The 55,882-nt window shown below is 71.2% G+C and carries 57 protein-coding genes, 1 tRNA gene and 1 pseudogene (2 of these 59 cut by a window edge); 25 read left to right on the top strand and 34 right to left on the bottom strand.

From position 1 onward, the window contains the following. Positions 1-1,127, bottom strand: partial view of an MFS transporter gene (locus tag KBX46_RS05100; RefSeq protein ID WP_210791224.1) — the 5' portion only. The gene continues 91 nt to the left of window position 1, outside the view; only the first 1,127 of its 1,218 coding nucleotides appear in the window; it begins with the start codon at positions 1,125-1,127; its stop codon lies beyond the left edge, outside the window. A 29-nt stretch (positions 1,128-1,156) separates the two neighbouring features. On the opposite strand from KBX46_RS05100, the gene KBX46_RS05105 reads away from it, so the two are divergent. Continuing rightward, entirely contained in the window at positions 1,157-1,840 is a 684-nt protein-coding gene (locus tag KBX46_RS05105) for an ABATE domain-containing protein (RefSeq protein WP_210791226.1), read from the top strand. 137 nt (positions 1,841-1,977) lie between these two features. After that, the gene (locus KBX46_RS05110) at positions 1,978-2,742 is read left to right on the top strand and encodes an ATP-grasp domain-containing protein (protein WP_210791228.1); all 765 of its coding nucleotides are present in this window, start codon (positions 1,978-1,980) and stop codon (positions 2,740-2,742) included. Between the two features lie 49 nt (positions 2,743-2,791). On the opposite strand, the gene KBX46_RS05115 is transcribed toward KBX46_RS05110, so the two are convergent. Together KBX46_RS05115 and KBX46_RS05120 are read right to left on the bottom strand one after the other, a co-directional pair. After that, entirely contained in the window at positions 2,792-3,235 is a 444-nt protein-coding gene (locus tag KBX46_RS05115) for a hypothetical protein (RefSeq protein WP_210791230.1), read from the bottom strand. A gap of 296 nt (positions 3,236-3,531) precedes the next feature. Continuing rightward, positions 3,532-4,014 (bottom strand): suppressor of fused domain protein, encoded by a 483-nt coding sequence (locus KBX46_RS05120; protein WP_210791231.1) that lies wholly within the window; start codon positions 4,012-4,014, stop codon positions 3,532-3,534. A gap of 311 nt (positions 4,015-4,325) precedes the next feature. Between KBX46_RS05120 and KBX46_RS05125 the strand changes: the two genes are divergently transcribed. The 5 genes and pseudogenes from KBX46_RS05125 to KBX46_RS32340 all read left to right on the top strand — a co-directional run. Beyond that, on the top strand, positions 4,326-4,721 hold the full coding sequence (locus KBX46_RS05125) for a hypothetical protein (protein WP_308159380.1): 396 nt from the start codon (positions 4,326-4,328) through the stop codon (positions 4,719-4,721). After that, entirely contained in the window at positions 4,718-5,080 is a 363-nt protein-coding gene (locus KBX46_RS05130; protein ID WP_210791233.1) for a WXG100 family type VII secretion target, read from the top strand. Before KBX46_RS05125 ends, KBX46_RS05130 begins: the two co-directional genes overlap by 4 nt. After that, on the top strand, positions 5,077-5,808 hold the full coding sequence (locus KBX46_RS05135; RefSeq protein WP_210791235.1) for a WXG100 family type VII secretion target: 732 nt from the start codon (positions 5,077-5,079) through the stop codon (positions 5,806-5,808). Before KBX46_RS05130 ends, KBX46_RS05135 begins: the two co-directional genes overlap by 4 nt. After that, a complete protein-coding gene (locus KBX46_RS05140) occupies positions 5,795-6,112 on the top strand; it encodes a hypothetical protein (RefSeq protein ID WP_210791237.1) in 318 nt (105 codons plus the stop codon). Before KBX46_RS05135 ends, KBX46_RS05140 begins: the two co-directional genes overlap by 14 nt. A gap of 107 nt (positions 6,113-6,219) precedes the next feature. Then, positions 6,220-6,504 (top strand): annotated as a pseudogene (locus KBX46_RS32340) (tyrosine-type recombinase/integrase); the annotation flags it as partial. A gap of 104 nt (positions 6,505-6,608) precedes the next feature. Here the strand turns inward: KBX46_RS32340 and KBX46_RS05150 are convergent. Further along, positions 6,609-6,685: transfer RNA gene (locus tag KBX46_RS05150), tRNA-Thr, on the bottom strand. 351 nt (positions 6,686-7,036) lie between these two features. On the opposite strand from KBX46_RS05150, the gene KBX46_RS05155 reads away from it, so the two are divergent. Both KBX46_RS05155 and KBX46_RS05160 read left to right on the top strand, forming a co-directional pair. Then, on the top strand, positions 7,037-8,128 hold the full coding sequence (locus tag KBX46_RS05155) for an ABC transporter ATP-binding protein (protein WP_088950475.1): 1,092 nt from the start codon (positions 7,037-7,039) through the stop codon (positions 8,126-8,128). 168 nt (positions 8,129-8,296) lie between these two features. After that, positions 8,297-8,893, top strand: coding sequence for a hypothetical protein (locus tag KBX46_RS05160; RefSeq protein ID WP_210791239.1), 597 nt, complete (start codon positions 8,297-8,299; stop codon positions 8,891-8,893). 49 nt (positions 8,894-8,942) lie between these two features. Here the strand turns inward: KBX46_RS05160 and rlmB are convergent, their stop codons facing one another. Together rlmB and cysS are read right to left on the bottom strand one after the other, a co-directional pair. Further along, positions 8,943-10,076: a 23S rRNA (guanosine(2251)-2'-O)-methyltransferase RlmB gene (rlmB, locus tag KBX46_RS05165; RefSeq protein ID WP_088950477.1), complete on the bottom strand. Its 1,134-nt coding sequence runs from the start codon at positions 10,074-10,076 to the stop codon at positions 8,943-8,945. Beyond that, positions 10,076-11,491, bottom strand: a complete 1,416-nt coding sequence (cysS, locus tag KBX46_RS05170) for a cysteine--tRNA ligase (RefSeq protein WP_088950478.1) — start codon at positions 11,489-11,491, stop codon at positions 10,076-10,078. The genes rlmB and cysS overlap by 1 nt, the downstream gene beginning before the upstream one ends. Before the next feature lie 63 nt (positions 11,492-11,554). On the opposite strand from cysS, the gene KBX46_RS05175 reads away from it, so the two are divergent. Further along, positions 11,555-12,352, top strand: coding sequence for a helix-turn-helix domain-containing protein (locus tag KBX46_RS05175; RefSeq protein ID WP_308159382.1), 798 nt, complete (start codon positions 11,555-11,557; stop codon positions 12,350-12,352). 1,136 nt (positions 12,353-13,488) lie between these two features. Then, on the top strand, positions 13,489-14,112 hold the full coding sequence (locus KBX46_RS32350) for an endonuclease domain-containing protein (RefSeq protein ID WP_247666975.1): 624 nt from the start codon (positions 13,489-13,491) through the stop codon (positions 14,110-14,112). A gap of 218 nt (positions 14,113-14,330) precedes the next feature. Here KBX46_RS32350 and KBX46_RS05190 read toward each other — a convergent pair whose 3' ends face one another. The 3 genes from KBX46_RS05190 to KBX46_RS05200 form a co-directional block, all read right to left on the bottom strand. After that, positions 14,331-16,022 (bottom strand): S8 family serine peptidase, encoded by a 1,692-nt coding sequence (locus KBX46_RS05190; protein WP_185755434.1) that lies wholly within the window; start codon positions 16,020-16,022, stop codon positions 14,331-14,333. Positions 16,023-16,119: 97 nt separating this feature from the next. Beyond that, the gene (locus tag KBX46_RS05195; RefSeq protein WP_210791464.1) at positions 16,120-16,911 is read right to left on the bottom strand and encodes an HAD family hydrolase; all 792 of its coding nucleotides are present in this window, start codon (positions 16,909-16,911) and stop codon (positions 16,120-16,122) included. 95 nt (positions 16,912-17,006) lie between these two features. Next, positions 17,007-17,972: a DMT family transporter gene (locus tag KBX46_RS05200; RefSeq protein ID WP_088952058.1), complete on the bottom strand. Its 966-nt coding sequence runs from the start codon at positions 17,970-17,972 to the stop codon at positions 17,007-17,009. An 85-nt stretch (positions 17,973-18,057) separates the two neighbouring features. Between KBX46_RS05200 and KBX46_RS05205 the strand changes: the two genes are divergently transcribed. After that, a complete protein-coding gene (locus tag KBX46_RS05205; protein WP_141911512.1) occupies positions 18,058-18,603 on the top strand; it encodes a CGNR zinc finger domain-containing protein in 546 nt (181 codons plus the stop codon). On the opposite strand, the gene KBX46_RS05210 is transcribed toward KBX46_RS05205, so the two are convergent. From KBX46_RS05210 to KBX46_RS05220, 3 genes are all read right to left on the bottom strand, one after another. Then, entirely contained in the window at positions 18,570-19,151 is a 582-nt protein-coding gene (locus KBX46_RS05210) for a GNAT family N-acetyltransferase (RefSeq protein ID WP_210791246.1), read from the bottom strand. The genes KBX46_RS05205 and KBX46_RS05210 overlap by 34 nt on opposite strands. Positions 19,152-19,327: 176 nt before the next feature. Beyond that, positions 19,328-19,510, bottom strand: coding sequence for a DUF397 domain-containing protein (locus KBX46_RS05215; RefSeq protein WP_179781242.1), 183 nt, complete (start codon positions 19,508-19,510; stop codon positions 19,328-19,330). Then, a complete protein-coding gene (locus tag KBX46_RS05220; protein WP_099849056.1) occupies positions 19,501-20,313 on the bottom strand; it encodes a helix-turn-helix transcriptional regulator in 813 nt (270 codons plus the stop codon). Before KBX46_RS05220 ends, KBX46_RS05215 begins: the two co-directional genes overlap by 10 nt. A gap of 288 nt (positions 20,314-20,601) precedes the next feature. Here KBX46_RS05220 and KBX46_RS05225 point away from each other — a divergent pair, with 288 nt between their 5' ends. Continuing rightward, positions 20,602-20,892, top strand: coding sequence for a hypothetical protein (locus tag KBX46_RS05225; RefSeq protein WP_088950483.1), 291 nt, complete (start codon positions 20,602-20,604; stop codon positions 20,890-20,892). 17 nt (positions 20,893-20,909) lie between these two features. On the opposite strand, the gene KBX46_RS05230 is transcribed toward KBX46_RS05225, so the two are convergent. The 5 genes from KBX46_RS05230 to KBX46_RS05250 form a co-directional block, all read right to left on the bottom strand. Further along, complete coding sequence (locus KBX46_RS05230) at positions 20,910-22,319, bottom strand: class II fumarate hydratase (RefSeq protein WP_199176986.1); 1,410 nt, start codon at positions 22,317-22,319, stop codon at positions 20,910-20,912. Between the two features lie 35 nt (positions 22,320-22,354). Continuing rightward, positions 22,355-25,336: an AfsR/SARP family transcriptional regulator gene (locus KBX46_RS05235; RefSeq protein ID WP_210791466.1), complete on the bottom strand. Its 2,982-nt coding sequence runs from the start codon at positions 25,334-25,336 to the stop codon at positions 22,355-22,357. Between the two features lie 257 nt (positions 25,337-25,593). Beyond that, on the bottom strand, positions 25,594-27,261 hold the full coding sequence (locus tag KBX46_RS05240) for a fumarate hydratase (protein ID WP_099849058.1): 1,668 nt from the start codon (positions 27,259-27,261) through the stop codon (positions 25,594-25,596). A gap of 126 nt (positions 27,262-27,387) precedes the next feature. Further along, positions 27,388-28,833: a PQQ-binding-like beta-propeller repeat protein gene (locus KBX46_RS05245; RefSeq protein ID WP_371409946.1), complete on the bottom strand. Its 1,446-nt coding sequence runs from the start codon at positions 28,831-28,833 to the stop codon at positions 27,388-27,390. Positions 28,834-28,903: 70 nt separating this feature from the next. Next, positions 28,904-29,407 (bottom strand): Lrp/AsnC family transcriptional regulator, encoded by a 504-nt coding sequence (locus KBX46_RS05250; RefSeq protein ID WP_099849060.1) that lies wholly within the window; start codon positions 29,405-29,407, stop codon positions 28,904-28,906. A gap of 139 nt (positions 29,408-29,546) precedes the next feature. On the opposite strand from KBX46_RS05250, the gene hppD reads away from it, so the two are divergent. The 6 genes from hppD to KBX46_RS05280 all read left to right on the top strand — a co-directional run bounded on the left by hppD (position 29,547) and on the right by KBX46_RS05280 (position 35,339). After that, positions 29,547-30,752, top strand: a complete 1,206-nt coding sequence (hppD, locus tag KBX46_RS05255; protein WP_210791248.1) for a 4-hydroxyphenylpyruvate dioxygenase — start codon at positions 29,547-29,549, stop codon at positions 30,750-30,752. A gap of 11 nt (positions 30,753-30,763) precedes the next feature. Beyond that, complete coding sequence (locus KBX46_RS32355; protein WP_210791250.1) at positions 30,764-31,471, top strand: RDD family protein; 708 nt, start codon at positions 30,764-30,766, stop codon at positions 31,469-31,471. After that, positions 31,468-32,496 (top strand): RDD family protein, encoded by a 1,029-nt coding sequence (locus tag KBX46_RS05265; protein ID WP_141911529.1) that lies wholly within the window; start codon positions 31,468-31,470, stop codon positions 32,494-32,496. Before KBX46_RS32355 ends, KBX46_RS05265 begins: the two co-directional genes overlap by 4 nt. Next, on the top strand, positions 32,493-33,596 hold the full coding sequence (hisC, locus tag KBX46_RS05270) for a histidinol-phosphate transaminase (protein ID WP_099849068.1): 1,104 nt from the start codon (positions 32,493-32,495) through the stop codon (positions 33,594-33,596). The genes KBX46_RS05265 and hisC overlap by 4 nt, the downstream gene beginning before the upstream one ends. Positions 33,597-33,733: 137 nt before the next feature. After that, the gene (locus KBX46_RS05275) at positions 33,734-34,288 is read left to right on the top strand and encodes a hypothetical protein (RefSeq protein ID WP_307871405.1); all 555 of its coding nucleotides are present in this window, start codon (positions 33,734-33,736) and stop codon (positions 34,286-34,288) included. A gap of 94 nt (positions 34,289-34,382) precedes the next feature. Then, positions 34,383-35,339 (top strand): hypothetical protein, encoded by a 957-nt coding sequence (locus KBX46_RS05280; RefSeq protein WP_210791252.1) that lies wholly within the window; start codon positions 34,383-34,385, stop codon positions 35,337-35,339. Positions 35,340-35,424: 85 nt separating this feature from the next. Here KBX46_RS05280 and KBX46_RS05285 read toward each other — a convergent pair whose 3' ends face one another. From KBX46_RS05285 to KBX46_RS05310, 6 genes are all read right to left on the bottom strand, one after another. Further along, the gene (locus KBX46_RS05285; protein ID WP_210791254.1) at positions 35,425-35,784 is read right to left on the bottom strand and encodes an LPXTG cell wall anchor domain-containing protein; all 360 of its coding nucleotides are present in this window, start codon (positions 35,782-35,784) and stop codon (positions 35,425-35,427) included. Positions 35,785-35,884: 100 nt separating this feature from the next. Further along, positions 35,885-37,141, bottom strand: a complete 1,257-nt coding sequence (locus KBX46_RS05290; RefSeq protein ID WP_210791256.1) for a PQQ-binding-like beta-propeller repeat protein — start codon at positions 37,139-37,141, stop codon at positions 35,885-35,887. Positions 37,142-37,242: 101 nt separating this feature from the next. Continuing rightward, a complete protein-coding gene (locus tag KBX46_RS05295) occupies positions 37,243-37,725 on the bottom strand; it encodes an SRPBCC family protein (RefSeq protein WP_210791258.1) in 483 nt (160 codons plus the stop codon). A gap of 143 nt (positions 37,726-37,868) precedes the next feature. After that, on the bottom strand, positions 37,869-38,078 hold the full coding sequence (locus KBX46_RS05300; RefSeq protein WP_088950494.1) for a DUF397 domain-containing protein: 210 nt from the start codon (positions 38,076-38,078) through the stop codon (positions 37,869-37,871). A 174-nt stretch (positions 38,079-38,252) separates the two neighbouring features. Further along, complete coding sequence (gene fahA, locus KBX46_RS05305) at positions 38,253-39,449, bottom strand: fumarylacetoacetase (RefSeq protein WP_210791260.1); 1,197 nt, start codon at positions 39,447-39,449, stop codon at positions 38,253-38,255. Beyond that, complete coding sequence (locus tag KBX46_RS05310; protein WP_210791262.1) at positions 39,446-40,315, bottom strand: hypothetical protein; 870 nt, start codon at positions 40,313-40,315, stop codon at positions 39,446-39,448. Before KBX46_RS05310 ends, fahA begins: the two co-directional genes overlap by 4 nt. A 94-nt stretch (positions 40,316-40,409) precedes the next feature. Here KBX46_RS05310 and KBX46_RS05315 point away from each other — a divergent pair, with 94 nt between their 5' ends. Continuing rightward, a complete protein-coding gene (locus KBX46_RS05315) occupies positions 40,410-41,576 on the top strand; it encodes a homogentisate 1,2-dioxygenase (protein ID WP_210791264.1) in 1,167 nt (388 codons plus the stop codon). A 136-nt stretch (positions 41,577-41,712) separates the two neighbouring features. On the opposite strand, the gene KBX46_RS05320 is transcribed toward KBX46_RS05315, so the two are convergent. The 4 genes from KBX46_RS05320 to KBX46_RS05335 are packed head-to-tail and all read right to left on the bottom strand — an operon-like array spanning position 41,713 to position 44,488. Then, positions 41,713-42,741 (bottom strand): tetratricopeptide repeat protein, encoded by a 1,029-nt coding sequence (locus KBX46_RS05320; protein WP_099849079.1) that lies wholly within the window; start codon positions 42,739-42,741, stop codon positions 41,713-41,715. A gap of 10 nt (positions 42,742-42,751) precedes the next feature. After that, complete coding sequence (ispF, locus tag KBX46_RS05325; RefSeq protein ID WP_210791471.1) at positions 42,752-43,237, bottom strand: 2-C-methyl-D-erythritol 2,4-cyclodiphosphate synthase; 486 nt, start codon at positions 43,235-43,237, stop codon at positions 42,752-42,754. Between the two features lie 13 nt (positions 43,238-43,250). After that, positions 43,251-43,946, bottom strand: coding sequence for a 2-C-methyl-D-erythritol 4-phosphate cytidylyltransferase (gene ispD, locus KBX46_RS05330; RefSeq protein WP_210791266.1), 696 nt, complete (start codon positions 43,944-43,946; stop codon positions 43,251-43,253). Between the two features lie 56 nt (positions 43,947-44,002). Continuing rightward, complete coding sequence (locus tag KBX46_RS05335; RefSeq protein WP_088950500.1) at positions 44,003-44,488, bottom strand: CarD family transcriptional regulator; 486 nt, start codon at positions 44,486-44,488, stop codon at positions 44,003-44,005. 328 nt (positions 44,489-44,816) lie between these two features. On the opposite strand from KBX46_RS05335, the gene KBX46_RS05340 reads away from it, so the two are divergent. After that, positions 44,817-45,503 (top strand): hypothetical protein, encoded by a 687-nt coding sequence (locus KBX46_RS05340; protein ID WP_210791268.1) that lies wholly within the window; start codon positions 44,817-44,819, stop codon positions 45,501-45,503. Between the two features lie 80 nt (positions 45,504-45,583). Here KBX46_RS05340 and KBX46_RS05345 read toward each other — a convergent pair whose 3' ends face one another. The 4 genes from KBX46_RS05345 to KBX46_RS05360 all read right to left on the bottom strand — a co-directional run bounded on the left by KBX46_RS05345 (position 45,584) and on the right by KBX46_RS05360 (position 49,387). Then, positions 45,584-46,228, bottom strand: a complete 645-nt coding sequence (locus KBX46_RS05345; protein ID WP_210791277.1) for a hypothetical protein — start codon at positions 46,226-46,228, stop codon at positions 45,584-45,586. Positions 46,229-46,260: 32 nt separating this feature from the next. Then, positions 46,261-47,319: a type III polyketide synthase gene (locus KBX46_RS05350; RefSeq protein ID WP_374224938.1), complete on the bottom strand. Its 1,059-nt coding sequence runs from the start codon at positions 47,317-47,319 to the stop codon at positions 46,261-46,263. Between the two features lie 85 nt (positions 47,320-47,404). Next, on the bottom strand, positions 47,405-48,571 hold the full coding sequence (locus KBX46_RS05355; RefSeq protein WP_210791282.1) for an acyl-CoA dehydrogenase family protein: 1,167 nt from the start codon (positions 48,569-48,571) through the stop codon (positions 47,405-47,407). A 42-nt stretch (positions 48,572-48,613) separates the two neighbouring features. Further along, entirely contained in the window at positions 48,614-49,387 is a 774-nt protein-coding gene (locus KBX46_RS05360; RefSeq protein ID WP_099849091.1) for a bifunctional 2-polyprenyl-6-hydroxyphenol methylase/3-demethylubiquinol 3-O-methyltransferase UbiG, read from the bottom strand. 46 nt (positions 49,388-49,433) lie between these two features. On the opposite strand from KBX46_RS05360, the gene KBX46_RS05365 reads away from it, so the two are divergent. The 4 genes from KBX46_RS05365 (at position 49,434) to disA (ending at position 54,051) form a co-directional block, all read left to right on the top strand. Further along, positions 49,434-50,273 carry a UbiA family prenyltransferase gene (locus tag KBX46_RS05365; RefSeq protein WP_088950505.1) on the top strand — a complete coding sequence of 280 codons (840 nt, stop codon included), beginning with the start codon at positions 49,434-49,436 and terminating at the stop codon, positions 50,271-50,273. A gap of 140 nt (positions 50,274-50,413) precedes the next feature. Then, positions 50,414-51,193 carry a hypothetical protein gene (locus tag KBX46_RS05370; protein ID WP_210791284.1) on the top strand — a complete coding sequence of 260 codons (780 nt, stop codon included), beginning with the start codon at positions 50,414-50,416 and terminating at the stop codon, positions 51,191-51,193. An 84-nt stretch (positions 51,194-51,277) separates the two neighbouring features. Beyond that, a complete protein-coding gene (gene radA / locus KBX46_RS05375; RefSeq protein ID WP_210791293.1) occupies positions 51,278-52,735 on the top strand; it encodes a DNA repair protein RadA in 1,458 nt (485 codons plus the stop codon). 131 nt (positions 52,736-52,866) lie between these two features. Next, positions 52,867-54,051 (top strand): DNA integrity scanning diadenylate cyclase DisA, encoded by a 1,185-nt coding sequence (disA, locus tag KBX46_RS05380; protein ID WP_088952067.1) that lies wholly within the window; start codon positions 52,867-52,869, stop codon positions 54,049-54,051. Positions 54,052-54,058: 7 nt separating this feature from the next. Here disA and KBX46_RS05385 read toward each other — a convergent pair whose 3' ends face one another. The 3 genes from KBX46_RS05385 to KBX46_RS05395 all read right to left on the bottom strand — a co-directional run. Next, on the bottom strand, positions 54,059-54,772 hold the full coding sequence (locus KBX46_RS05385) for a hypothetical protein (RefSeq protein ID WP_210791295.1): 714 nt from the start codon (positions 54,770-54,772) through the stop codon (positions 54,059-54,061). Between the two features lie 118 nt (positions 54,773-54,890). After that, positions 54,891-55,475, bottom strand: coding sequence for a peptide deformylase (locus KBX46_RS05390; protein WP_099849097.1), 585 nt, complete (start codon positions 55,473-55,475; stop codon positions 54,891-54,893). After that, positions 55,472-55,882, bottom strand: partial view of a glycine cleavage system protein R gene (locus KBX46_RS05395; RefSeq protein ID WP_088950510.1) — the 3' portion only. 102 nt of this gene lie beyond the right edge of the window; the window shows 411 of its 513 coding nt (coding positions 103-513); its start codon lies off the right edge, out of view; the stop codon is at positions 55,472-55,474. The genes KBX46_RS05390 and KBX46_RS05395 overlap by 4 nt, the downstream gene beginning before the upstream one ends.

Raw genomic sequence — 55,882 nt, forward strand, 5'->3', positions numbered from 1 at the left:
GCACCGGCGACCATCATCAGAGCGACGACGCCGAGCAGCGCGCCCAGCAGCACCGTGCTGCGCACACCGTGGCTCGGTAGCGCGAGGCCGGCGACCAGGGCGCCACCGGTGATGCCGACGTTGACAGCGGCAGAGACGGTGGCGGCGGCGAGGTCGGAGCGCCCAGGCGCAACCTCGAGCACAATGCCACCGAGCACCGCGGTGAACGCCGCGAACGCCAGCCCGGCCAGGGCGAGCAGGCCCACGGCAGCCGCCGGCCGGTGGCCGACCGCGTACAGCCCGAGCAGTGCCACCGACTGGAGGGTGACGGTCGCAGCCAGGGCGAGCCACGGGCTGCGGTCCACCACCACTCCGACGGCGAGGATCCCGAGCACGCTGGCAACGCCGCGCACCAGCAGGATGGCCCCGACCGCCGAGGCGGCGAACCCGCTGACCTCGGTGACGAAGAGGGCGACGTACGTGTAGCCGGCGATGGCACCGGCGGTCGCCAGGATGGCCACCGCGACCAGCAGCCAGAAGCGGTAGACGTCGGGTGTCGCGCCCCGGGCGGCATGTCCCTCGTTGGGTGGCGTCGACGGCAGGAGCGAGGCCACCGCGACGAGCACGATCGCGCCGAGCCCGGCCACCGCCAGGAACGACACCCGCCAACCGGCACGTTCGCCCAGCCAGGTGCCCGCGGGCACGCCCAGGACCAGAGCGACGCTGCCGCCGGCGAACACGATCGCGACCACCCGACCGCGCAGTCCGGGTCGGAACAGCTCGGCCGCGGCCGGCACCACCACAGCCCAGAACAACGCATGGGTCGCCGCGGTTGCCATCCTGGCCGCCAGCAGCAGCGCGAACGAGCTCGCGAACACCGTGATCGCGGTGCTCACCACGAAGCCGGCCAGGAGCGCGGACAGCAGTCGCCGACGGGGGATTCTCCTGGCCAACGCCGTCAGCGGGATCGAGGCGACGACGACCACCGCGCCGTACGCGGTGACAAGCATGCCCACCTGCGACGGCGAGACGGCAAGGTCCGCCGCCATCGGGAGCAGCAGCCCGATCGGCAGCGCCTCCGCTGTGGTGTAGAGGAACGTCCCGCCCGACAAACCGATCAGTGCTCCCACTGCTCGCCTGTGGCCCATCCGACCCTCCCCTTGTTACCGGCTAAATCATGTACGCCAGAAACAAGCTAGCGATCCCCCTTGCCGACGGTCAATTGGTAAAGTTGGTTTTGATGGAAACAGTCGAGGGCGTCACGCGGATGAACCTGGTGGGCGGCAACCTCGCCCTGGACTTCATCAACACCCGCTCCGGCCCACCCGTCGGGCTCCCGGACGACGACGTGCTGACCGGCTATCCCGAGCTGGTCGCCTGGGGGGTTCACGCGGGCGCCCTCACCGAGACAGAGGCGACAGCGCTGCGCCGGCTGTCCCGCAACGACCCGGACGGCGCCAGCGCTGCCTTCTCGCGAGCCCTGCACACCCGCGACTACCTCGACGAGGTGTTTCGGCCGCTGACCGTTGGAGAAGCCCCGAGCACGTCTGCACTGGCCCGGCTGCGCGACGACGAAGCGGACGCACTCGGCCACGCACAGCTTGAGGGCGGCAGCACGTTCGACTGGGTCTGGCGAGACGACCACACGCTCGCCCGACCTCTGCGGCCAGTGGTGCACGCAGCGGTCCAGTTGCTCACCACGGGTGCGCTGGACCGGATCAAGGGATGCGGAGGCTGCCGCTTCATCTTCAACGACGAAAGCAAGAACCGCAGCCGCCGCTGGTGCAGCATGGACGACTGCGGAACCGCCGAGAAGATGCGCCGCTACGTCGCAGCGCGACGCACGCGCGCGACGAAATGAGCGCGCTGCCGCCGTCGGGAAGGCCTGGTGGATACCCGTTGCTGTCGACAGCCCACCGCGCGCTCGCGCGCCGGCCGCACCAGAACGCCTGATAACCGCTGTAACGGTCACGGTGCATTCGGGCAGGATCATCGGCCGTGACACTTGTCCTGCCGCCGCGCCTGACCGCCTCGGCTCAGAGCTTGCGCGAAGCCGCTCACCGACGCGGACTACGCACCGTCCAGCTTCGCACTTTCGACGTACCTGCCGGGTTGCGTGCTGATCACCTTCATGCGGGACCAAGCTTCGCCGACGTCGTCGCACCGCTGCTCGGGATCGCGCCCCTGGAGGCTGCACCTGGCTGGCTGACTGGCCTTCCTCGTGAACTTACCCGCCGCGAGATCACCTTGGTCGCCATCGGCGAGGCCTACGAACTCCGGCGACCGGCGTTCATCAAGTCGCCCAACGACAAGAACATCCCGGCGATGATCTACACCGATGGCTCCCGCATGCCCGGCCCGGATGCTGTCGACCGACGGACTCCAGTGCTCGTCAGCGACATCGTCGACTTCACCGCCGAGTACCGGCTGCACCTGCTCGACGGCGTCGTCCACACAGGCAGCCAGTACGCCGCGCACGGCCGGTTGCACCTCGGCCCTCCGTCGACTGACGCACTAGCCTTCGGCACCGATCTCATCGCCGGATACGGGCACACGCTGCCCTCCGCCATCGTCGTGGACGTTGGACTGGTCGACGGCTCCTGGGCTGTGATCGAGGCGAATGCCGCATGGGCCAGCGGCGCCTACCTGGCGGATCCAGACCTGGTTCTCGATGTCATCCTCCGAGCGGCCAGCCCAACGGCTTCGGTCACCGCCCGCGACCGACAGTTCATCCGACGACCTCAGGTGACCGGTGCGATCTAGGCTCTGTGAGCGCCACCTCGTCGAGTTGAAGCAGCGCCAGGAGCGGTTGTCAGGGCCGACCTCGTGGATCGTTCCGTCCGGTCCCATCCGGTACCTCCGCGGTGGTCCCATGGCCTGTAGTGCCGCTGCGGTACGCGGCCTCACGGGCGGCCTGTTCCTCGCCGGCCGGGTCGGTCACCCGAAAGCCGTGCAGGTGAACGGCCTCGGCGTCGATGTCGTCCGGCGCAGAGCGGCCCTCGACGGAGAAGCCGAACAGTGCGCGCAACGCCTCCTCGCCCAAGTCAAGGGGATGGAACGGCAGCGGGTAAGGGTCCTGGTTGTGCCAGCCCGGTACGGGCTCGACGGCATGCTCACCGGCCCAGTACGGCAGTTCGAAGTCGTACGGCTTGCCGATGTTTTCCTGGATGCCTCCGTCCGGAGACAGGCTCAGCGACCTGATCAGCACACCGTCCTCCCAGACCGCGAAACTGAGCCAGTCCACGACCGAGTGCATCCCGTGCATGATGATCCTTCGGCTCGCCTCGACCGCTTGGCACCACTCAGCGCCGGACGGATGTCTCCGTCGGCAAAAGCCAGTAGGGCCGTCTTCGCCCCATACCGCTCCTCACGATTTCGGCAAACGACCGTCGCGCGCCTCTGGCAGACGCCTCCCGACAGCGTCGACCCGGCTCGCTCGTGACACTCGTTCTTTCAGGCTACGGACGCGCGCAACGGATCCGTTGGGTCGATCGCGGCATCGTCGAATCGCTGTTCCAACGCCTCGGTGTCGTGCTGCTGCCGGAACGCCTTCTAGGCTGTGGTGATCGGCAACAACCACAAGAGCCGGGCATGCCCAGACGGCAACGCGCACGCCTCCAGGTCTGGGCCGTGCAGATAGGGCAAGCTGACGAGCAGGTGATCACACGCGGAGCCCGGGAGCCAAGGGTCGCCAATCGGCATCGTGTGCCAGTGGTCGAGGCGATGGCCCGCGTGGTAGTAGGCGACCATGGCGATCAGATCGACCATTGTCGATTCCCGCAATTTCGACGTCATCACGAACTCAATCCCGTGGCCGTCCTGATTGACCGCCGACCAACAGCCGGCGGTGACATATGCCCAGGAGTCGCTGCGGGGTCCTGGACCGACGACCATGATGCGCAGGTCGGGCACAGCCCTGCGACGGCCGAACCCAAGGTCGTAGTCGACGATCTCAACGTCATGCCCAGCGAAGAAGGCCCGCACGTGAGCCTCGGTCGCCTCCACAGCCGCCAGCCGTTGCCGCCTCCGTTTCACCGTGCCCTCCTCCTCGCCTCACATCCTGGCGCGCACGGCCTCACCGTGATCATGTCGGCCATTATTCGACGCCGTTCTGTCAGGCATCAAACGAGACCCGGCATCGCCCGCAGCCGGTTGTCCGGCCAGCCCGGTCAGGGGCCGAGGCTTCTCTGATGCTCGCCGAACGATCGGGTGAGGCTGTCCAGAGCGGCTTTGCCCTCCTCGGCGGTGCCCACGCCAACTTCGACGCTTTCCAGCGGTGGTAGCCGCTTCATTTTGAAGTCTGGATGTCAAGACTGAATCCCTCAGTGAAGGCGGGGTCGCCCTCGGTGGTTGCCCTGTGGGATGGTGCGGGCGTGAGCGAAACGGGGCAGTCGGATCGGGTGACGGCGATGCCGGAGAAGCTGGATCAGTGGCACGACTTCCGCAAGAGCGTGGCGCTGGTGTCGATGGTGCTGTTCTTCTTCTGCCTCCTCGCCCTGGGCAACGTCGTCTACCAGGTAGCCATCGCTGGCGACGAACGGGGAGTCTTCGACCCGTGGTCGTTCCTCGGCTTCCTGTCGGTCGCGGTGCCGCTTGGCGTGGCCGCAGTAACCGGCTTGCGCGTCTACCGGGCAACCAACAACGCCGAATCGAAGCGGCGCGGTCGGATCATGGGCCTCGCGCTGCTCGCCGCCGCGGTCCTGCTCGTCGTAACGGGCGTCATCGGGGACCTGCTGTCGTGAGCTTCTTCGTCGAACCCGGTGCCCTGGACCGGGCCGCGGCCCTCATCAACGACGCGAGCAACGATGCCCAGACCGCGAAGGCTTACATGCTCAGGCACACGGACATGCAGTTCCACAGCCAAGGGCTACTGAACAAGGCGTGGCAGGCGCATGGGCACCTCGTTGATGAGATGACCAAGCGGCTCACCCACCTGATCGACCTGCTGAACAAGTCACGAGATGCGCTGCAAGGCACCGCGAACCACTACCGGCACACCGACACCGGCAACGCGGCCCGTCTGGACGCCACCTACCCCACCGTTGACCGCAGCGGCTACGAACTGCCCGCTGGCCGCCCGCTGAGCGGGAACATGCCGTGAGAGAGCCAACGGACTTCCTCGTCGAGCCCGGCCAACCGGACGCCTCACTGACCAAGGGTTTCGCCAACCCCATCGGCATCCTGGACGCCATCTCCATCTCCCACTGGATCAACCAGATCATCAAGGACGTCGCCGGCTACGACGTCATCGGCACCATCACCAACGTCTTCGTCGGGGACTGGGAGAGCTTCTACAAAGCAGGCGACGCCTACGGCAACCTCGGCCAGAGCCTGCAAGCTCTCGGTCAGAACGTCAGCCTGATCTCCTCCCAGCTCGACCAGCAGTGGGACGGCCAGGCCGCCGACGCCGCGTTCACCTACTTCCGCCAACTCGGGACCGCAGCGGTTGAGCAGAACGTCGTCCTGGCGCAGATCGAGGAGCAGTACCACGAAGCCGGGCGGGCAATCTGGCTGTTAGCCGACATGATCGGCGGCCTCATCAAACTGATGATCGACAAGGCCATCATCATCGGCGTCAGCGCCGCCGCCGGCACCGCGCTCATCGAGACCGGCGTTGGTGCCGTCGCCGGTTACGGCATCGCCACCTGGCAAGCCATTGAGCTGGTCAAAAAGGTCAACGACGCTGCGTTGAAGATCCAGACCGGAGGCACCCTGATCCTCGGCTTCTTCAGCTTCATGAAGACCCTCGCTGAGCAGGGCGGCGACCTGTCCAAGGTCCCCCTGCCCGATCAGCCCTACACAAGTCCGGTGCTCCGTGACGCAACCTGAATCCCAACCAGAGCGGCAGTTCCTCGAACTCACCGAAGGCAACCAAGGGCTCGCCAAGCTCCTCCACGCCTGCCTCACCCAACTCCGCGACGGCGTTGCCGGAAGCGACCTCCAGGAGATGGCCCGCGACGTCCTGGCTGGCCACACCGACCTTCGACAGATCGCCGCCACCGACGCCTACGGCGGCATGCTGCTGGATCACTACCAACGCTTCCGCACGTGGGAACAAACCCTCGACCCGGAGGAACGCCAACACATGGCGGACCAAGCGGCCGACCTCACCGCACGTCCTGAGGCGCACTGATGTGCCCCTAGCGCTGCTGCTCAGTCGGTCGCTGCTGCCAGCACCGCCCCAGCGCTCGTCAGATCCAGTTCGTGCACCCGGTGCTGCGCAACGCACTACAACACGCAATGCGGGAAGAGCTGGTGTCGCGCAACGTCGCCAAGCTGGTACGAAAGATCCTGGCTGCCGCAGCCGGTCACCGGCTCCATGCGCTCTACGTCGTGACGGCCGAGGTGTGGGAGGACCACGCCCTCGTGTTTCCCTCGGAACGGGGCACTCCGATGGAGCCGACCAACCTCAGCCGCTCTTTCGCCCGACTCCGGGAAACCGCCGGTCTGCCTGGTGTCCGCCTTCACGACCTGCGGCACGCCGTGGTCTCGCTACTGATGGAGCTGGGCGTACCGCCGCACGTCGTTCAGGCCATCGCTCGGCAAGCTCGACGGGAAGCTCTCGTGAGTGCCGTTGCTGTCAACCGGTTGACTCGCGGCAGTGCCCAGCGGGAAAAGCCTGATGGAATTGGAGCCCCCGGCCGGGATCGAACCGGCGACATCTCGCTTACAAGGCGAGTGCTCTGGCCAGCTGAGCTACAGGGGCGCGTGCGTCGAGGTCAGCATAGCGAGTGACGTCCGGATATCCCGCTCGCGATGCCTCCCGAGCACGGGAAACGTCAACAACCCGACGCCTGTACGCCTTTCCGCCGCCTGGCCGTGTGTCGATTGATGTCCGACCGTGCCGGAGTGACCGGAATGTGTAATCCGTATGTCACCTCCGACGCTCCCCGACCTTGGCAGCAAGGGGAAACACGTTTACGGTTCACACACGGACGACAGCCCGGCGCCCCCGCGTGACCGAGCCGCCGTCCGCTGACCGGCACGGATACGCGCCGGTTGCTCCTTCACTCGGATCGTCCGGCACGTTCCTGCCGGTGAAAGGAAGCGCTTCACCATGGCTACGGTCACCTATTCCAAGGCGTCCCGGGTCTACCCGGGCCAAGAGCGTCCCGCCGTCAACGAGCTGGACCTCGAGATCGGCGACGGCGAGTTCCTCGTCCTGGTCGGCCCCTCCGGTTGTGGCAAGTCCACCAGCCTGCGGATGCTCGCCGGCCTGGAGGACGTGGACGCCGGCTCGATCTACATCGACCAGCGTGACGTCACCCACCTTCCTCCGAAGGCCCGCGACATCGCGATGGTCTTCCAGAACTACGCGCTCTACCCGCACATGACGGTGTACGAGAACATGGCGTTCGCCCTCAAGCTGCGCAAGACCTCCAAGTCGGAGATCGACCGGCGGGTCAAGGAGGCGGCGGCGCTGCTCCAGCTGGAGGAATACCTCGGCCGTAAGCCGAAGGCGCTCTCCGGTGGTCAGCGTCAGCGTGTCGCGATGGGCCGGGCGATCGTCCGCGAGCCGCAGGTCTTCCTCATGGACGAGCCGCTGTCGAACCTCGACGCCAAGCTGCGTGTGCAGACCCGTACCCAGATCGCGTCCCTGCAGGCCAAGCTGGGCGTCACCACGGTCTACGTCACGCACGACCAGGTCGAGGCCATGACCATGGGTCACCGGGTCGCGGTGCTGCTCGACGGTGTCCTCCAGCAGGTGGACACCCCGCGGGCGCTCTACGACACCCCGGCCAACGTGTTCGTCGCCGGCTTCATGGGCTCTCCCGCCATGAACATCAAGACCGTTCCGCTGAACGAGCAGGGCGCCGAGTTCGCTGAGCTGCAGATCCCGCTGACCCGGGAGCAGGTCGCGGCGGCCCGCGCCGAGGGTGGCGACGGCAAGGTCACCGTGGGCTTCCGCCCGGAGGACTGCGAGCTGGTCAGCCCGACCGAGGGCGGCATGCCGGTCGTGGTCGAGCTGGTCGAGGACCTCGGCTCGGACGCCAACGTCTACGGCCACGCCGCGCTGGGTGGCAACTCGGAGCGCTTCGTCGTCCGCACCGACCGGCGCACCATGCCGAACATGGGTGACACCGTGTTCGTCAAGCCGGTCGCCGGTCGCAGCCACGTCTTCCACGCCGCCACGGGTGGCCGGATCTGACGTAACGCCTCACCGACGGGGGCGGTCCGCTTCGGCGGGCCGCCCCTTTCGTCGTACCGGCAAGGGCTCTTCACCCTGCGGAGCCAGCGCGGAGGTGGCTCTGTGGGGTGACTCGGCACGGCGGCTCTTGCTCGTACCGTCACGGCGACCCGAGCCCGAGGAGACGCCGTGTCCACCGTTCCCGCCCAGTCCACTGCTCACCCGACCGCGCGTGCCCGGCCGTACCAGGTGGTTCGCCTGGCGGGCCGCAGCCTCGCCTACTGCGCGACGCTGGTCCCGGTCGCCGTACTCGCGCTGGTGACCGCTCCGCTGGGCGGGGCCGGCGCCGCCGTCGCACGCTGGCGTGCCCTGCGTACCGGGCTGCTCGGGATGCCACCGGCGGCCGTGCCCGGCCGGCGGCCCGGCACTGTCGCGGTGCTCGGCCACGCGCTGCTCAGCCTGCTCCTCGGTGCCGTGGCTCTGCTGCCGCTCGGCGTCCAACTGCTGATGGTGCTGCGCGGCGCGCTGTACGGCCTGATGGACCGGGGGCCGTACGACGATTCCTGGGGTGGTCCGACCCGGGCCGGCGCGTGGGTGGCGCACTTCCTCGTCGGCCTGCCGATCACGGCTGCCGGGCTGGCCGCTCTGATCGGCATCGCTGCCGTGCACCAGCGGCTCACCCGACGCCTGGACGGGGAGCGGGGTCCCCGCTGGCTGATCCCGGCCGTGCTGCTGTTGGCGCTCGCCGGGGCGCTGCTCTTCGTCGCGTGGACCCGTCAGATCTGACGGCGAAGCCCCCTCCCGCGCTGGGCGGAAGGGGGCTTCGTCGACGTGGTTACAGCTCGGCGGAGCGTCGGCGGGCGACCTCGGCCAGGGTGACCGCGGCGGCCACGCTGGCGTTGAGCGACTCCACCTCGGAGATCATCGGAATGCTGACGGTCAGGTCGCAGGTCTCCCCGACCAGGCGGGACAGCCCGCGCCCCTCGGAACCGACGACCACCACCAGCGGACCGACAGCGGCCTCCAGGTCGTACAGGTCGGTGTCACCGTCGGCGTCCAGCCCAACCACCATGAAGCCGGCGTCCCGGCACGCCTTCAGCGACCGGGTCAGGTTGGTCACCTGCGCCACGGGCACCCGCGCGGCCGCGCCGGCGCTGGTCCGCCAGGCGGTCGCGGTGATTCCGGCGGCACGTCGCTCGGGTACGAAGACACCCTGCGCGCCGAACGCCGCAGCCGAACGGATCACGGCACCCAGGTTGCGCGGGTCGGTGACACCGTCCAGCGCGACCAGCAGGGGGGCCTGCTGCTCCAGGGCGGCGGCGACCATGTCCTCGAAGGGCTGGTACGCGAAGGGCGGCACCTGCAACCCGACGCCCTGGTGCAGCACCCCGCCGGTCATCCGGTCCAGCTCGGCCCGGCTGATCTCCAGGTTGGCGATGCCCCGGTCGGCGGCGGTCCGGATGATCTCGTTGATCCGGTCGTCCATGTCGATGCCCTGGGCGGTGTAGAGCGCCGTCGCCGGCACGTTGGCGCGCAGCGCCTCCAGCACCGGGTTGCGCCCGACCAGCAGCTCCGGGGAGTCCTTGGACGGGTTGGACTTGCGCCCCGGCGCGACCCGCGGGCCGGACCGGCCGGTGGGCTTGCCGCCCCGACCGCCGCCGCTGGCGCCCCGACCGACCGGTACGCCCCGACCGCCGCCCCTGCCCCAGGTGGTGTCCTTGCTGCCCGGCTGACCGATCTTCGGGGGGCGCCCCTCCTCGGCCGCCGCGCGGCGCTCCTTGTCCTGCTTCCAGGCGGTGCGCTGGGGCAGCTTCTCGGTGCCCGAGTAGCCCTTGTGCCAGGGACGCTCGTCCGCGGGCAGGGTGCGACCCCGCCCGGCCAGGGAGTCCTTGTTCTTGCCGCCGGTGCCCTTGGGGGCGCTTGCCTTTGACGTCAGTCGCCGGCCACGGCGCTGCGAGTTGCCGGCCATCAGTCCTGCTCTCCAATAGTCCAACGGGGGCCCTGGGGGGTGTCCTCGACCACCACGCCGGCCAGCTTGAGCTGGTCACGCACCGCGTCGGCGGCAGCCCAGTCCTTGCGGCCCCGGGCCTGCGCGCGCTGCTCCAGGGCCAGCGCGATCAGGGAGTCCACCACGGCACGCAGATCATTCGATCGGCTGCCACCGGTCCACGCCGGGTTGAGGGGGTCGATCCCGAGGATATCCAGCATTGCCCGTACCACGGCCAGGGTGGTGCGGACGGTCACATCGTCACCGGCGCTCAGCGCGGTGTTGCCGTCCCGGAGGTGCTGTTGCAGCACGGCCAGCGCGGCGGAGGTGTTGAGGTCGTCGTTCATCGCCGCGACGAAGCCGGCCGGCAGCTCACCGGGCTGCCCGGCGCCGACCCGCTCGGCCGCCCGCTGCACGAACCCCTCGATCCGGCGGTACGCGGTGGCCGCGTCGCGCAGCGAATCCTCCGAGTAGTCGATCACCGAGCGGTAGTGCGCGGCGGCGTAGTAGTAACGCAGCTCGACCGGCCGCACCCCGAGCGAGTCCACGTACGCCAGGTCGAGCGCGTTGCCGGCGGACTTGCCCATCTTGGCCCCACCGATGCTGAGCAACCCGTGGTGCACCCAGTAGCGCGCGAACGGCAGCCCGGCGGCCTTGGACTGGGCGATCTCGTTCTCGTGGTGCGGGAACGTCAGGTCCAGCCCACCGCCGTGGATGTCGAACTCCGGGCCCAGATACCGCCAGCACATCGCCGAGCACTCGATGTGCCAGCCCGGACGACCGAGCCCCCACGGCGACGGCCAGTAGGCGTCCGCCGGCTCGTCCGGTTTGGCCCCCTTCCAGAGCGCGAAGTCGCGCGGGTCCCGCTTGCCCCGGTCCGGGGCGTCCCCGGCCGACTGCATCGCGTCCGGGGACTGACCCGACAGCGACCCGTACGCAGGCCAGGACGCCACATCGAAGTAGACGTCGCCGGAACCGTCAGTCGCCGGGTACGCGTGCCCGTCGGCGATCAACTTCGTGATCAGCTCGTGCATCTCCGGGATGTGCCCGGTGGCGCGCGGCTCGTAGGTGGGGGGCAGCACGTTCAACGCCCGGTACGACTCGGCGAGAAGCAACTCGTTGACGTACGCGATCGACCAGAACGGCCGACCCTGCTCGCCCGCCTTCACCAGAAGCTTGTCGTCGATGTCGGTCAGGTTGCGGATGAAGGTGACCTCGTAGCCGGCGGCCAGCAGCCAACGGCGCAGCACGTCATAGTTGACGCCAGAGCGAAGGTGACCGATGTGCGGCGGGGCCTGAAGAGTGAGACCACACAGGTAGACCCCCACCTTGCCGGCTTCCCGCGGGACGAAGTCCCGCACCGATCGGGTGGCGGTGTCATACAGGCGTAGCGTCACCGCACAAGGGTAGCTGTCCGTGCCTGTCCGGGTCCGGCGGTGCCGGGTCGTACGCTGCCAGGCGTGGATGCGACCGCACGCTCGGGTGAGACTCCGGCCAACCCCAGCGGCCCCGCTGACGCCGTCCCTGGACAGGCGGGCGCGGCGGGGCATGTGAATGCGGCCGGACAGGCTGGTGCGGCCGGACAGGGCGATCGGGTTGTCGGGCGGGCTGACGCCGTTGCGGGACGGGGCGTTGAGACGTCGCAGACCCTCGACCGGGGTCTGCGGCTGCTGCACCTGGTCGCCGACGCCTCGGGCGGTCTGACCGTCACCGAGGCCGCCAACCAGCTCAACATCGGCCGGGCGGCCGTCTACCGGCTGGTCAGCCCGCTGATCGGGCACGGCATGCTGCGCCGCGACGGCGACGGCAGGCTGCGCCTCGGGGCCGGGCTGCTGCACCTGGCCCGACGGGCCCAGCCATTGCTCGCCGAGGGTGCGCTACCCGCGCTGCGCCGCCTCGCCGAGCAGGCCGGAGCGACCGCGCATCTGACCGTCGTCGAGGGTGGCGAGGGCGTGGCCCTGGCCGTGGTCGAGCCGAGCTGGACGTCGTTCCACGTCGCGTACCGCGCCGGGGCACGGCATCCGCTGGACCGAGGTGCGGCGGGCCGGGCCATCCTGGCCGGTCGAGCCGGAGATGCGGCGCCGGTGTGCAGCAGCGGGGAGTTGCAGGCCGGGGCGTACGGGGTGGCTGCGCCGGTGCTCGGCGTACCCGGCTTGGAGGCCAGCGTCGGCGTGGTCGCGCTCGCCCCGCTGGACGTCGACACGATCGGTCCCCAGGTGCTGGCCGCAGCCACGGCCATCACCAACGCCCTCCGCTGACAAACGAGCCACCGCCTGTTCCGACCCGTGCGGGCGGACTCGCGCCCCGCTTGATCAACTCGGGTTCCTGAAACTCGCGGTATCCCGGTGCCGACGACACCCCGACTTTCATGAACGCGAGTGGATCACCGGGTCGAGTGTCCCAATGACAGCAGCGCGGTCACCAATTTCGTCACCAGTTTCGCGGGTCGCTGGCTTGTCTGAGCCCCGACTGAGCCCCGCGTGGGCCGACAGGGCCGACAGGGCCCGCTGGGCCGACAGGGCCCGCTGGGCCGACAGGGCCCGCTGGGCCGACAGGGCCCGCTGGGCCGACAGGGCCCGCTGGGCCGACAGGGCCCGCTGGGCCGACAGGGCCCGCTGGCAGCGCCCTGGAGCTGCCAGCCGGGGGTTCGCCCGCGTAGTGCACCCACGCTGGCCAGCCGGCGATCGCGATATACCACGATCGCCGCACGGATTTTCGGTTGTCCACAGGGTCGGACGGCTGCCCGGGGCAGGTTGTCCACAGGGGTTTCGGCGGTCCATGGGTGGTCGGCAGGCTGCTTGGCATGCCACCACGCCCGCACCGCCCCGACGCCCTGACGTGGCGGGTCTTCCGCGGCTCCGATGCTGTCCGGCATGGCCTGCTCACCGAACATCAGCTGCGCAGTGCTGCCTGGCTGCGGCTGCGCCAGGACATCTATGCCGACGCACGGCTCGACCGGGACCACACCCTGGCCTGTCGCGCCGCACTCCTCCGACTCCTGCCCGGGGTAGTGATCGGCGGCCCGTCAGCCGCCTACCTGCACGGTGTCGAACACGCCGCCGCCTTCACCGACGACGTGCACATCCTCGTGCCCCGGCCGATGCGGATCGGCCCACAGCGCGGCCTTCGCGTGCACGTCAACGCCATCACCCCGCTCCTCGACGACGAGATGCCGCCTCTGGCCGCGCCGCCACCGGGCTCGCACCGCCCACCAGGAACATGGGGTCCGTCGGACGCAGAACGGTCGCCGGAGACAGGACGATCACGTGACGTAGCGCGCCCATCGCGAACCGGGCTCCCCACGGGAGCAGGGCGCCCGCCGACCATCGGAGCACCATCACGCCCAGCTCGGCAGCTTGCCCGACCGGAAGCGGTGACGGCCAGGACGGGCAGCATGGCGATCACCAGACCGGACAGCGTCGTGGTCTCCAGGCTGGGCGACGGGGGCGGAGCGGGTGTCACGTCCCAGCCCAACGGGGACCCGAGCGGCCCGATCCCCCGCTCCGACCCGGGGCGGGCCGCCTGGGAAACGGCGGTGTGGCTCGACCCGATCCCGGCAGTCGCCGTCGTCGACTCGCTGCTCGGGCAGGGGCTGACCGATCGCGACACGTTGGCCGCACTGGCTGCTCGCAACGCCGAGCGGCCCGGTGGGCGGCGGGCACGATGGGTCTTCGACCTGGCTGACGGCGGAGCCCAGTCACCGCCGGAGTCACACCTGCGCGTACGGCTGGTGCTCGGTGGGCTGCCACGGCCGGTCGTTCAACATCCGGTACGCCTGGCCAGCGGCCTTGTCCTGCACCCCGACCTGGCGTGGCCGGAGTATCGGGTCGCAGTCGAGTACGACAGAAAGTGGCACTCCGACGCAGATCAGCTGCACCGGGACCGCCGTCGGCTCAACCTGCTGGTCGGCGCGGGTTGGTTGGTCCTGCATGTGACGAGTCGACGGTTGCACGCCGAGTTTCCGGCGGTGCTCAGAGAGGTGCGCGACGCGCTGGTCAGCCGCGGATGGCGACGGTGATCCCCGACCTGTCCTCGATCGACTCGGGTTCCTGGAAACCGTGGCATCCACCGGCCCCCGACACCCCGCCTTCAAGAAACCCCAGTCGATCAAGGCCAGGAACGAAGCCGCGCACGCCGACAGGGCCGCGCACACCGACACCGCCGCGCACACCGACACCACCGCGCACACCGACAGGGCCCGGTCGACGATTGTCGACCGGGCCCCGAGGTGGTGCTTTACGGGCGGGCGTTCGGCTTGAGCGGGGTCTTCACCGCCGCGTAGGCGTCGACGATCCCGTAGCCGTAGAAGCCGTTGAAGTTGACTCCACCGGCGCAGTAGGCGTCGTAGGTCTCGTCCCGGCCCTCGTTGCGGTACTGCTGGAGGCGCGGCTCCGGGCAGGCGTGCTCGGCTGCCGTCCGGTACAGGTGCTGCTCGACCAGGTCCGGCGACATCCCGAAGCCGCCCCGGCGCTCCGGCTTGCCGTACCGGCTGACGATCAGCGCGGCGACGCCGGCGGCGTGCGGGGACGCCATCGAGGTGCCCTGCAGGTAGGTGTAGTAGCCACACTCACCGTTGGCCTTGCACTGCTTGAAGACCGACTCCTCGAACCCGGCGACGATGTTGCCGTCGGCGTCGACCGAGCCCTCCTCCTGAAGCACGTGCTTCGGGTACGAGGAGAGGATCATGTTGGCGTCGGTACGGAACGTGTCAGTCCCGAAGCCGTCCCGGAACCAACCGCCCGGGGCGGCGACCGAGGTCTGCTCGGTGCCGTAGTTGGAGAAGTCCGACTTCTTGCCGGACGGACCGACCGACGACACACCGATCACGTGTGGGCCTTCGGCGGGCATGTCCCAGCAGCTGTTGTTGTCGATCGGCCGGGGGTACGGGTCGGCGCCGTAGTCCGGGCTCGTGACGTCGGTACGGGGTGCGCCCAGGTCCTCGTTGTTGTTGCCGAGCGCACCGACGAGGGTGACGCCCTTGTTGTGAGCGAAGATCAACGCCCGCTTCATCGCCTTGATGATGGCCCGCTGTTCGGCCTGGTCCTCGGGCGAGTCGGCAGGGTTGGCGGTGCAGTTGTAGAGCCACGGGTCGACGTAGAACGACATGTTGACCACGTCGATCCCGGACCGGCCGGCGTAGACCAGGGCGTTGACGACCGGGTCGAGGAAGAAGTAGCCGGAGTCCTGGCCACCCTTGAGTTCGACCAGCGAGACGTTCGGGGCAACGCCGGAGAGGCCGAAGCCGTTGGCCGCTGCGCCGATGGTGCCGGCCACGTGGGTGCCGTGCCCGCCGTCGTCGGTGCCGACCGGGTCGAGGCAGCTCGGCACCTCACAGGGGCCGTCCACGTCGGTCAGGTCGGGCGCGAAGTTGCGCGACAGCGACCAGTTGAAGTTCGGCGCGATGTCCGGGTTGCTGGCATCGACGCCCGTGTCCAGTACGCCGACGGTCACGCGACGGTCGCCGGGCTCGATCTTGCGGGCCTTGTCGGCCCGGATCATCTCCAGGCCCCAGAGCTTGTCGTCGAGCGGGTCGAGCTTGGTGCCCTTTTTGGCTGCGGCACGAGCGGCACCGTTGGCGGCAGCGGCCGTCAGGTGCTCCTGCTCGACGCGGTCCAGCTTCGGCTTGCGGCCGATGGCCTTCTGCTCGGCGGCGCCGAGCAGCGTCGGGGCGGCGTTCGCCCTGGCCGCGAAGTCGGCCCGGTCACTGGTGACCTGGAACATGCCGACCTCGTCGGACCGCGACACCACCGTGCCGCCGGCTGCCCGGATCGCGGCGACCGCCGTGTCGGCGGCGACGCCGTCCTCGGCGACGACGGTGAAGGTGCGGGAGTCGCTTGGCGCGGCGCTGGCCGGTACACCCAGCCCCGAAGCCGTAAGTGCCAGCACTGCCGCGGTTGCGACAGTGCCGACGGTGAAGCGCTTGCTCACCACATCAGATCCTCTCGTTGAGGGACGTGGCAGCCATCACACAACAACCTTCGGGTTTGCGCCAGGTGAACGCCCGTTATGGCGGTGAATCTCTCCTTCATCCACCCAGTTCGAAGTCAACGCCGCCCACACCAACGCCGCCCACACCAACACCGCCCACACCAACACCGCCCGGACCAGCGCCCACACCAATGCCACCCACAGCGGCACCGGCATGCAGATGAGCGAGCGCGATCGGCAGTTCGGCCATGCTGGACACTTCGGCGTCGGGCGTGCACCCGGCGGGGCGGGACAGCCCCTGCCGGTTCAACCACACCGACCGCAGGCCGGCCCGCTGGGGTGCCACCACGTCGTGTTCCCACGAGTCTCCGACGTACACGATCTGCTCGGCCGGCACCCCGGCCGCCGCCACCACCGCTGCGAAGAACTCCGGCGCAGGCTTCTTGGGCAGGCCGTTCACGTGCGCGTACACCTCGAAGGCGAACTCACCGGCGAGCCCGCACCGTTCGGTGCGGCTGTTTCCGTTGGTGGCGAAGCCCAGGGTGTACCGGTCGCGCAGTGTGGCCAGCGCCGGTGGCACGTCCGGGAACGGTCGGGTGAGGGCGAACCGGCGGGCGAAGAAGAGGGCCGCGACCTCGTCCAGGTGGTCGTCCAGTCCGGCGCGGGCCAGCGACCGGGCCAGCGCGGCACGGCGGATCTCCGCCACCGGCGCGGCCTTCATCTCGCCGAAGACCGCACCCCAGTCCGACTCCAGTTCAGCGAGCGTCACCTCGGCCGCCGCCGGGATGAGCCGCCGCATCTCGTCGAGGACGGCCACCAGCCCGCCCGTCACCGCCGGCCGCAGGTCCAGCAGGGTTTCGTCGGCATCGAACACCACAGTGGTCAGCACGCCACCCACTGTCCCACCGGCCACCGACCACCGACCGCAGCCGCCGAGCACCAGCACCGACCCCCGAGCGCGCCAGCACCGAGCACCGAGCACACTCACCGACCGGCGAGCACCAGCTCCGGCTCGGTCGACACCGGCGCGGACGCCGCCGGTGTCCCGCGCAGTTCGTCGAGGCGTACCAGCGCGACCCCGGCAATGATCATCGCGCCGCCGAAGAGCTGCCAGCCGGTGGGCAGCTCGTTCAGGAACAGCCAGGCGATCAGCACCGCGAAGAGCACCTCGGTCAGCCCGACGAACGACGACAGGCGGGGGCCGAGGATCCGGGTGCCGGCGATACCGGCGAGGTATGCGATGACGGCGGCCACCAGCGAGAGCCCGGCGATGGGCAGGAGCCAACTGGTGGGCTGCCCGGCGAAGGTGACCTCGCCGAAGGTGGCGTGCAGCGGCAGCAGACCCGTCAGCCCGACGAGGAGCAGGACGGCGGCGCCGACGGCCATCCCGCCGCTGGCCAGAGCGACCGAGGGCAGCCGTGGGTCGACCCGCCCGGCGAGCACGAAGTACCCGGCCAGGCCGATTGCCGCACCCAGTCCCCAGAGCACACCGACCGGGTGGAAGTCGGCGGTGCCGGCGAGGTCGAGCACGAACGCCAGCCCGGCCAGGGCGGCTACCGATCCGGCCACGGTGAGCCGGCGGGGTCGCTGCCCGTGCCGCACCCACATCCAGCCGACGACGAGGATGATGCCGAGGTATTCCAGCAGCAACGCGACACCGACCGGCAGGTAGCGCACGGCATTGAAGAAGCAGACCTGGGCCAGCGCCACCCCGAGGAGGCCGAACAGCCCGATGGCCGTGGCGTTGCTCCGCAGCACGGCCCACCTGCCCCGCAGCGACAGCAGGGCGGGGATCGCCAGCACCAGGGCGGCGATGCCGACCCGGGCGATCACTGCGGACCCGGCCGACCACCCGGCGTCGATGAGTGAGCGCGCGAAGGTGCCGGAGGTGGCGAAGGTGACTGCGGAGAGCAACGCCAACGCGGCGCCGGCAGCAGGTCGTGAGTGCATGTCGCGCTCCTCGGGACGGCACCGTGTCATGAGCAAACTATCCTTGTGCCCGTGACGTTAGGCGGAAGCCATGACAGGAGTCAAGATGCTATTTGCTCATGACACTGAATGTTCCCTGATCGCCGCCGCCGCGCTGGTCAACACGACGGGTCGGGACGGCGAGCAGCTGCCCGACGTCGCCGCGTTGGACGCGTTCTTCGTCCGCTACTCCTACAGCGGGCGACACGAGCACACCGATGCCGAGTTACGCGCCGTCCGGGAGTTACGGCCCCAGCTACGCCGCATCTGGTACGCGGAGCCACCCGAGATCGTCGCGCTGGTCAACGGCCTGCTGCTGGAACACAAGGCGCTGCCCCAGCTCATCGAGCACGACGACGAGCCGTACCACCTGCACGCCGTACCCCGGGACGCGCCTCTGGCCACCCGGATCGCGGTGGAGGCGGCGATGGCGATGGCCGACCTGGTTCGCGCCGGTGAGCTGCGCCGGCTACGGATCTGCGAGTACCCGGACTGCGACAGCGTGGTCGTCGACCTGTCCCGCAACCGGTCGCGGCGGTTCTGCGAGGCCGGTTGCGGCAACCGCGCCGCGGTGACCGCCTACCGCGCCCGCCGGGCGGCGGGTCGCTCCTGAGCGGCGGCCCACTCCTCGGCCCGCAACTCGTACTCCACCTCGCCGTGCTCCGTGCCCGGAATCGGGTGGTCCCACTGAAGGTGGAAGGTCCGCAGGTAGCGCAACCCCGCCTTCGCCATCACCCGCCGGGACCGCTCGTTGACCGTCATCGTCTCGGCCCAGACGCGACGCACCCCAACGGTGTCGAAGGCGTACCGGACCAACGCCCGCGACCCCTCCGTGGCCAGCCCGAGCCCCCACGTCGAGCGCCGCAGCCGGTAGCCCAGCTCGGCCTCGGTGCCGTCCGCCGACGGGTCGAGCGCGAACCAACCCAGGAAGTCGCTGGTCCCCCGGTCGAGCGCCGCCCAACGGCCCAACCCGGGATGCCGCTCGTACTGGGCCAGCAGCCTCGGCAACTGCTCATCGCGGACCGTGGCCAGCGGCGTGGCCACACCACCGCTGAGGAACCGCATCACCTCGGGATCGCTGTCCAGGTCGACCAGTGCGTCCACGTCAGCCATGGTCAGCCGCCGAAACCGCAGCCGCTCGGTGCAGGGCAGGTCACTCATGACGGGATCATCCCGCCGCCCCACCCCACCGTCGAGCCGTTTTACCCGCGCCCGTCCGCAGGCAAGATCCGCGCAACATCGGGGAAGTTGCTGCGTCAGGCCGCGACGAGGCAGCAACTTCCCCGATGTTGCGGGCAACCAACCCCGCGACCACCGTCGCGGGCGAGGCGGTCGCGTCAGCGCGGGGGCGCGACCACGAAGAGCCGCCAGGAGTACGCGTCGACAACCAGCACGGGCCCGTCCAAGTCCTTGCTGTCTCGCACTCCGACCACGTCCCCCAGATTCGTCGCCACCTCGACGCACTGGTCATTGGAGCCACTCCGGCTGCTCTTCCGCCACGAAGCTCGGGTCAATTCCACGACTCCGCCACTTCCCTCAGCAACTCGATCGACTCCTGCGGTGGCAACGCCTGCCCGAGGGTCGCTTCCCAGGTCCACTGTAGACGCAGCAGGTCTGCGGGCCGATCAAGTTCCTGGCCGCCGATCTGGCCACCAAGGTAGGCAAGGTCGCTCTGATCCGCCACCGTGGCGAGGATGAACGGCCCGTTCAGGCCGGGATACTCCTCAGCCGAGCGAGGCACCACGTGCAGCTGAACTCGTGGATGCTCGGTCGCCAAGCGCGCCAGGTGCACCGCCTGCTCCAACATCACCTTCCGACCGCCAACGCGCCGCCTGAGCACCGACTCATCCAGCACAGCGACCACATGCGGCGGCCGATCCTCGTAGAGGACCCGCTGGCTGTCCAGCCGGTCCGTCAGCCGACGCTCAACCTCGTCGGCGTCGAGCAGCCGGTCCGATTCGAAAACGGCACGGGCATAGCCTTCGGTTTGCAGCAGTCCTGGGACGTGCAGCGGGTCAAACCAGCGCAGCGCCCGCGCCTCCGCGAGGATCGCACGCCAGCCACGCAGCCACACCTGAGCCTTGTCCAGGCTGACCAGCTCGGTGGACATGCGGCCGAACAGGCCGCCGGTGTCCAGGGCGCGGTCGACGAGTTCCAGGTATTTGGCGGTGGGCGGTTGCTGGCCCAGCTCGACCGCGCTGACCATCGACGCCGAGTAGTTGACCGCCTTGGCCAGCTCGTCCTGGCTCCAGCCCCGCCGAGCCCGGGCCCGGCGCAGCTCCGCGACCAGGAACGCCGCCGCCGTCATCTGTCCATCGGCCATGCCGTGCCGCCCCTCCACCCCGCTGACGATCAACTCCAGTCGGCCGCCAGCGGCGGCGCCACCCGAAACAGGGCGACTGTGACGACGCGGCCAAACCCTTCCGACCGTAGTCGCCTGATCACCAGACTGTGAAGTGCGGCGCCGCTCCCCGTCCCCCGGGTCTGTCGGCGCCGCACGGGACCGCCCGCTCCCCCGGCCGGGCGGTCCCACCTCCGGTGGAAAAGGGATGAGCGAGGGGCGAACGGGGCCGATGCCACAAACGATTCAGCTCCAAAGGAAGGCAGCAGCATGTCCCGGACCGCCCCGGACAACCGCGCCACGACGCCCTGTCGGCCACACCTGCCGTTGCGCCCGCTCTGGCTGTGCCGGGTCTGCGCCGCACCCTGGCCCTGCCCGGTCGCGCGGCTCACCCTCCGCCAGGAGTACGCCGACGACCGGGTGGGGTTGAGCGTCTACCTGTGCGCGGTCCTGCACGAGGCGGCCGCCGACCTGTACCGGCTCAACCCACACGACGGCCCGGAGCCCGCGGCGCTCTTCACCCGCTTCCTCGGCTGGGCCAGACCACGCGACACCCGCTGAGCCGGGCAGGCCGGTTGTCAGGGGTGGGTCATCCGCAGCAGGTCCAGCGTCTCGTCGAGCTGGGTCTCGGTGAGCTTGCCGGAGTCGACGTGCCCCCGGGAGATCACCACCTCGCGGATGGAGGTCTGCTTGGCCAACGCCTCCTTGGCGATCGACGCGGCCTCGTCGTACCCGAGGTAGCGGTTGAGCGGGGTGACGATCGACGGCGACCCCTCGGCGTACGCCAGGCAGACCTCGGCGTCCGCGACCAGGCCGACCACCAGCCGGTCGGCGAACAGCCGGCTCACCGCGGAGAGCAGCCGGATCGACTCCAGCAGGTTGCGGCCCATCACGGGGAGCATCACGTTCAGCTCGAAGTCGCCCTGCGAGCCGGCGAAGCCGACTGTCGCATCGTTGCCGATCACCTGTGCGCAGACCTGCCGCATCGCCTCGGCCACCACCGGGTTGACCTTGCCCGGCATGATCGACGAGCCGGGCTGGAGGTCGGGGATGCGCAGCTCACGGAGGCCGGCACGGGGACCGGAACCCATCCAGCGGATGTCATTGGCGATCTTGTAGAGGCCGATCGCCACGGTACGCAGCTGCCCCGAGGTCTCCACCAGCGCGTCCCGGGCGCCCTGCGCCTCGAAGTGGTTGCGCGCCTCGGACAACGGCAACCCGGTCGACTCGCGCAGCTTGTCGATCACGGCGGCGGCGAAGCCGAGCGGGGTGTTGATCCCGGTGCCGACGGCGGTGCCACCCAGGGGCAACTCGGCCAGTCGGGGCAACGAGCCCTCCAACCGCTCGATGCCGTAGCGGACCTGCGCGGCGTACCCGCCGAACTCCTGGCCGAGCGTGACCGGGGTGGCGTCCATCAGGTGCGTACGCCCGGCCTTGACCACCGTCTCGAACTCGGCGGCCTTGGCCTCCAACGCCGACGCCAGGTGTGCCAGCGACGGCAGCAGATCCTCGACGATGAACTGGGTGGCAGCGAGGTGGATGGAGGACGGGAAGACGTCGTTGCTCGACTGGGAGGCGTTGACGTGGTCGTTCGGGTGCACGGGCGATCCCAGCTCCCGGCTGGCCAGGGTGGCGATCACCTCGTTGGTGTTCATGTTCGATGACGTGCCGGAGCCGGTCTGGAACACGTCCACCGGGAACTGGTCGTCGTAGCCGCCGTCGGCCACGTGCGCGGCGGCCGCGGCGATCGCAGCGGCCACGTTGGCGTCGATCACGCCCAACTCGCCGTTGACCTGGGCCGCCGCGCCCTTGATCTGCGCGAGCGCCTTGATCTGGGCCGGTTCGATGCCCCGGCCGGAGATCGGGAAATTCTGCACCGCGCGTTGGGTCTGTGCCCGCCACAGCGCCTCGGCGGGCACCTCCACCTCGCCCATCGAGTCGCGTTCGATCCGGTAACCGGTCGCCTCTGGAGTCGTCACGCGTACCATCCTGCCGCGCCCGTGGCCGACTCGCAGATGATCCGTCAGCCCAACTCGGCCAGCAGCCGTTCCACCTCGTGCTGCTCCGGTGACTCGATCTGGCGGAACAGGGACAGCGCCCGGAACCAGTGCGACCGTGCCGCAGCCGGGTCGGTGTCCCGCAGGCAGCGGGCGATACCGTCCAGCGCCCCGGCCTGTTCGTGCGGGGCGTTCATCCGGACGGCATCGGCGAGCACCCGCCGGTGCAGGTCCACCGCGCTGGCCACGTCCCCCTGGTCGAGCAGCGCACGGGCCAGCAGGTTGCGTGACACGCTGGCGGCGATGCGGTCGCCGGACTTGACCACGGCGGCGAGCGCCTCGCGGTGCAGCGTCGCGGCGGCCTCCGGCCGGCCGAGGATCCGCTCGATGCTGCCCAGTTCGTTGAGGACCTCACCCTCCCCGAAGCGGTTGCCCTCCCGGCGCTTGAACTTCAACGCGAGCCGCAGGAACCGGCGCGCTCCCGGGTAGTCGCCGAGCCGGGCCCGCACCGCCCCGAGATGACCGAGGGCGTTGTACAGGCTGTTCATGTCGCCGATCTCGCGGGCCAGGCGCAACTGCCGCCGCGAGGCCAGCCGCGCCTCCGGGTAGCGGCCCCACGCCAACAGCAACAACGCCTGGTTGTTGAGTATCGCGATGACCTCCACCGGCTGATCGCCGGCGGAGACGAGCGCCAGTGCTGCGGCGGAGTGGGCCATGGCGGGAGCCAACTGCCAGTTCGCCCCGTACGCCACGGTCAGGTTCCGACGGACAGTCGCCTCACCACGCCGGTCGCCGAGCCGTTGACGCAGCCGGAGCGCGACCTCCATCAGCTCAATGGCCTCCTGAACCCGGCCGAGCCGGAAGTAGCCCGAGGAAAGGTAGTTCTGCACTGTGGCGATGGCCCCCGCGTCGTCGAGCTGCTCGGCGGCGCGCAGCGCGACGGTGTGCGTGTCCACCAGCTCGTCCAGGTGGCCGTGTTGGAACAGATAGAACCAGGATGTGCGGGCCAGCTGCCAGCAACGTTCCAGCTGCCCCTCGGCGGCGGCCAGCCGCACCAGCGCCGGAAGCGCCGCGCGGTTGGCGTCGAACCAGGCTGCACCATCCGGGACGGACGCCCGCACCAGATCGGCTCGGGGAGGTTCCGGCAGCACCAGGGCGGATCGGCTGGCCACCGGCTCCATCTGACCGGAGATGGCGTGGGCCACGTGCAGGTAATGATCAAGGAGTCGGACGGTGGCGGCCGTCCGGCTCGCTGCGGTCTCGCCGGTCTCCAGCAGTTGTCGGGCGTATTCGCGCATCAGGTCGTGGAAGCGAAAACGGCCGGCATCGGGCTCGTCGACGAGGTGCGCGTCGACGAGACTGTCCAGCAGGTCCTGGGCGTCCGGCAGCGGCAGGTCGGCGACCGCCGCCGCCAGCCGATCATCGAAGAAGCCCACCGGGTGCAGCGCCAGCAGCCGGAACATCCGTTGCTGGTCGACGTCGAGCTGTGCGTACGACAGAGCGAAGGCCTGCCCGACGGAGCGTTCGCCGGCCGACAGCTCGGTCAGGGTGTCCCGTCCGGTGGCGAGCCGGTCCGCCAGGTCGCGGACCCGCCACCGGGGCCGGTGGGCGAGTCGGGCCCCCGCCAGCCGGATCGCCAGCGGCAGGTGCCCGCAGCGGGTGATCACCTCGGTGGTCGCCTCCGGCTCGGCGGCGACCCGGTCGGCACCGACCACCCGTCCGAGCAGCTCCACCGCCTCCTCGGGGTCGAGCACGGCCAGTGATGACGGTTTGCCGCCGTCCAGCCCGGCGAGCCGGCGGCGGCTCGTGATCAGGGTGAGGCTGTCCCGACCACTGGGCAGCAGCGGCGCGACCTGAGCGGCGCTGGCGGCGTTGTCGAGCACCACGATCGCCCGCCGTCCGGACAGTTTGCTCCGCCACAGGGCGGCGCGTTCGTCAGCGTCGGCGGGGATCCGGTCCCCGGGGACACCGAGCTGGCGGAGCAGCGCGGCAAGGGCAGCGGCCGGCGGCAACGGCTCTCGTTCGCTGTGCCCGTGCAGGTCGATGAAGAGGTGCGCGTCGGGGTATCGGTCCGCGAGCGCCGTGGCGACGTGCACGGCCAGCGTGGTCTTCCCGCTGCCCGCCATGCCGTCGACGAGCTGGATTCGGGCGTCGTCTTCCTCGATCTCCTTCACCAGTCGGGCGAGGGTCTCCTGCCGTCCGATGAAATCGTTGATCGCCCTGGGCAGTGCCCGGACCGGAGCGAAGGACCACTCCTCCGAGCTGGTGACGGCCAGGTCGCCAGCGAGCACCCGTTGGTGCAGCTCCTGCAGCTCGGCACCTGGTTCGATGCCCAGCTCATCGGCGTAGAACCGCCGGCCTTCGCGATAGACGGCGAGCGCGTCGGCCTGCCGACCGACCGAGGACAGGGCGAGCATCAGCTGGCCACGCAGCCGTTCCCGCAGCGGATGCTGGTCGACGCTTTCGGCGATCTCCTCGATCAGCTCGGCGGCCCGCCCGAGGCGCAGCTCGACGTCGACGCGCTCCTCCAGCGCGGTGAGGCGCTGTTCGTCGAGGGTCTGTGCGCGACGGCGGACGCTGCGGCTGGGAATGCCGCTGAGCGCCGGCCCGCGCCAGAGCGCCAGGGCCGCGTGGAACCGCTCAGCCGCCTCGGCGAACCGGCCGGCCGCGACGGCGGCTCGGGCCTCATCGACGCCACGGGCGAAGGTGTCGGCGTCCAGGTCGCTCGGGGCGATACGGACGCCGTACCCGGCCGGGTCGGTGACGATGATTTCCGGTGCCAGCCCCAGCTCGGCGAACCGTCGCCGCAACCGCGACACACAGGTCTGCAGTTGGGCCCGGGCGGTTGCGGGCGGACGTTCCTCCCAGACCGCGTCCACCAGATCCTCGACGGGCACCAGCCGGCCGGAGCGCAGCAGCAGCATGGCGAGCACGATCCGGTCCCGGCCGGCGGTGACGGTGGCCTCGCCACCGCCGACGCGCAGAGGCCCCAGGATCCCGAACCGCATCTGCTCCCCCGCCGTGATCTGCAACTTGCAGCAGCGTAACCCGGTGGTCACACATTGACGCATTCCGGTGATAGTGATGTGAGAGCGGATCGACAGGGGTGCACATCAGACTCGCACCGGGTTGTCGGTGACGGCATCCGACGGGGGCGGTGCGCCCGCCCCACCCCAGCGGGGCGGGCGCACCGATGTCGGCAGAGCACGGACGACAGAGGGGGTGCCGGGCGAGTTCGCCCAGCACCCCCTCGCGTACGTGTCGGTCAGCGGCGGCCGACGGTGAGCACCGGTTTGGTGACCTCGGCGAAGAAGTCGTTGCCCTTGTCGTCGACCACGATGAAGGCCGGGAAGTCCTCCACCTCGATCTTCCAGACCGCCTCCATGCCCAGCTCCGCGTATTCGAGGACCTCGACGTGCTTGATGCAGTCCTGGGCGAGGCGGGCCGCGGGGCCACCGATCGAGCCGAGGTAGAAGCCGCCGTGCTGCTGGCAGGAGCGGGTCACCTGACCCGACCTGTTGCCCTTGGCCAGCATCACCTGTGAGCCGCCCGCGGCCTGGAACTTCTCCACGTACGCGTCCATCCGGCCGGCGGTGGTCGGGCCGAAGGAGCCGGAGGCGTAGCCCTCGGGGGTCTTCGCCGGGCCGGCGTAGTAGACCGCGTGGTCGCGCAGGTACTGCGGCATCGGCTCGCCGGCGTCCAACCGCTCAGCGATCTTGGCGTGCGCGATGTCCCGGGCCACCACGAGCGGGCCGGACAGCGACAGCCGGGTCTTCACCGGGTACTTGGACAGCTCGGCGCGGATCTCGTCCATTGGCCGGTTCAAATCGACCCGCACGACCAGCTCGGCGTCGAGCGAGTCGTCGGTGACGTCGGGCAGGAACCGGGCGGGGTCGGTCTCGAGCCGCTCCAGCCACACACCCGACGGGGTGATCTTGGCGACCGCCTGCCGGTCCGCCGAACACGAGACGGCGATCGCCACCGGGCAGGACGCACCGTGCCGGGGCAACCGGACCACCCGCACGTCGTGGCAGAAGTACCGGCCGCCGAACTGGGCGCCGATGCCGAAGTTGCGGGTCAGCTCCAGCACCTCCGCCTCCAGCTCCAGGTCACGGAATCCGTGCGCGCTCATCGAACCCGAGGTGGGCAGCGCGTCGAGGTACTTGGCGCTGGCGTACTTCGCGGTCTTCAGGGCGTACTCGGCGGAGGTGCCGCCGATGACGATGGCCAGGTGGTACGGCGGGCAGGCGGCGGTGCCGATCAGCCGCAGCTTCTCCTCCAGGAACTGCATCATCCGCGTCGGGTTGAGCAGCGCCTTGGTCTCCTGGTAGAGGTACGACTTGTTGGCCGAACCGCCACCCTTGGCCATGAACAGGAACTTGTACGCGTCGGGGTGCCCGTCCGGGTCCTCGGCGTACAGCTCCACCTGGGCCGGCAGGTTGCTGCCGGTGTTCCGCTCGTCCCACATGGTCAGCGGGGCGAGCTGGGAGTAGCGCAGGTTGAGCTTGGTGTAGGCCTGGTAGACGCCCCGGGAGATGGCCTCGGCGTCGCCACCGTCGGTCAGCACGTGCCGGCCGCGCTTGCCCATGACGATCGCGGTGCCGGTGTCCTGGCACATCGGCAACACCCCGCCGGCGGCGATGTTGGCGTTGCGCAGCAGGTCCAGTGCGACGAACCTGTCGTTCGGCGAGGCCGCCGGGTCGTCGATGATCGCCCGGAGCTGGGCCAGGTGCGCGGGGCGCAGGAAGTGCGCGATGTCGTGCATCGCCTCGGCGGTCAGCGCGGTGAGCGCGGCCGGCTCCACAGTGAGGAACCGGCGGCCTCCCGGGCCGTGTACGACGTCCACGCCCTCGTCGGTGACCAGGCGATAGTCCGTCTGGTCAGGGCCGGTCGGCAGCAGAGGGGCGTACGAGAATGCGGCGGCACTGCTCATGAGCGGCAAGCCTAGGGCAGACCGGTCGATCACTCCCACCCGCCGGGCGGGTCCTGGGACGCCGCTCTCATCGCCTCGGGCCCGCCGAGCCTCCCCGCCGTCCGGATCCGCTGGTGACTCGCCCGCTCAGCCGTCCTTGCCGCCGTCCGGCTCGGGGCAGAGTTCCCCCTTCGGCCCGCAGTCGCCGTTGTTCGACCCGCCCGGCCCGGTGCCACCCGGCGCGGGATTCCCGCCGTCGCCGGGCGGTCGGGCGGGCGAGCCCCCGGCCGCCCCGAAGCGGACGTACCCGATCTCCCGCCCCTCGCCGACGATCATGCCCTGCGACCCGACCGCGAGGGCGTTCGCCGAGGTGCGCAGGACGGCCAGTTCCCGGCCGGTGCGCGGGTCCAGTGCGGCCAACCGGGACGGCTTCTCGTCGGCGACCACCGCCGCGTACGGGGTGAGCGCGGCACCGGCCTTGCCGCTGGCGGGTCGGGTCCACAGCACCTTCTCGGTGCCCAGCTCGTGGGCGGCCACCGACCGCTTGTCGGCCGCCCGGAACACCGCCAGGCGGTCGTCGACCGCGATCAACTTGGTGCCCGAGCCGCCGACCCAGAGCAGTCGCCCGTCGTACCCGTCGATGACCGCCTCGCGGCCGTCCGGGCCGACGCCGATCAGCACGTTCCGCGCGCCCTGCGGGTCTTCGCGCTGCACGCAGCCGGCGGAGTCGGCGGTACGCAGGTTGACCCCGGCCCGCTGCCAGGCCTCCTGCCCGGTCGCCGGGTCCCGCGCGGAGATGGCGAAGTAGCAGGTGCCGTCCTGGGATCGGGCGGCGATCCGCAGCATCCGGCCCCCCACCACGGACAGCCGCTCGTCCCGGCCGGGTTCGACGTTCTGCAACACACGACCGGTGGCGGTGTCGACCACGTGCACCCGGCCGTCCACCGGGAACCCGAGCAGCGGTGGCGCGGGTTCCGCCCCGGCCACCCCGTCGTCGATCCGGGTGTTGGTGAGCCGGCGGGTGCCGCGCAGGCCAGGGTTGTCCGCGAGCAGGCCGCTGTGCACACCGGGCAGGAACGCCGTCCAGAGTGGCGTGGTGCCGCGCGGGTCCCAGGCGCTCAGGGTGCAGTCGGTGGCGTCCGTGCAGCGGGCGTCGAGGAGCAGGTTGCGGTACGTCCACACGGCCACCGCGTCGTCGTCGCGTCGCCGGGTCACCCCGGTGGCCGGGTCGAGCAGCTCGTACCCCTTGACCAGGAGCTTGCCCACGGCGACGACCGGGTCACGGTCGCCGCCGGCGACCGCCGACCAGTCCGCCTTGCGCTCCCACAGCTGGGTGCCGGTGGCCAGGCTGCGGGCCTCCACCCGGGTGCGCTGCTCGACCACGACGGAGTCGCCGGCGATGGTCACGCTGCGCGGAGTGCCGCCGACCCGTTGCTGCCAGACCACGTCGGGCTCGGAGATGGGTTCGCTGCGGTCCACCCAGTCCCACAGGCCGGGGAAGGGGTTCCACACGCCGGTCGCGGCGAGGGCGACGACCACGGCAAGGCCGAGCAGCAGCCCACCGCGCACGCTCCCCTTCGCCACACCGCACACCGTAGCCACGATCACGGATCTTCCGTACGCCCGCGCCGCCGTGTCGCCACGCTTTCTGGGCTCGGAGGTGTTAGAGCGCCCTTCCTTCGGCCCGAACGGCACTCCGCACCAACGGAAGCGTGCGGTAGGGGATCTGCTCGGCCAACGCGATGATCGTGGACGCCCGGGTGATGCCGGCGGACGAGACGATCTGGTCGATGACCCGTTGCAGGTCGGTGTTGGAGCGCGCCACGATCCGGCAGAGCAGGTCGCTGGAGCCGGTGATGGTGTGCGCCTCCAGCACCTCAGGGATGGCGGCGAGGTGGGCGGTGACCGGGTCGTGGCCGTGCCGCTGGCTAATCTCCAGCGTGACGAAGCTGGTCACGCCGAACCCGATCGCGGCCGGTGAGATCTCCGGGCCGAAACCCTGGATGACCCGCCGCTCGACCAGCTTGTCCAGCCGGGCCTGCACGGTGCCCCGGGCCACGCCGAGGCGACGGGAGCACTCCAGCACCCCGATCCGCGGTTCCTCGGCGAGCAGTTCGATCAAGCGCACATCGAGCCCGTCGAGCTGTACATTCTGCTCACCATTCATGGGTGCCAACCATACCGAATGCGCAACCTGACCAGCATTTCCGCTAACAGTTGCCCACCCGGTGCCGGGCCAGCGATCCTCGCCACAAGAACCGACCACGGCGGCCCACAAGGCCGGCCGGTACGCGAGGGAGCCCACCATGACCCAGGCGATCGACCGACCCCAGTCGACCGAGGACGTTGACGTCGACCGGCTCGTCGGCGCAGTCGACCACGACATCAGCCACGACCCGTTCCCGGTCCGGGGCCTCGACCACGTGCACTTCCTGGTCGGCAACGCCAAGCAGGCCGCCCACTACTACTCCACCGCGTTCGGCATGACCTGCGTGGCGTACCGAGGGCCCGAGCAGGGCTACCGGGACCACGCCCAGTACGTGCTGACCAGCGGCTCGGCCCGGTTCGTGCTGACCGGCATGGTGCGCCCGGACGCCGACGGCGCCGACCACGTGGCCCGGCACAGCGACGGGGTCAGCGACATCGCGCTGGAGGTCCCGGACGTGGACACCGCGTACGCGCACGCCATCGCGCAGGGCGCCACCAGCGTCGTCGAGCCGCACGAGGTGACCGACGAGCACGGCACGGTCCGGATGGCCGCCATCGCCGCGTACGGCGACACCCGGCACACCCTGGTCGACCGGTCCCGCTACACCGGGCCGTTCCTGCCCGGCTTCGTGGCCCGTGGCCCGATCGTGAACCGGCAGCCGATGATCGACGCCGGCATCCAGCCGAAGCGCTTCTTCCAGGCCGTCGACCACGTGGTCGGCAACGTGGAGCTGGGCCGGATGGACGAGTGGGTCGAGTTCTACAAGCGGGTGATGGGCTTCTCCAACATGGCGGAGTTCATCGGCGACGACATCGCCACCGACTACTCGGCGCTGATGAGCAAGGTCGTGGCGAACGGCACCCGCAAGGTGAAGTTCCCGCTCAACGAGCCGGCGATCGCCCGCAAGAAGTCGCAGATCGACGAGTACCTGGAGTTCTACCAGGGGCCTGGCGCCCAGCACATCGCCGTCGCCACCAACGACATCCTGGCCAGCGTCGACGCGATGCGGGCCGCCGGTGTGGAGTTCCTGGACACCCCGGACTCGTACTACGAGGACCCGGAGCTGCGCGCCCGCATCGGCAACGTGCGGGTGCCGATCGAGGAGCTGAAGGCCCGCAAGATCCTGGTCGACCGGGACGAGGACGGCTACCTGCTCCAGATCTTCACGAAGCCGGTGCAGGACCGCCCGACGGTCTTCTTCGAGCTGATCGAGCGGCACGGCTCGCTGGGCTTCGGCAAGGGCAACTTCAAGGCGCTCTTCCAGGCGATCGAGCGGGAGCAGGAAGCCCGCGGCAACCTGTAACACTTGCGAGCGTGACGCAGCCTCCGTCGTACCCGACGCCGCCGGTCGGTGGGCCTCAGCCCGCCGCCGGCGCCGTCGCGCCGCCGCCCGGACCACACCCGCAGGGGTACGCCGCGCCGCCGCAGTACGCCCCACCCGGTTACGCCCCGCCGCAGTGGCACGCCGGACCACCCGGCCCGCTGCCCCCGCCGCTGAGCCCGGGCGGTCAGCCGCTGGCCAGCTTCGCCGACCGGCTGCTGGCCTGGCTGATCGACACGGCGCTGGCGACCGCCGTGTCGCTGGCGTTGTTCAGCCCGTTCCTCGTCATCCTGTGGCTGCGCATGTTCAGCGAGATGACCCGGACCAACCCGGACGGGACCTTCGTGGAACCCGACCCGGCCGTCTTCCTCGTGGACTTCTTCCTGCCGATGATCCTGCTCCAGTTCGGGCTCATCGTGGTGATGCTCGGGCTCTACTGGCTCTACCACGTGGAATACCTCAAGCGCCGCGGTCAGACCCTCGGCAAGAAGGCCATGAAGCTGCGGGTGGTGCCGCTCGACCCGACCCGCACGCTCAACCGGGGAATGGCCGGGCGACGGTGGGTGGTGCAGTACCTGGCGGGCTCGCTGGTCCCCGGGAGCAGCTACCTCGATGGGCTCTGGCAGCTCTGGGACAAGCCGTGGCAGCAGTGCCTCCACGACAAGTTCGCCGAAACGGTCGTCGTTAAGGTGTCCTCGTGAGTGTGCAACCCGGCTGGTACGTCGACCCCGCCGACACCGAGACCCGGCGCTACTGGGACGGCGAGGGTTGGCTCGGCGCGCCCATTCCCGTCGACGCCACCCCGCCGGACGGTCCACCGCCGCCCGAGCCGGTCACGCCGCCCGAGCCGCCCACGCCCCCAACCTCCGGTCCGACCTCCCCGGGGCCCGTCGCACCCGGCTGGCCGCCACACCAGGGCCCACAACCCGGACCACAACCGGGGTACGGCCCGCCGCCGGGTCACGGCCCGGGCTGGGGACCGCAGGCCGGCCCGCCCGGTTGGGGTCCGCAGGGCGGTCCTCCCGGCTGGGCCCCTCCGGGTGACCAGTCCGCCGGGACGCCCCCGGCCGGTCAACCCGGCTGGGCGCCTCCGGCTGGTCACCCCGGCTGGGTGATACGACCGCCCGAGCCTCGGCCGCACGGCCTCAGGCTGGCCGGTTACGGCCGCCGGCTCACCGCGCGGCTGATCGACCTCGCGCTCCTCCTCGCACTGAACGTGGTGGTCAACGGCTGGTTCGTCTGGCGCTGGGCACAGGAGTGGGCACCGTACTGGCAGGAGTTGTTCCGGCGCGCCGCGCGCGGCGACACCTCCGCCGAGGGCCTGCCCGTTCCCGGCGAGCAGGCAGGATCGCTCCTCGTGGTGATCCTGCTGATCGCCACCGCGCTGTGGCTGGCGTTCGAGGTGCCCGCCATGGCCGCCGGTGGGCAGACCGTCGGCAAGCGGGTGATGCGGATCCGGGCGGTGCCGATGGCCGCTGACCAGCCGTTGGGCTTCGGCCGGGCGCTGAGCCGGTGGAGCACGCTGGGCCTGCCGACGCTGCTCTGGTACTGCGCCGGGATCGGCCTGGTGCTGCAATTCGTCGATTCCCTGTCCCCCCTCTGGGACCACCCTCTGCGCCAGGCGCTGCACGACAAGCGCGCGCAGACGGTGGTCGTCGAAGTCCCCTACCGCCCCGCTTCCGCCCCCTCGAACGACCGCGACCAGCCCCCGGGAGACACCCCATGACCGACTCCGGACGTCACCAGCCGGCGCTGCGGCTGACCCGCGCCGACCTGGACGCGTTGCCCAACTACGTGCCGGGGCGCAGCCCTGCCGACCTGGCTCGGGAGTTGGGCCTGCCGGAGGCCATCAAGCTGGCCAGCAACGAGGTTCCCTACGGGCCGCTGCCCGGCGTGGTGGAGGCGGTCACCGAGGCGATCACCACCTCGCACCGCTACCCGGACATGGGCGTGGTCGCGCTGCGTGACGCGCTGGCCCAGCGGTACGGCGTGGACGCCGACCGGATCGCCACCGGCTGCGGTTCGGTGGCGCTGGCCGAGCACCTGGTCCGGGCCACCTGCCTGCCCGGCGACGAGGTGCTCTACTCGTGGCGGTCGTTCGAGGCGTACCCGATCATCGTGGCGACCAGCGGCGCGACCAGCGTGCGGGTGCCCAACGACGCCGGGCACGGGCACGACCTGGCGGCGATGGCCGCGGCGGTGACCGACCGGACCCGGGTGATTTTCGTCTGCAACCCGAACAACCCCACGGGTACGGCGTTGCGCCGGGCCGAGTTGGACCGGTTCCTCGACGCGGTGCCGGACGACGTGCTGGTGGTGATCGACGAGGCGTACCGGGAGTTCGTCACCGACCCGGAGGTGCCGGACGGGCTCGACTACCTGGACCGGCCCAACGTGGCGGTGCTGCGCACGCTGTCGAAGGCGTGGGGGCTCGCCGGGCTGCGAATGGGCTGGTTGGTCGCCCAGCCGGTGGTGGCCGCCGCGATCCGCAAGGTGGCGACGCCGTTCTCCAGCAGCACGGCGGCCCAGGCCGGTGCGCTCGCGGCGCTGACCCAGGCGGCCGAGATGGAGCGCCGCTGCGCCCTGGTCGTCGCCGAGCGGGACCGGGTCACCGAGGCTGTCCGCAAGTTCGTGCCGGACCTGCCGACGAGTCAGGCCAACTTCGTCTGGCTCCCGCTGGCCGACCGCGCGGTGGCGTTCGGCAAGGCGTGCGAGGCGCGTGGCGTGATCGTCCGGCCGTTCGCCGGGGACGGCGTCCGGGTCACCATCGGCACCCCGGCCGAGAACGACGCGTTCCTGGCCGCCGCCGAGGCGGCGCTGACCTGAGCGTCGACCTGGTGTGACCAACCAGTGACATAAGAGGGCGTTTGTCCTGTTTAGGGTGTTTTTACCCCTATCTTTCGAAGCAGCCGGTCGTGCGAGGACGCACACCGGCTCACTTCGAGAAAACGGGGTAACGAACAGTGCGTACTGCCAAGATCTGTTTCGCCGGGGCGGCCGCCGCCGCGATGGTGGGAGTCCTCGCCGCACCGGCCGCTGCCGCGCCGACCGACACCACGACCACCACCTTCGAGGTGCTCGCCGGCACGCTCGACATCGACGCGCCGGCCGCCGCCGACCTCGGTGACGGCGCCCCCGGCGGCACCATCACCGGCCAGCTCGGCACGGTGACCGTCACCGACTCCCGGGGCGCCACCGACGCGTCCTGGGTCGCCTCGGTGACGGCGACGGTCTTCCAGACCGGCGGTGGCTCACCGCCCGAAACGGTCCTACCGGAGGAGATCAACTACTGGTCTGGCCCGTCGACGGCGTCCACCGGCGACGGCACCCTCACGCCGGGACAGGCGGCCGCCGGCGACGCCGATCCGCTGTCCAGCGCCACCCCGCTCACCGCGTTCACCCACAGCGGCGGCACCGGCGGCAACACCGCCAGCTGGAACCCCACCCTGGTGGTCAACGTCCCGCTGGACAGCATCGCGGGCGTCTACACCGGCACGGTGACGCATTCGGTGGCGTAGCCCCCGGGGGCGGTCGACCATCGCGGTCACGCTCGCTCTGTTCTGCCTCGCCGGTCCGGGTCTGTCGACCCGGGCCGGCGCGGTCGAACCGGACGTGGGGTCGGACGACGGGGCCATCGGGATCCGGCTGTTGGAAGCCCCGGCCGACCGCCGCACCGATCCTCGGGCGCTGCGCTACGTCGTCGACCACCTACCGCCGGGCACCACCATCAATCGGCAACTGCTGATCGTCAACCGCACCGACGAGACCCGTCGCGTCGACGTGTATCCGGCAGCCGCGACCCTGGAAGCCTCCGCGTTCCGCTTCGGCGAGGGTCGTGCCGAGAACGAGCTGACCTCCTGGGTCACCCTCGACCAGCGCGCGCTGGAACTGCAACCGTGGGGCGAGGCCCGGGTCCGGGCGACCGTCACGGTGCCGCAGACCGCCTCGAAGGGCGAGAGGTACGGGGTGATCTGGGCGTCCACCGCTTCGGCACCCCGGGCCAGCGGTGAGGTGACACAGGTCCACCGGGTCGGCGTCCGGATGTACCTCGACATCGGGCCCGGCGGCGAACCGGTCTCCGACTTCTCGATCGGTGAGGTACGTCCCGCCCGCGGCCCGGAGGGTGACCCGTCGGTGACCGTCCAGGTCCGCAACACCGGCGGCCGCGCCCTCGATCTGACCGGCACGGTCTCCCTGACCGACGGTCCAGCCGGCAGCCGGGCCGGCCCCTTCCCGATCGGGCAGGGCGTCACGCTGGCACCGGGTAACGCCGGGCAGGTCATCGCCCGATTCCCGGTCGAGTTGCCGAACGGCCCCTGGAAAGCGGAGGTGAACCTGGAGAGCGGGTTGGTGAAGCGAAGCGTCACCGCGCAGGTCCAGTTCCCCGATGCGGGTCAGGTCGGAAAACGGGGCAGCGTCGTCAGCCGGATCATGTCCGGCTGGGCCGTGGGGGCGGCCGTCGCTGGCCTGCTGTTGGTCACCGGCCTCGCGGTGCTGGTCCGCCGATCCCGGCGATCCGGTCGGCCGCCAGCCGGCCGGCCGAGGGAGCGGATCCGCGCTGGCGGCTGACAGCACGCCGGCGACCGCACGGGCCGCCAGCCTGAGGGCACAGGCCGCCGGCCGGAGGCCGCACGGGCCTGGCCGGAGGCTCAGGTCAGACCGGCCGCCTCCGGCGGACAGCGAGCCAACCGACGAGGAGCAGACCCCCGCCCAGCCCGACGAGCAACAGTGTCGACCCGCCCGGGCCGGTGACCGGCAACTGACCACCGTGGCTGGGCGTGGGTTGAGGAGGGTCGGGCGTGGGAGTGGGTGGAGGCTGGGTCGGTGTCGGTGTCGGTGTCGCCGGCAGGATCTCGAAGGTGACGCCGGTGTCCGCCGACGGCTCGGCCCGGACGGCGCTGATCCCGCGCGCCGATGCGGGGTCGACGCTCAGCACCGGCGGGACCGCCAGCACGAGGCTCGCGGTCGCGGCGAGCGCGCCGCCCACGAGGTAGCTGGCTGCTGTCCGACCCATGCGCCGACCCCTTTCCCGGAAACCTGAACCATGAAAAACCTACCCTTTCTGGACAAAGGGTATGGGCTGGTCGAGGGTTCAGGTGCCGAAGACGCCACGATCAGGTGGCAGCCAGGATCACCGCTTCGCCGGTGTAGTAGTAGCGCTGGTCGTCACCGTCCGGGTCGACCGGCTTGCGGAGTCGTTCGACAGCGACGTAACCGTCCGCCGCCGCCACCGCCCCGGGGACCCAGCCGGTCCCGTCCGAGCCGACGTTGAGCAGGAAGCGGGACAACTGCGTACCCGTCGCCGGATCCAGCGTCACCAGGTCGTTCGCCTCGGTCAGCAGGTGCACCCGGCCAGGCTGCGCGGCCAGCACCCGGGCCGCACCCAGGCCCTCGGACCGCCACAGCTCCGTGCCGGTGGCCGCCGACCGGCCCACCGCGACCCCGTCGAGCACGACAACGGCCTGGTCACCGACCAGCACCGCGCCGGCCGGATCCAGCGCCGGGGCGGCGACCGGCACACCAGCACCGAGCAACCAACCCCGGCCGCCCTCGTCACCCGGACCGGAGGTCCGCAGGGCGAGGCAGTCCGACTGGCCGGTACGGCAGCCGATGGGAGTCACCACCAACTCGTCCGGGCCACCCGGCGGTCGCCAGCGCTCGCGCACGACGCCGGTCGCGGCGTCCCGGAACTCGATCGTGGCCGGCCCGGCGCAGGTGTCCAGGCCGATCAGCTGTCCCGAGGAGCTGGTGCCGACGTCGCTGCGGCACCTGCCCGGCAGGTCGACCCGCCACAGCTCCCGGCCGTCGCTCAACTCGACCCCGCGCGCCTGGGCGTCCCCGCTGACCAGCAGCACCGTTCGACCGCCCGGGAGGTCGGCGAGCTGGAGCCCGCGCGGGTCCCACACAGGGGCCGCCCAGGTACGTCGCACCACCGCCGTGCTTGCGGCCGGCTTCGGACCGTCGGCCTTCCAGAGCACGCCGCCGGTCCGCGCGTCGAGGGCGACGAGTTGGCCGTCGGACCAGCGGCTGACCACCGTGCTGCCGCTGGCGACGATCCCGGTCAGCTCGGCGGGCCAGCGCCGGTACGACCAGTACGGGCTGGTCCGGTACCGCCCGTCGACCGGCCGGTCGGCGTAGACCTGACGGTGTGCGGCGTACACCCGCAGTCGCCCGTCCACGATCAACGGGGCGACCGGCAACCGACCGATCACTCCGGCAGCCGGTCGGGCCGGGGGCGGGTAGTCACCCCGCGCCAGCGTGCTCACCTCCGCCGGTGCGAGCACCCGGTGGACGATGACCGCGACAGCTGCGATCGCGAGCAGCGCCGCGACCGCCATCACGAGCCGTCGTCGACCCCTCGGGAACCCCATGCCGCACCTCCGACCGGCACCCTACCCAGCGGAACCGGCCGCACCCCGCTCAGGTCACGGCGACGACGGTCGCGCGGAGGGCGGATCTGACGGGTCGGCGCTCAGGCGGCTTCGACCGAGCCGAGGACGCCGGCCGCGACGGTCAGGTCGGCGAGATCACGCCGCAACGCCACCTCGACCGCCCGCGCGGCGAGACCGCCGAGCAGCAGCGCCACCACCCGACCGTACGGGTCGGTCGGCGCCGCCTCCTGGCTGACGGTGATCGCCGTGCAACCCCGGCGGCGACGACGGACCGGACGCAGGCTCCAGGTGATGCGGTAATCCACGCCGGCACCGGAGGAACAGAGAACCAGCCGATGGGGAGCGACTGCCTCCACCACCAGGAACTCCTCGCTCAGCGTGCCGCCGCCCGGCTGGGCGCGCTCCTCACGCCAGGCGGTGCCCGGGCCGAACGGCCCCGGGGTGAGGATCTCGATCGGGCCGGCGGCGCTCAGCCGGGCCGCACGGCCGGGCAGGTCGGTCAGCAGACGCCAGACATCGACAGCGTGCGCCTCGATGAACCCGGTAACCGCGACCGTCGACATGCCACCCTCCCGTGTCCCCGACGGTACGCGGAGTGAGGGCCGGACGGGGCCCCCGGGACGGAATTTCCACCACCCGGAGGCCGCGCTGTCCGTTTGGACCGTTGCTCGGCACCGGACGTCGTCGACCGGTGCCGATGCTCCGGTCAGTGCTCGAATCGACCGGCCCGGATCGCGCCGATGAAGGCTGTCCACCCCGGCGGGCTGACCGCGAGCGTGGGGCCGGCCTGGTCCTTGGAGTCGCGGACCGCGACCAGACCGTGGACGTCAACCAGGTTGTCCGCGACCTCCACGCAGAGCCCCTGGTCGTTCGAACGGCTGCTGGTACGCCAGATTGCGCCCGTAAGATCGTGCATCGTCGTTACCTCCGTGTGCAATGGAAGCCCCACCGCTGAGAGCCGGGCGGAGCCCGGCCCGGATCGCGCGGCGAGGCAACGGGATCCGGACGATCAACGGGTCAACCGGGGCCGGTTATCGCACGGGCTGTGCGATGACCGGTCCCGTGCACGAGACGGATGGAATGCGACCGTTCAGTTGGCCGGACGAATGGTGCCGCTGACCTCGCCGAGGCCGATGGTGGTGCCGTCCGGGCCGGGCGCGGTGGCGGTGATGGTCACCGTGTCGCCGTCGGCGAGGAAGGTGCGGCTCTCGTCGCCCACCTTCACCGGCTCCGCCCCACCCCAGGTCAGCTCCAGGAACGAGCCGACCTGCGATCGGTCCGGACCGGAGACGGTGCCGGAGGCGTACAGGTCGCCGGTGCGCAGTGACGCGCCGTTGACGGTGAGGTGCGCCAACTGCTGAGCCGGCGTCCAGTACATGGTGGCGAACGGCGGCTCGCTGACCTGCTCGCCGTTCCACTCGACAGCCAGTCGGAGGTCCAGGCCCAGGTGCGGCACGTCACGCAGGTAGTCGACCACCGGCGGGTCCTGGTCGGGGGCGGGCACGAACGCGTCGCCGAGCGCGTCCAGCGGCGTCACCCAGGCCGAGACCGAGGTGGCGAACGACTTGCCGAGGAACGGCCCGAGCGGCTGGTACTCCCAGGCCTGAATGTCCCGGGCCGACCAGTCGTTGACCAGCACCACTCCGAAGACGTGGTCGGCGAAGTCGTCGACCGACACCCGACGCCCCATCGGGCTGGGCACGCCCACCACGAAGCCGACCTCGGCCTCGATGTCGAGGCGTACGGACGGGCCCGTGACCGGGCCCTCGGCGGAGGCGCGCTGCCCGGTCGGTCGGATCACCGGCGTGCCGGAGACGACCACGGTGCCGGCCCGCCCGTGGTAGCCGATCGGCAGGTGCTTCCAGTTCGGCAGCAGCGGCGGCTGGCCGGGGCGGAAGATCTGCCCGACGTTCGAGGCGTGGTGCTCGGACGAGTAGAAGTCGACGTAGTCGGCCACCTCGATCGGGAGCAGCATCTCCACGTCGTCGAGGGGCACCAGCAGCGGCTCCACCGCGGGTCGGTGCGCCGGGTCGGTCAGCAGCTCGGTGATGCGCTGCCGCACCGCCGTCCACTGCGGACGGCCCAGCGCCATGAACTCGTTGAGGGTGGGCCGGCACAGCGCACCGGCGGCCAGCACCAGGTCGGCTGCCTCCGCGGCGGCCAGGTCGAACACCCAGGACCCGATCCGTACGCCGATGCGCGGCTGACCCTCGTCGGACCGGAACACCCCGTACGGCAGGTTCGTCACCCCGTACGGCGATCCGTCAGCGCCGGTCACCCAGGTCATGCGTCGTAGCCCCCGTTCACCAGCCCCAGCCGGATCAGATCGGTCAGTGGTTCCAGGATGCTGCACGAGCCGAAGCCCACCCACAGTGGGCGCGGTAGGTCCAGTCGTGTCGTCGCCCGCTCCACCAGTGGGCGTGGGTCGACCACGGTCAGCAACTCGGCGACCGCCTCCACACCGTCGCCGTCGGCGGCGGCCAGGGTGGCGGCCAGCACGTTGGCGTATCCGTGGTGGGTGAACCCGGTCTCCGAATCCAGGTGCCGGACGGCCTGGTGCAGCCCGGCGGTGAGCTTGAAGGGCAGGCCCCGGTCGCGGCAGGCGCAGATCACGGCGGCGAGCTCGGCTGGCGTGGGAAAGAGTTCGGCGGCCAGGCCACCGGTGCGGAACTTGGCCGCGACGGGCACCCCGTCGTTCCGGGCCGCGGCGAGTGCGTCCAGCGCGCCCATCAGCCCGAAGGTCAGGGGCAGCTCGGCGTAGACGGCCTCGACGTCCGGCAGCGCATCGGTCAGCCGCAGCAGCTCGGCGATGCCGGGCAGGGGGTCCTCGCCGCGCTTGGCGACGGCCACCTCGACCTGGCGGGCGGTGACGCCGTCCGGGGCGAGAAACGAGAGCGCGTACGGCAGGTTCCCGATCCCGGTGTCACCGATCAGCCCGATCACCAGGCCCTCACCCGGGTCGACCAGACCAGTCAGCTCGCCCGCCGAGACTGTCGAGGCGGGGATCAGCAGCGGGCCGACCAGGTCGGAGTACCAGGCTGCGCGGTGTCGGCGGTGGGCGGTCAGCGCGTCGGGCAGCGTGGCGCTGCCCGGGGGGAAGACGGCGGCGTCGTCCACCAGGCCGTCGAGGAGTGCGGGCACCTGCGTTGACACGGAACAAGAATGTACGGGACGCTACGAGGAACGGACAACAGCGTCCGATTATCGGACGCGGTTGATCGGTGAACGGAACATATCGGGAGGCGAGATGCCGTATTACCGCAGCGTCGGCGATGTGCCGCGCAAGCGCCACACCCAGTTCCGCCAGCCCGACGGCACCCTCTACGCCGAGGAGCTGATGGGCCAGGAGGGCTTCTCCTCCGACTCGTCCCTGCTCTACCACCGGCACGCGCCCACCGCGATCCTGGCCGCCGACGAGTTCACCCCGCACGCGTTCACCCGGGCACCGAACCTGCCGCTCAAGCCCCGCCACCTGCGCACCCACAAACTGGACACCGGCGGCTCCGACCCCGTCCTCGGCCGGCAGTACCTGCTCGCCAACGACGACGTACGGATCGGCTACGTGCTCGCCGACCGCCCCTCACCGCTGTTCCGCGACGCCACCGGCGACCACTGCCTCTACGTGGAGTCGGGCACTCTGCGGGTCGAGTCCCCGTTCGGGGCGCTGGACGCGGTGGCCGGCGACTACGTCATCATCCCCACCTCGACCATCCACCGGCTGGTGCCCACCGGTGACCAGCCCGTCCGCCTGCTCACCGTCGAGGCGTCCGGGCACATCGGCCCACCCAAGCGCTACCTCTCCGTCCGCGGCCAGTTCCTGGAGCACTCGCCGTACTGCGAGCGCGACGTCCGCGGCCCCAACTCGCCGCTGCTCGTCGACGGTGAGGAGGTCGAGGTGCTGGTCCGCCACCGCCGTGGTTGGACCCGCTACGTCTACGCGAACCACCCGTTCGACGTGGTCGGCTGGGATGGGCACCTCTACCCGTGGGCGTTCTCCATCCACGACTTCGAGCCGATCACCGGGCGCATCCACCAGCCCCCGCCGGTGCACCAGACCTTCCAGGGCCCCAACTTCGTCATCTGCTCGTTCGTGCCCCGCAAGGTCGACTACCACCCGGACGCGATCCCGGTGCCGTACAACCACCACAACGTCGACTCCGACGAGATGCTCTTCTACACGGGCGGCAACTACGAGGCCCGGCGCGGTTCCGGCATCGAGCAGGGCTCGATCTCCCTGCACCCGTCCGGGTTCACCCACGGTCCCCAGCCGGGTGCAGCCGAGCGTTCCATCGGTGCGGACTACTTCGACGAGTTGGCCGTCATGGTCGACACGTTCCGCCCCCTGGATCTCTGCGACGCCGCCACCGGCTGCGAGGACGAGGGATACGCCTGGACCTGGGCGCGTTCGGTCTAGTCGCGCTGGGGTTTCGCCGGAGCCCACCCGCTCTGGGCGGTCAGGCTTGATCCCGACGCGGGCGGGCTCCGGCGAAACCCTGACGTGCGCGAGCTGGGCGACGCTTGTTGATCTGTCGCGGTGCTGCCGGAGAGGGCTAGCGGATCGCGGTGCGGGTGAACACGGCGAACTCGGCGATCGCCGTGGCGGCGATCGCCAGCACCAGCGGCCATGGCGAGCCGATCACCGCGTACACCAGCAGCAGCACCGGCGCGGCGGCCACGGCGTAGACCGCCAGGGCCATCGCGCGGTCAGAGTGCAGCATGGCGGGCAGGACGGTCCGGGCCAGCCCGGGCAACCGGGCCGCGAGCTGCCAGACGACGATCCCACCGGTGAGCGCGGCGAGCACCGCCAGCATGCGGGAGAACCCGTCGCTCGCCGACGCCGCGACCGCGACCAGCACCGCCGCCACCAGCGACCAGCCCGCCCCGTAGAGAACCAGGCGGTGCAGGCCGGACGCGAGGGTTCGCGGCGAGTCGACTCGGCTCGGGCTGATCGACACCGCGTCCGCCACGTGCGCCAACGCCTCCGACCAGCGGCGCTGCTCCAGACGCATGACACCGACCTCGTGCCCGGCCTCGGCGAGGCGCGGGTCGAGCCGCAACGCCTCCCGGTAGGCCCGCTCGGCCAGGTCGAACAGGTCCAGCCGGGCGGCGACCAGGCTGAGCACCAGATGGGCCTGCGGCTCCTCCGGTGCCAGCTCGACACCGCGCCAGGCCGCGTTCAGCGCCGGCTGGCCGTTGCGGGCGCCGGCCAGGATAGCCGCCGCGCTGCGCTGGGCGTACGCGTCGGCCGGGCCGAGGGCGAGGATCCGGTCTGCGGTGGCAGCCGACTCGGCGTAGCGCTCCAGATCGGCCAGGGCCATGCCCCGGGCGACCAGCGGCGGGAGCGCCTCCGGTGCGGCGGCCACGGCCGTGTCCGCGGCGGTGAGCGCCTCGGCCGGACGGTCGGCGGCCAGGTGCACCCGGGCCAGCATGGTGAGGGCATCCACGTCGTCCGGCTGGAGGGCCAGCCCGTAGGTCAGCTCGCCGGCCGCCTCGTCGTGGCGGCCGAGCTCGGCGAGGAGTTGGGCGCGCTGGACGTAGCCGTCGGCGGCGGACTGGTCGGGAGCGGGATCGCTGGACATCGCGGCGAGCTTAGGCGGCCGGCGCGTCGTACACCAGAGCCACCGCGATGCCGGTGAGCCCTTCCTCGCGGCCGGTGAAACCGAGCCCGTCGGTGGTCGCGGCGGACAGGGTGACCGGGGCGCCGACGGCGGAGGAGAGCACCTCCTGCGCCTCCGCACGACGCTTGCCGATCTTGGGACGGTTGCCGATGACCTGCACGGACACGTTGCCGATCTCCAGGCCGGCGGCCCGCACCCGGCGGGCCGTCTCGGTCAGCAGCGCCACACCGGACGCGCCGGCCCACTCCGGCTCACCCACCCCGAAGACGGAGCCGAGATCACCGAGGCCGGCGGCGGAGAGCAGCGCGTTGCAGGCGGCGTGCGCGACCACGTCGGCGTCCGAGTGCCCGGCAAGGCCGTCCTGGTCGGGCCAGAGCAGCCCGGCCACCCAGCAGGGCCGACCCGGCTCGAACGCGTGCACGTCGGTGCCGATGGCCACCCGGGGAACGATCATGATCAGAGCGTACGCGTCAACCGCCGGCGGCAAGCAGATGCTCCGCCAGAGCCAGGTCGAACGGTCGGGTGATTTTCAATGCGTACTCCGAGCCCGGCACGCAGCTCACCGTCACGCCCTGCTTCTCGACGAGACCGGCGTCGTCGGTGAGGGAGTCACCGGCTGCGGCGTGCGCGGCGCTGAGCACCGCCCGGCGGAAACCCTGCGGGGTCTGCACCGCGCGCAGGGCGGAACGGTCGACGGTGCCGAGCACCACCTCGTCGGCGCCGACCTCCTTGATCGTGTCGACGACCGGCAGGACCGGGATCACCGCGTCACGCCCGTCCCGGACTGCCGCGGCGACGGATTCGACCAGCTCGGGCGGCGTGAGCGCGCGGGCGGCGTCGTGCACCAGGATGATCGTCGGGCCAGCGGGCACCGCGGCCAGCGCGGCGGCCACCGACGCCTGTCGCTCCGCGCCGCCGGCCACCACGATCACCGGCGCGACCGGGGCCAGCAGCTCACGGACGGCCGCCACCTCGGCGACCGGCGCGGCCACCACGATCGTGTGCACCGACGGTGCGGCGGCCAGCCGTCGCACGGCGTGCACGAGGAGCGGCTCGCCGCCGAGCAGGCGCAGTGCCTTGGGTCGGCCGGGGCCGAGACGTACGCCGGCACCCGCCGCAGGCACGAGGACCGCGACGTCACCGCGCGGATTGAGCTGCGCGGTCACGTCACGGTCCTCGGTGGTTTCTTTGCTACGAAGTGGGTACGACGATGCTGTGCGGACTAGGCCTCGGTGAGGACCTTGTCGAGCAGCGTCTCCGCCTCGTCCTTGGTGCTCTTCTCAGCCAGCGCGACCTCACCGACGAGAATGTCGCGGGCCTTGGCCAGCATCCGCTTCTCACCAGCGGAAAGGCCCCGCTCCCGCTCCCGGCGCCACAGGTCGCGAACGACCTCGGCGACCTTCAGCGGGTTGCCGGAGGCCAGCTTTTCCAGGTTGGCCTTGTAACGCCGCGACCAGTTGGTCGGCTCCTCGGTGTGCGGAGCCCGGAGAACGTCGAAGACCTTGCCCAGGCCCTCTTCGCCGACCACCTCGCGCACACCCACGATCTCGGCATTCTCGGCGGGCACCCGGACCGTCAGGTCACCCTGCGCGACCCTCAGGACGAGGTATTTCTTAGGCTCGCCCTTGATGATCCGAGTCTCGATTGCCTCGATGAGTGCGGCCCCGTGGTGGGGGTAAACAACGGTCTCGCCGACACTGAAAACCATAGGTTCGAAACCCCTTTCGCTGTGTCTAGGGTAACACGGTCAGGCACTGATGTCTCTCCGATGTCCTGACCATTGGCGCAGCTCAGGGGCCCTGTGAGAGGTCTTGCTTCAGCTTGACAGGCGGTCAAACCAATGGTTCGAACACGCTCCGTAACGAACGAATGACTGCCCGGTACGGGTGAACGGAACGTCGAGATCAAGGGCTACGCGCTCCTCCCATGGTAGCCCGGCCAGCGGGACTGCGCCCAGGTGTAGCGGGAGGAGCCCCTGGTGCGCGACCCTGGAGACCGAGCCGCACTCCGCTCTCGAGACGCTTCCAGGGGGTCCGATGGGCAAGCCGGACGCAGAGGGCCACGGGCCGACCGACGGCCTGCCCGGTCTGCCGCCCGAGTGGGGCCGTGTCGTGGTTCCCGACGACGCCTCCGCGCTCGCCGCCGAGGCCGCCCAGATCCGCCGTGAACTCCGCAGGGCCACCGGCCTGCCCCGCAGCCGCGCTCTGGGCCTACCGCTGCTGGTCCTGCTGGTGGCGGTCCTCACCACGCTGACCGGCCTGGTCGCGGTCACCTGGCCACGCGCCAGCCGCAGCGACCGTCCGACCCCGGCGCCCTACTCGCCACCCGCGACCCTCGCCGGGCGGGCCCTGCCCGCCCTGGACCTGGTCGACGCGGGCCAGGCACCGGTGCCACTGCGCGGCCTGCTGCCCGCCATGATCATCCTGCTGGACGGCTGTCCCTGCCCGGACCGCGTCGCCGACGCCCTGACGGCTGCGCCCGCCGGGGTCTCCGTCGTGACTGTCAGCGGCGGCCGGACGGCGCCAGCCCCACCGACCAACCGGCCGCAGGTCCGGGCGCTGGCCGACCCCGCCGGAGGGCTGCGCTCCTTCCTGGGCCAACCGGCCCGCCCCGGCGTCGCCACCGCCCTGCTGGTCGACCGCGCCGGCACGGTGACCCTGGTGCTGCCCGACCTGGGGCCGGTGGACACCTACCGAGGTGAGCTGACCGCCCTCGGCGCCTGAGCGCGGCTCACCGCCTGAGCGGCCTGGTCGCGGCTCAGCGCGTGGAGTGCGGCGCAACGCGCCCGAGCGCGGCTGGCGGCCTAGCGCGGCAGGAAGACGAGTTGCGCCTGCACGTCGATCTCCCGCTCACCCGTCGCCGACAGCGACACCCGGAACGGCCTGCCGTGCGCCAGCACCTCGGCGCTGGCGACCGTGCCGTCGCAGTCGATCTGGGACGGCCCGGCGAGCCCGGCCCCGGAGACGCTCACCAGCATGGCGCCCGGCCTGGTGCACCGGTATTGCAGGAGGTGACGGCCACTGTCGCCCGCTGCCTGCCGGACCACGCTCTGCCCCGGAGCGAGTGTCGCCCGCTCCTGCCAAACGGTGTCGCGGAACGAGGGCAGATCATCCCCGAAGAAGAGGGCAGCGAGATTGCCGTCGATGTCGATGATCTTGCCGGTTTCCGGGTCGATCTCCGTCCGTACGCTCTCCGGGATGCTGACGACCTCGCCGCTCGCGTCCACCCGCATCGTCAGCCGTTCACCGGGCGCCCCGGTGACCAGGGCGCGTTCCAGCGCCGTGCTCACACTCGGCCCGGTGGACGGGACGGTCTCCGAAGGAGCAGCCGACCTGGCCGTCGAGGCGGGCGCGGCGGCCTGCCACCACCAGCCACCAACGGCCAGCACGGCCACCGCGGCACCCACCAGGACGACCGAACGCAGTCGGTCGTCCGCCGTCGTATCCATCCAGCGAGCGTACCGGCCGGAGGAGGAGGTGATCAGTCCTGTCGATCGAGCAGAGCGGCGTACAGGGTGAGGCCGGGACCGAACGCCAACATGACGACACGTCGAGCCGCAGGAGTCGCACGGCCCAGCCGGTCCAGGATCAGCAGCACGGTCGGGGACGAGCAGTTGCCGTGCTCGTCGAGCGTCGCCCGGGACGCCGCCAGACCCTGCGGCGGCAACGCCAACTCACGCTCCACCACGTTGAGGATCCGCGGCCCGCCCGGATGCACCGCCCAGCCGTCCACCTCGGAACTGGTGAGACCGTGCCGGGCCAGCAGATCGTCGACCAGCGCACGGACGTGCCTCGACAGCACCTGCGGCACCTTCGGTGACAGCCCCATCCGGAAACCGGCGTCGGTGACGTCCCACGTCATGTGGTCCGCTGTCGAGGTGTCGGTGACGGACGTGACCTCGCGCAACGCGTACCCCGGGCCACTCGGCGTGACCACGGCGGCGACCGCCGCATCCGAGAAGAGCGCGTGGGAGACGATCTGCTGGGTGTCCACCCTGGCACTCGACGGTTGGATGTGCAGGCTGGTCAGCTCCGCGCAGAGCAGCAGCGCCGGTCGTCCTCGCGCGGTGACGAAGTCACTCGCCGCACCGAGGCCCGGCATCGCCGCGTAACAGCCCATGTGGCCGATGAACATCCGCTGGGTGTCCGCGGCCATGCCGAGGTCCCGGGCGAGCAGGATGTCCAGCCCGGGGGTGGCGTAGCCCGTGCAGGAGCAGACGATGAACAGCCCGATGTCGCCGGCGTCCAAGCCGGCTGCGGTCAACGCGCGGCCCACCGCCTCCTTGCCCAACGGCAGCGCCTCGACCTGATAGCGACGCATCCGGCGCTCGGTCGGCCAGTCCGACACGTCCTCCAACAGCGGGTTGACCGCAGCCTGACGCCGGGTCACCCCGGAGTGCGCGAAGATCCGCTGGGCCAACGACCTGGTGGTGCCGGTGAAGTGCCGGGAGAAGTAGCCCTCCCACAACTCGTCCTGCGAAGCGGACGGCGGCTGTGCAATCCCGAGCCCCGCGATCACTGGTACGGACACGATCCCCACCTCTCGTCAAATGCTGTCCTCCCCCTGGCCGTCCCACCAGCCGCCTCGGCTGGCCTATCTTGCGTGCGAGCCCCGCAGGGCCGGCTCACCAACGCGGTGCCGATCCGTCGCGGTCCGGGTCGCCGCCCAGGGCGGCGATGCCCAGCCAGTCGGCGCAGACATCCGAGGTGGCCGGGTGCAGCGAGCCGCAGCGGGCATCGCGGTAGAGCCGCTCCAACGGATGACCACGTCGGGTCGCCGAGGTGCCCGCCGCCTCCAACACCGACGCCGCGACCTCGGCGGCCGTGGTGCCGGCGAGCAGCTTCGCCCGCCACACCCAACGGTTGGTCTCCTCGTCACCCGGCGCCTCGTCCACCCGACGGGCCGCCTCGGCGACCACCAGCTGGGCGGCCGCCGTGGCCGCGTCCGCCCGGCCCAGTCGGGCCCGCACCGCCGGCAGACCGGCCAGGTTGCGGGCGTTGAGGTGCTCGGCCGCCGCGTCGATCGCCGCCCGGGCCACCCCCACGTACACCGCCGCGTAGCTGGCCACCAGCCAGTGCGGCATCAGTTGGGCGACCACCAGCGCCAGCCCTTCCACACCGCCGAGCAGCCGGTCCGCCGGAACCGTCACGTCCAGGTGCAGGTCGTGCGAGGAGGTGGCACGCATGCCGAGCGCATCCCAGGTCGGCTCCACTGTCAACCCGTCACCGGCCGGCACCAGGAACTGCGAGACCACCGACTGGTCGGCCGCGCTGCGCGCCGCCACCAGGTAACCGTCGGCATGCCCGGCGCCGGAGCAGAAGGTCTTGCTGCCCTTGAGATGCCAACCCTCGTCGGTCGTCTCGTACGCCGTGGTCAGCTGGGACAGCCGGGCACCGGCGCCACGCTCGCTCATCGCGACCGCGTACCAGGAGCCCTGAGCCGCAGCGGTGAGCAGCCGGTCCCGGGCGACCAGCGCCTCGTCCGGCACACCCAACGCCTCGGCCAACTCCTCGGTGACCGCGCCCAGGGCACCGGTCACCGAGGCGTGCATGTTGAACACCAGGGCCGTCGCGCCGTTGCCCCGGGCAAGCTCAGTGGCCACCGCGGCGTACTCGGCGAAGCTGGCCTCCATGCCGCCCAGTGCCCGGGGCACCATCAACCCGAAAAGGCCAGCCTCCCGCAGGTCACGGAAGTCCTCGACGGGGAAGGAACCGTCCCGGTCGTGGTCCGCCGCACGCGCGGCGAACCGCGGCGCCAACCGGCGGGCCGCCTCAAGCGCCTGCACCGTCATATCGTCTCCTCCTCGGCGTCCCATACCCCCGCCAGGCCCGGACTATCCTTTGCGGACCCCCCGGCCCTGATAGAGCACGGCGGTGGACCGGGTCGGCACGATGCGTGGCGCGCGGCCCGTGGACGTCGCACCGGACGTCCGGGTCGCGCGGGCCCGGCGCAGCAACCAGGCAAGCATGCCCCCGACCTGCGGACGGATGCCTCGCAGCCGCAGGTCGACACCGTGCCGGGCACACTCGGCCACCAGTGCCCGGGCGTCCACGAACAACCGTGGATCGTGGATGCCGCGTGGCACGGTCGGCAGCCGCTCGGCGATCCGTACCGCGACGAGCCGGGCCAGCGCCGTGTCGTTCAGGGTGTCCAACACCAGCAGACCGCCCGGACGCAGCAGACGGCACGCCTCGGCCACCGCACGCGGCCAGGCCGGCACATGCTCCAGCAGCTCACCTGCGGAGACCACGTCGGCGCAACCGCTCGGCAGCGGGACGGCGGTGACGTCGCCCTGGACCACGCGCACCCCGTGCTCGGCCGCCTGGACCAGCGCCGAGCGAGTCAGATCCACCCCGACATGGCGGTAACCCTTGCCGGCCAGGTGCGGCGCGAGCAGACCGGCGCCGCAACCCAGATCGACCAGCAGCGCGCCCGGACGGGTGGCCGGCGGCACCAGCGCCGCGCGGGCCTCCGCCAGCCAGTGCAGCATCGCGAACGCGCCATCGGGCCGCCACCACTCACCGGCCAGGTCGTCGTACTGGCGCGGATCGTTACGCGGCAGCACCCGGGGGCCGGTGGACGCCGCGGACGCAGCCACGTCTCGCATGGCACCGAGCGTGGCACGACTGCTCGGTAACGACCAGACTTCCCTTATGTCGTCGAGGGTGTTAGGGCTGGTCAGAGCGAGCCATCCGGAACCGGCCGCAGCGGTGACCGCGGTTTCCGGCCTGTTGGCCTGGGGAGTGGGTCACCGGCCGACCGGAATCGTGTCCGTCGTGCTCGCCGTTCTTGCCAGCCAGCTCGCCGTCGGCTGGACCAACGACGCGCTGGACGCCGAGCGGGACGCCACTGTGGGGCGTACCGACAAACCGGTCGCCGCCGGCGCTGTCGGTCGGCGCACCACGGCCTGGGCCGCGGCGGTGGCCGCGGTGGCCTGTCCGTTGCTGGCGCTGACCACGAACCCCACTGCGGCGTTCTGGTTGACCGTCGCACTGGTCTCGGCGCTGCTCTACGACTGGCCGCTCAAGGCCACCGCGTTCTCGGTGCTGCCGTACGCCGTCTCGTTCGGCGCGCTGCCCGCCTTCGTGGTGCTGGCGCTGCCCGGGCAGCCGACCCCACCCGCCTGGCTGCTGGTCGCGGCGGCCTGCCTGGGGGCCGGGGCGCACTTCGCCAACGTGCTGCCCGACCTGGCCGACGACGCACGGACCGGGGTGCGCGGCCTGCCGCACCGGCTGGGCGCCGCCGGCAGCCGGATCGCGGCCGCCGGCCTGCTCCTCGCGGCGACCGCGGCCCTGGTCCTCGGGCCACCCGGGCCGCCGTCGGCGATCGGGGTGGCGGCGGTCGTCACGGCCGCCGTGGTGCCACCGCTGAGCTGGTACGCCGGGCGCTCGGCGGTCCGGGCCGGCCGGCGGCCGGTGTCGGCCTTCCGGGCGGTGATGCTGGTGGCCCTCATCGACGTGGTCCTGCTGGTCGCGAGCGGTCGGGTGGTGTGAACGGCACCCGGGCAGGTGGCATTGCCGGGTCCGCGTGCGGGCCTCGATCAGTCCCAACTACCCTGGAGCGCGGTCTGCGCGGGTATGGCCACCGTGCCCGGCGTGCGGCCCGGGTGGGGATTGTGACGAGGAGGACCGACGTGACGCGCTCGATCAGGGGATCCCGGCGTGCGGCCCTGTTGCTGTCCGGAATTGCGGCGGCCAGTCTGCTGACGTCCGGCTGCGGCACCGGACAGATCGCCGAGACCGCCACCAAGGAGGCGTCGGTCCAGGGCGTCAGCCTCACCACCAACAACGGTTCCTTCTCCGTGCGTGGCCTGCTCGTGGACTACCCGGGCACCGAGGGCTACAAGGCCGGCCAGGACGCTGGGCTCAGCGCCGTGATCTACAACGACTCGAAGGAGACGGTGACGGTCACCGTCACCACCGAGAGCGCCCGTGAGCTGGTGATCAGCGGCGGCTCGGCGAGCCCGTCGCCGTCCGCCTCGGAGTCCGCCTCCACGAGCCCGTCTCCCTCCGGCTCGGCCAGCCCGTCGACCTCCGGGTCCGGCTCGGCCAGCCCATCGGCGACCCCCTCCGAGACCGGGTCGTCCTCGGCCACCCCGTCCGCCCCGGAGTCGGCGCGGGCGTCCGGTTCGGCCAGCCCCTCCGCTCCGGGCACGCCGGCCCGGATCGAGCTGGCCCCGCTGAGCTACGTGCAGTTCAACTCCGAGGCCACCACCCAGCTCCGGCTGGTCGGTCTGACCGAGGCGCTGCGCTCCGGGCAGAACGTCCTGGTGACCTTCGACTTCGGCAACGGCAACACGGTCACCGGCCAGGCGCCGATCGCGGTGCCGCTCACTCCGGCCGCACCCCCCTCGCCGATCATCGAGCGCGAGGGCGGCTACGAGGGCGACGAGGGTGGCACCACCCACGAGTGACCCGAACCCACATCGACAAACGCCCCGGCGTGGTGACCACCACGCCGGGGTGTTTTCGTCGTACGCGAGGGCTAGCGTCCTGATGTGACCACCTCCCGATCGACCCCTTCGCGCGGCGGCACCGCCGGCGCCGCCCGTGGCCGGTCCGCCGCCCGCGAGCCGCGTCCGGCCTACCAGTGCGACGCCTGCGGGCACCAGCCACCCAAGTGGGTGGGGCGCTGCCCGGAGTGCGGCGAGTGGGGCGCGGTGGTCGAGAGCACGGTGACCGGCCCGACCGTCTCCGGTCGCGTGGTCAGCTCCCGGATGCCGACCGAGCCGGCCCGGCCGATCGCCACCATCAGCGCCGCTCCGGCCCGCGCCGTGCCCACCGGGGTGAGCGAACTCGACCGGGTGCTCGGCGGCGGCCTGGTCCCCGGTGCCGTGGTGCTGCTCGCTGGCGAGCCCGGTGTCGGCAAGTCGACCCTCCTGCTCGATGTGGCGCAGCATTGGGCGATCGGTGCCGGCAGCCCCTCACTGGTGGTCAGTGGCGAAGAGTCGGTCAGCCAGGTGCGCCTGCGCGCCGAACGGATGGGCACCCTGCACGAGCAGCTCTACCTCGCTGCGGAGAGCGACCTGGCGTCGGTGCTCGGTCACCTCGACGCGGTCAAGCCGGGCCTGTTGGTGCTCGACTCGGTGCAGACCATCTCGACCACCGGCACCGAGGGCGTGCCCGGTGGTGTGACCCAGGTGCGCGCGGTGACCGCCGCGCTGGTCTCGGTCGCCAAGGAGCGGGGCATCGCCACCGTGCTGGTCGGGCACGTCACCAAGGACGGCCAGGTGGCCGGGCCCCGGGTGCTGGAGCACCTGGTCGACGTCGTGCTGCACTTCGAGGGCGACAAGCACTCGTCGCTCCGCCTGGTGCGCGGCGTGAAGAACCGGTTCGGCGCGGCCGACGAGGTCGGCTGCTTCGAGATGCACGAGGGTGGCATCAGCAGCCTGGCCGACCCGTCCGGGCTGTTCCTGACCCGCTACGCGGAGCCGGTCCCGGGCACCTGTGTGACAGTGGCCATGGAGGGGCGGCGGGCCCTGGTCACCGAGGTCCAGGCCCTGATCGGCGCGACCGTGGCGGGCTCTCCCCGACGCACCGTCTCCGGCCTCGACTCGGCGCGTCTGGCGATGGTGCTCGCGGTGCTGCAACGACGCACCGAGCGGCTGACCCTGCACGACCGGGAGGTCTTCGCCGCCACTGTGGGCGGGATCCGGGTGGTGGAGCCGGCCGCCGACCTGGCGGTCGCGTTGGCGGTCGCCTCCGGCGGGCTCAACCTGGCCATCGCGCCGCACCTGGTGGCGATCGGTGAGGTGGGTCTGACCGGCGAGGTGCGCCGCGTCGGGGCGGTGCCGCGCCGGCTGGCCGAAGCGGCCCGGCTGGGGTTCAAGGTGGCCCTGGTGCCGACCGGTTGCGGGCCGGCCAGCACCGGCGCCGGCCCAGAGCACATGCGGGTGACCGAGGTCACGGACGTCCGTTCGGCACTGCACCATGCGGCCCGCGCGTCCGCCGAGTGACGCACCGTGCCGACGGAGACGGCGATACCGGACAGCACGTCGCAAGCGGGAATCGGTTGGAAGGGCCGCATCGTGACACATCACAGTAACCACGACAGCACCCACCGCACGGCAGTCCGTAGACTGTGCCCGTGCCGATCGACCGCGAAACCACCAAGCCAGCCGGCGCGCCGCCCCAGGCCCGCACCGGCGCCGTGGGCTCGCCCGCCCGCCCGATCAGCGTGAGCGTGACTGCGGGAGCCGCCGGGAGCGCCGGGGACCCGTTGCGGGCCAATCTCGCCCTGATGGCCCCGGGCACCGCCCTACGCGACGGTCTGGAGCGCATCCTGCGCGGCCGCACCGGCGCGCTCATCGTGCTCGGCTACGACAAGGTCGTCGAGGGCCTGTGCACCGGGGGCTTCCCGCTGGACGTGGAGTTCTCCGCGACGCGCGTCCGCGAGCTGTGCAAGATGGACGGCGCGGTCGTGCTCTCCAGCGACGGCACCAGGATCGTCCGGGCGGCCGTGCACCTGATGCCCGATCCGTCCATCCCGACCGAAGAGTCCGGCACCCGGCACCGCACCGCCGAGCGGGTGGCCCGGCAGACCGGCTACCCGGTCATCTCGGTCAGCCAGTCGATGCGGATCATCAGCCTCTACGTCAACGGCCAGCGGCACGTGCTCGACGACTCGGCCGCCATCCTCTCCCGGGCCAACCAGGCGCTCGCCACCCTGGAGCGCTACAAGCTCCGGCTGGACGAGGTCTCCGGCACGCTCTCCGCACTGGAGATCGAGGACCTGGTCACCGTACGGGACGCGGTGGCCGTGGTGCAGCGACTGGAGATGGTTCGCCGGATCGCCGACGAGATCGCCGGCTATGTGGTCGAGCTGGGCACCGACGGTCGCCTGCTCGCCCTGCAACTCGACGAGCTGATGGCCGGCGTGGACGCCGACCGCACGCTGGTCATCCGGGACTACCTCCCGATCGGCCGCAAGTCACGCACCCTGGACGAGGCACTCGTCGAGCTGGACCTGCTCGGCGCCACCGAGCTGATCGACCTGGTGGCGGTGGCCAAGGCGATCGGCTACCCGGCCGCGTCCGACGCGCTGGACGCCGCGGTCAGCCCTCGCGGCTTCCGGCTGCTGGCCAAGGTGCCCCGGCTGCCGGTCGCGGTGGTCGACCGCCTGGTGGTGCACTTCGGCAGCCTCCAGCGCCTGCTGGGCGCGACAGTGGAGGATCTGCAGGCCGTCGAGGGCGTCGGCGACGCAAGGGCCCGAGGCGTCCGCGAGGGGCTGTCCCGGCTCGCCGAGGCATCCATCCTGGAACGGTACGTCTGACCCCGGCTCAGCCGGTGATGGTGAGCTTCACGGGTGAGCTGAGCTTCGTGCCCACCCGGGCGAACACCTGGTACGACCCGAGCGGCGGGAACGGCCCGCCGGCCAGCGCACCGTCGCACCGGCTGGTGTCCCGCCCGTTCCACGGCACCTGGTAGGCGCGCTCGAAGTTCGGCGTGAAGGTCTGCACGTCCGAGCCCTGGACCTTGCCGCAGGTGTCCGACGACCAGATCTTCTCCGCACCGGACTTGATGAAGATCTCCTGCAGGTCGGCGCCGACGTTCCGACTGCACGTGCGGTCCGACGTGTTCTTGATCTTGAGTTGCAGCTCGACCACCGCCCCACGCTGGACCGAGGTCGGGCTCGCCGACGAGACCACGCTGATCTCCGCGTCGGTGCAGGTGCCGTCGTCCTCCGAACCGGCCGCCGCGCCCAGCGGAGGTGTGTTGCTGGTGATCGCGGGACTCGGACTCGTCACAGCCGGATCGGCGGACGCGGGCGGCGGCGGAGCCCCGGTCTCCGGGGTCAGCACCGGGCCCTCAGGAGCGGGCGTGCCGGCGGAAGTCGGCGTCGAAGTCGCCCCCGCGGTCGGCTTCTCGCCGGAACGACCCGACTGGGTGCACGAGTAGAGCAGGACAATCAGGAAAAGTAGCCCCGCTCCGAGTACGACGACGCGACGCCGCCAGTACACGGCGGGTGGCAGGGGGCCGACCGTCAGACGCATGATGCCTCCCACCGTAGCCGCGCTCCCCCGGCCAGTACGGCGCGACGCGCCGGGGCCGCCCGCGGGCACCCGATCCACTCTCCACTCAGGACAAAACTGCCGACCGTCCGGCGACCGATCAGAGGTAGACCTTGCGCTGGTAGACGGCGTGCGCACCGGCCACCCGATCCAGGAAGAGCAACCCCGCGCAGTGGTCGATCTCGTGCTGCAACGCCCGAGCCTCGAAGCCGTCGGTCACCAACCGGACCGGCTCACCGGTGCCCGGCAGGTCACCCTCCACCACCAGCCGGCTGGCCCGCTTCACATCCCCCGTCAGGTCCGGCACCGACATGCACCCCTCCCGACCCGGCTTCCACCGCGTCGCCTCGACCACCCGGGCGTTGCAGAGCACGAAGGTGCCATGCACCGTGACCGCCTTCGGGTGCCCGGTCACATCGACGGCGAACACACGCGCACCCACCCCGACCTGCGGCGCGGCCAGCCCCACGCAGCCCGGCGACACCCGCATCGTCGCCACCAGGTCGGCCGCGAGCTGGACGGTCTCCTTCGCGGTCGGATCGACCCCCTCGGCGGCCCGACTCAACACCGGATGAGGGGCCGACACAACCGGCCGCACCTCACCGGGCACGACCAGCGACTCGGGTGTCCAGTCGCCCAGACCGACGTACGCCTCGACGTCCGGCCCGTTCTCCTCGCCGCTCACAACAGATCCGGGTCCGCCGGCCGGAGGGTGACCTCCACGCCCAGCTCGGCAGCCGTCCGGTGCAACCGGTCGATCAGTGTGTCGGCCACACCAGCCGGCAACTCGACCTCGGCCAACACCACGTAGAGCGACCCGGCCAACCGCGTACTCAGGTCGGTGACGTTTCCGCCGGCGTCGACCAGCACCCGGGTCATCGCCGCGACGATGCCCATCCGGTCCGAACCGTGCACCGCCATCACGTACGGCTCACCCGCCGCAGGCACCTCGCCGTCCGGCGTGACCGCGCGTACCGTCGCCAGCAGTTGCCCCTCGGCGGCCAGCGGCGCCAACGCGGCCTCGACCTCGGCGGAGGCCGGCCCGGTGCAGATCAGGGTCATCGCGAAATGCCCCCGCAGCCGCGTCATCGT

This window comes from Micromonospora sp. C81, from assembly GCF_018070425.1.
Taxonomy (GTDB): domain Bacteria; phylum Actinomycetota; class Actinomycetes; order Mycobacteriales; family Micromonosporaceae; genus Micromonospora; species Micromonospora zamorensis.

What these genes read in the sequence shown, in the direction of transcription:
- KBX46_RS05360 (WP_099849091.1), bottom strand. Translation starts at nt 49,387, where the DNA reads ATGCGAGACGTGGCTGCGTCCGCGGCGTCCACCGGCCCCCGGGTGCTG.
- hisC (WP_099849068.1), top strand. Translation starts at nt 32,493, where the DNA reads ATGACCGACTCCGGACGTCACCAGCCGGCGCTGCGGCTGACCCGCGCC.
- rlmB (WP_088950477.1), bottom strand. Translation starts at nt 10,076, where the DNA reads ATGGCCGGCAACTCGCAGCGCCGTGGCCGGCGACTGACGTCAAAGGCA.
- KBX46_RS05225 (WP_088950483.1), top strand. Translation starts at nt 20,602, where the DNA reads ATGTCCCGGACCGCCCCGGACAACCGCGCCACGACGCCCTGTCGGCCA.
- KBX46_RS05345 (WP_210791277.1), bottom strand. Translation starts at nt 46,228, where the DNA reads ATGGATACGACGGCGGACGACCGACTGCGTTCGGTCGTCCTGGTGGGT.
- KBX46_RS05385 (WP_210791295.1), bottom strand. Translation starts at nt 54,772, where the DNA reads ATGCGTCTGACGGTCGGCCCCCTGCCACCCGCCGTGTACTGGCGGCGT.
- fahA (WP_210791260.1), bottom strand. Translation starts at nt 39,449, where the DNA reads ATGACCTGGGTGACCGGCGCTGACGGATCGCCGTACGGGGTGACGAAC.
- KBX46_RS05155 (WP_088950475.1), top strand. Translation starts at nt 7,037, where the DNA reads ATGGCTACGGTCACCTATTCCAAGGCGTCCCGGGTCTACCCGGGCCAA.
- KBX46_RS05355 (WP_210791282.1), bottom strand. Translation starts at nt 48,571, where the DNA reads ATGACGGTGCAGGCGCTTGAGGCGGCCCGCCGGTTGGCGCCGCGGTTC.
- hppD (WP_210791248.1), top strand. Translation starts at nt 29,547, where the DNA reads ATGACCCAGGCGATCGACCGACCCCAGTCGACCGAGGACGTTGACGTC.
- KBX46_RS05320 (WP_099849079.1), bottom strand. Translation starts at nt 42,741, where the DNA reads ATGTCCAGCGATCCCGCTCCCGACCAGTCCGCCGCCGACGGCTACGTC.
- KBX46_RS32350 (WP_247666975.1), top strand. Translation starts at nt 13,489, where the DNA reads ATGGCGATCACCAGACCGGACAGCGTCGTGGTCTCCAGGCTGGGCGAC.
- KBX46_RS05295 (WP_210791258.1), bottom strand. Translation starts at nt 37,725, where the DNA reads ATGTCGACGGTCGCGGTTACCGGGTTCATCGAGGCGCACGCTGTCGAT.
- KBX46_RS05115 (WP_210791230.1), bottom strand. Translation starts at nt 3,235, where the DNA reads ATGCACTCGGTCGTGGACTGGCTCAGTTTCGCGGTCTGGGAGGACGGT.
- KBX46_RS05365 (WP_088950505.1), top strand. Translation starts at nt 49,434, where the DNA reads ATGTCGTCGAGGGTGTTAGGGCTGGTCAGAGCGAGCCATCCGGAACCG.
- KBX46_RS05250 (WP_099849060.1), bottom strand. Translation starts at nt 29,407, where the DNA reads ATGAATGGTGAGCAGAATGTACAGCTCGACGGGCTCGATGTGCGCTTG.
- KBX46_RS05105 (WP_210791226.1), top strand. Translation starts at nt 1,157, where the DNA reads ATGTACGCCAGAAACAAGCTAGCGATCCCCCTTGCCGACGGTCAATTG.
- KBX46_RS05240 (WP_099849058.1), bottom strand. Translation starts at nt 27,261, where the DNA reads ATGAGCAGTGCCGCCGCATTCTCGTACGCCCCTCTGCTGCCGACCGGC.
- KBX46_RS05285 (WP_210791254.1), bottom strand. Translation starts at nt 35,784, where the DNA reads ATGGGTCGGACAGCAGCCAGCTACCTCGTGGGCGGCGCGCTCGCCGCG.
- KBX46_RS05235 (WP_210791466.1), bottom strand. Translation starts at nt 25,336, where the DNA reads ATGCGGTTCGGGATCCTGGGGCCTCTGCGCGTCGGCGGTGGCGAGGCC.
- KBX46_RS05210 (WP_210791246.1), bottom strand. Translation starts at nt 19,151, where the DNA reads ATGAGTGACCTGCCCTGCACCGAGCGGCTGCGGTTTCGGCGGCTGACC.
- KBX46_RS05335 (WP_088950500.1), bottom strand. Translation starts at nt 44,488, where the DNA reads ATGGTTTTCAGTGTCGGCGAGACCGTTGTTTACCCCCACCACGGGGCC.
- KBX46_RS05230 (WP_199176986.1), bottom strand. Translation starts at nt 22,319, where the DNA reads ATGGTACGCGTGACGACTCCAGAGGCGACCGGTTACCGGATCGAACGC.
- KBX46_RS05290 (WP_210791256.1), bottom strand. Translation starts at nt 37,141, where the DNA reads ATGGGGTTCCCGAGGGGTCGACGACGGCTCGTGATGGCGGTCGCGGCG.
- KBX46_RS05315 (WP_210791264.1), top strand. Translation starts at nt 40,410, where the DNA reads ATGCCGTATTACCGCAGCGTCGGCGATGTGCCGCGCAAGCGCCACACC.
- KBX46_RS05340 (WP_210791268.1), top strand. Translation starts at nt 44,817, where the DNA reads ATGGGCAAGCCGGACGCAGAGGGCCACGGGCCGACCGACGGCCTGCCC.
- KBX46_RS05300 (WP_088950494.1), bottom strand. Translation starts at nt 38,078, where the DNA reads ATGCACGATCTTACGGGCGCAATCTGGCGTACCAGCAGCCGTTCGAAC.
- KBX46_RS05200 (WP_088952058.1), bottom strand. Translation starts at nt 17,972, where the DNA reads ATGCACTCACGACCTGCTGCCGGCGCCGCGTTGGCGTTGCTCTCCGCA.
- KBX46_RS05205 (WP_141911512.1), top strand. Translation starts at nt 18,058, where the DNA reads ATGCTATTTGCTCATGACACTGAATGTTCCCTGATCGCCGCCGCCGCG.
- KBX46_RS05220 (WP_099849056.1), bottom strand. Translation starts at nt 20,313, where the DNA reads ATGGCCGATGGACAGATGACGGCGGCGGCGTTCCTGGTCGCGGAGCTG.